The sequence below is a fragment of the Nocardioides sp. OK12 genome (assembly GCF_024341885.1).
GTDB classification, from domain to species: domain Bacteria; phylum Actinomycetota; class Actinomycetes; order Propionibacteriales; family Nocardioidaceae; genus Nocardioides; species Nocardioides marinisabuli.
Genome location: NZ_BNET01000001.1, coordinates 818,433 through 868,627, shown reverse-complemented (window position 1 = coordinate 868,627; position 50,195 = coordinate 818,433). Strand labels below are relative to the sequence as shown.

Annotated in this window: 44 protein-coding genes (1 of these 44 only partly in view); 19 read left to right on the top strand and 25 right to left on the bottom strand. The window is 73.1% G+C overall.

Annotation, left to right across the window (positions count from 1 at the left end):
- Window positions 1–176 precede the first annotated feature (176 nt).
- From OCU29_RS04235 to OCU29_RS04210, 6 genes are all read right to left on the bottom strand, one after another.
- Window positions 177–3,020 (bottom strand): ExeM/NucH family extracellular endonuclease, encoded by a 2,844-nt coding sequence (locus OCU29_RS04235; protein ID WP_261818897.1) that lies wholly within the window; start codon window positions 3,018–3,020, stop codon window positions 177–179.
- A 96-nt stretch (window positions 3,021–3,116) separates the two neighbouring features.
- On the bottom strand, window positions 3,117–5,390 hold the full coding sequence (locus OCU29_RS04230) for a bifunctional UDP-sugar hydrolase/5'-nucleotidase (protein WP_261818896.1): 2,274 nt from the start codon (window positions 5,388–5,390) through the stop codon (window positions 3,117–3,119).
- A 188-nt stretch (window positions 5,391–5,578) separates the two neighbouring features.
- On the bottom strand, window positions 5,579–6,208 hold the full coding sequence (gene pgsA / locus OCU29_RS04225) for a CDP-diacylglycerol--glycerol-3-phosphate 3-phosphatidyltransferase (protein ID WP_179616295.1): 630 nt from the start codon (window positions 6,206–6,208) through the stop codon (window positions 5,579–5,581).
- Window positions 6,205–7,704, bottom strand: coding sequence for a 30S ribosomal protein S12 methylthiotransferase RimO (gene rimO, locus OCU29_RS04220; RefSeq protein WP_179616294.1), 1,500 nt, complete (start codon window positions 7,702–7,704; stop codon window positions 6,205–6,207). The genes pgsA and rimO overlap by 4 nt, the downstream gene beginning before the upstream one ends.
- Before the next feature lie 48 nt (window positions 7,705–7,752).
- Complete coding sequence (locus OCU29_RS04215; protein ID WP_261818895.1) at window positions 7,753–9,654, bottom strand: RodZ family helix-turn-helix domain-containing protein; 1,902 nt, start codon at window positions 9,652–9,654, stop codon at window positions 7,753–7,755.
- Window positions 9,651–12,089, bottom strand: coding sequence for a DNA translocase FtsK (locus OCU29_RS04210; protein ID WP_261818894.1), 2,439 nt, complete (start codon window positions 12,087–12,089; stop codon window positions 9,651–9,653). Before OCU29_RS04210 ends, OCU29_RS04215 begins: the two co-directional genes overlap by 4 nt.
- Here OCU29_RS04210 and OCU29_RS04205 point away from each other — a divergent pair.
- Window positions 12,055–12,366, top strand: a complete 312-nt coding sequence (locus tag OCU29_RS04205) for a hypothetical protein (protein WP_246305170.1) — start codon at window positions 12,055–12,057, stop codon at window positions 12,364–12,366. The genes OCU29_RS04210 and OCU29_RS04205 overlap by 35 nt on opposite strands.
- A 163-nt stretch (window positions 12,367–12,529) precedes the next feature.
- Here the strand turns inward: OCU29_RS04205 and OCU29_RS04200 are convergent, their stop codons facing one another.
- The 13 genes from OCU29_RS04200 to gcvT all read right to left on the bottom strand — a co-directional run bounded on the left by OCU29_RS04200 (window position 12,530) and on the right by gcvT (window position 23,182).
- A complete protein-coding gene (locus OCU29_RS04200) occupies window positions 12,530–14,215 on the bottom strand; it encodes a ribonuclease J (RefSeq protein WP_261818893.1) in 1,686 nt (561 codons plus the stop codon).
- Window positions 14,216–14,234: 19 nt separating this feature from the next.
- Window positions 14,235–15,161 (bottom strand): 4-hydroxy-tetrahydrodipicolinate synthase, encoded by a 927-nt coding sequence (dapA, locus tag OCU29_RS04195; protein WP_179616290.1) that lies wholly within the window; start codon window positions 15,159–15,161, stop codon window positions 14,235–14,237.
- A gap of 45 nt (window positions 15,162–15,206) precedes the next feature.
- Window positions 15,207–16,142 (bottom strand): LLM class F420-dependent oxidoreductase, encoded by a 936-nt coding sequence (locus OCU29_RS04190; RefSeq protein WP_261818892.1) that lies wholly within the window; start codon window positions 16,140–16,142, stop codon window positions 15,207–15,209.
- A 35-nt stretch (window positions 16,143–16,177) separates the two neighbouring features.
- Window positions 16,178–16,585 carry a hypothetical protein gene (locus tag OCU29_RS04185; RefSeq protein ID WP_179616288.1) on the bottom strand — a complete coding sequence of 136 codons (408 nt, stop codon included), beginning with the start codon at window positions 16,583–16,585 and terminating at the stop codon, window positions 16,178–16,180.
- Complete coding sequence (locus OCU29_RS04180) at window positions 16,572–16,766, bottom strand: helix-turn-helix transcriptional regulator (protein ID WP_179616287.1); 195 nt, start codon at window positions 16,764–16,766, stop codon at window positions 16,572–16,574. The genes OCU29_RS04185 and OCU29_RS04180 overlap by 14 nt, the downstream gene beginning before the upstream one ends.
- 129 nt (window positions 16,767–16,895) lie before the next feature.
- Window positions 16,896–17,336 carry an NUDIX domain-containing protein gene (locus OCU29_RS04175; RefSeq protein ID WP_261818891.1) on the bottom strand — a complete coding sequence of 147 codons (441 nt, stop codon included), beginning with the start codon at window positions 17,334–17,336 and terminating at the stop codon, window positions 16,896–16,898.
- Window positions 17,333–18,031 carry an aspartate/glutamate racemase family protein gene (locus tag OCU29_RS04170; protein WP_261818890.1) on the bottom strand — a complete coding sequence of 233 codons (699 nt, stop codon included), beginning with the start codon at window positions 18,029–18,031 and terminating at the stop codon, window positions 17,333–17,335. Before OCU29_RS04170 ends, OCU29_RS04175 begins: the two co-directional genes overlap by 4 nt.
- Window positions 18,028–18,534: a dihydrofolate reductase gene (locus tag OCU29_RS04165; protein WP_261818889.1), complete on the bottom strand. Its 507-nt coding sequence runs from the start codon at window positions 18,532–18,534 to the stop codon at window positions 18,028–18,030. The genes OCU29_RS04170 and OCU29_RS04165 overlap by 4 nt, the downstream gene beginning before the upstream one ends.
- Complete coding sequence (locus tag OCU29_RS04160; protein WP_261818888.1) at window positions 18,531–19,343, bottom strand: thymidylate synthase; 813 nt, start codon at window positions 19,341–19,343, stop codon at window positions 18,531–18,533. Before OCU29_RS04160 ends, OCU29_RS04165 begins: the two co-directional genes overlap by 4 nt.
- A 9-nt stretch (window positions 19,344–19,352) precedes the next feature.
- Window positions 19,353–20,201 (bottom strand): PhzF family phenazine biosynthesis protein, encoded by an 849-nt coding sequence (locus OCU29_RS04155; RefSeq protein ID WP_261818887.1) that lies wholly within the window; start codon window positions 20,199–20,201, stop codon window positions 19,353–19,355.
- Window positions 20,202–20,278: 77 nt separating this feature from the next.
- Window positions 20,279–21,796, bottom strand: a complete 1,518-nt coding sequence (locus OCU29_RS04150) for a hypothetical protein (protein WP_261818886.1) — start codon at window positions 21,794–21,796, stop codon at window positions 20,279–20,281.
- Between the two features lie 25 nt (window positions 21,797–21,821).
- Entirely contained in the window at window positions 21,822–22,079 is a 258-nt protein-coding gene (locus OCU29_RS04145; protein WP_179616281.1) for a hypothetical protein, read from the bottom strand.
- Window positions 22,079–23,182 carry a glycine cleavage system aminomethyltransferase GcvT gene (gene gcvT / locus OCU29_RS04140; protein ID WP_261818885.1) on the bottom strand — a complete coding sequence of 368 codons (1,104 nt, stop codon included), beginning with the start codon at window positions 23,180–23,182 and terminating at the stop codon, window positions 22,079–22,081. The genes OCU29_RS04145 and gcvT overlap by 1 nt, the downstream gene beginning before the upstream one ends.
- Before the next feature lie 88 nt (window positions 23,183–23,270).
- Here gcvT and OCU29_RS04135 point away from each other — a divergent pair, with 88 nt between their 5' ends.
- Window positions 23,271–24,803: a leucyl aminopeptidase gene (locus tag OCU29_RS04135; RefSeq protein WP_261818884.1), complete on the top strand. Its 1,533-nt coding sequence runs from the start codon at window positions 23,271–23,273 to the stop codon at window positions 24,801–24,803.
- Between the two features lie 52 nt (window positions 24,804–24,855).
- Here OCU29_RS04135 and OCU29_RS04130 read toward each other — a convergent pair whose 3' ends face one another.
- Window positions 24,856–25,230 (bottom strand): hypothetical protein, encoded by a 375-nt coding sequence (locus OCU29_RS04130; RefSeq protein ID WP_246305169.1) that lies wholly within the window; start codon window positions 25,228–25,230, stop codon window positions 24,856–24,858.
- 114 nt (window positions 25,231–25,344) lie between these two features.
- Between OCU29_RS04130 and lpdA the strand changes: the two genes are divergently transcribed.
- From lpdA to OCU29_RS04110, 4 genes are all read left to right on the top strand, one after another.
- Window positions 25,345–26,724 (top strand): dihydrolipoyl dehydrogenase, encoded by a 1,380-nt coding sequence (gene lpdA, locus OCU29_RS04125; protein ID WP_368858946.1) that lies wholly within the window; start codon window positions 25,345–25,347, stop codon window positions 26,722–26,724.
- 95 nt (window positions 26,725–26,819) lie between these two features.
- Window positions 26,820–28,646: a 2-oxoglutarate dehydrogenase, E2 component, dihydrolipoamide succinyltransferase gene (gene sucB, locus OCU29_RS04120; RefSeq protein WP_261818882.1), complete on the top strand. Its 1,827-nt coding sequence runs from the start codon at window positions 26,820–26,822 to the stop codon at window positions 28,644–28,646.
- Window positions 28,647–28,821: 175 nt separating this feature from the next.
- A complete protein-coding gene (locus tag OCU29_RS04115) occupies window positions 28,822–32,367 on the top strand; it encodes an ABC transporter ATP-binding protein (RefSeq protein ID WP_261818881.1) in 3,546 nt (1,181 codons plus the stop codon).
- Between the two features lie 229 nt (window positions 32,368–32,596).
- Window positions 32,597–33,502 (top strand): TIGR01777 family oxidoreductase, encoded by a 906-nt coding sequence (locus OCU29_RS04110; protein ID WP_261818880.1) that lies wholly within the window; start codon window positions 32,597–32,599, stop codon window positions 33,500–33,502.
- A 16-nt stretch (window positions 33,503–33,518) separates the two neighbouring features.
- Here the strand turns inward: OCU29_RS04110 and OCU29_RS04105 are convergent, their stop codons facing one another.
- The gene (locus OCU29_RS04105) at window positions 33,519–34,043 is read right to left on the bottom strand and encodes a hypothetical protein (protein ID WP_261818879.1); all 525 of its coding nucleotides are present in this window, start codon (window positions 34,041–34,043) and stop codon (window positions 33,519–33,521) included.
- A gap of 65 nt (window positions 34,044–34,108) precedes the next feature.
- On the opposite strand from OCU29_RS04105, the gene lipB reads away from it, so the two are divergent.
- The 5 genes from lipB to OCU29_RS04080 all read left to right on the top strand — a co-directional run bounded on the left by lipB (window position 34,109) and on the right by OCU29_RS04080 (window position 38,646).
- The gene (gene lipB / locus OCU29_RS04100; RefSeq protein ID WP_179616274.1) at window positions 34,109–34,849 is read left to right on the top strand and encodes a lipoyl(octanoyl) transferase LipB; all 741 of its coding nucleotides are present in this window, start codon (window positions 34,109–34,111) and stop codon (window positions 34,847–34,849) included.
- A 54-nt stretch (window positions 34,850–34,903) separates the two neighbouring features.
- Entirely contained in the window at window positions 34,904–35,884 is a 981-nt protein-coding gene (locus OCU29_RS04095) for an ABC transporter ATP-binding protein (protein WP_261818878.1), read from the top strand.
- The gene (locus OCU29_RS04090) at window positions 35,881–36,879 is read left to right on the top strand and encodes a hypothetical protein (protein ID WP_261818877.1); all 999 of its coding nucleotides are present in this window, start codon (window positions 35,881–35,883) and stop codon (window positions 36,877–36,879) included. The genes OCU29_RS04095 and OCU29_RS04090 overlap by 4 nt, the downstream gene beginning before the upstream one ends.
- Before the next feature lie 66 nt (window positions 36,880–36,945).
- Complete coding sequence (gene lipA, locus OCU29_RS04085) at window positions 36,946–37,887, top strand: lipoyl synthase (RefSeq protein ID WP_179616271.1); 942 nt, start codon at window positions 36,946–36,948, stop codon at window positions 37,885–37,887.
- A 51-nt stretch (window positions 37,888–37,938) separates the two neighbouring features.
- Complete coding sequence (locus tag OCU29_RS04080; RefSeq protein ID WP_179616270.1) at window positions 37,939–38,646, top strand: DUF4191 domain-containing protein; 708 nt, start codon at window positions 37,939–37,941, stop codon at window positions 38,644–38,646.
- Window positions 38,647–38,744: 98 nt separating this feature from the next.
- Here OCU29_RS04080 and OCU29_RS04075 read toward each other — a convergent pair whose 3' ends face one another.
- Window positions 38,745–39,605, bottom strand: a complete 861-nt coding sequence (locus OCU29_RS04075) for a hypothetical protein (protein WP_261818876.1) — start codon at window positions 39,603–39,605, stop codon at window positions 38,745–38,747.
- A 36-nt stretch (window positions 39,606–39,641) separates the two neighbouring features.
- Complete coding sequence (locus OCU29_RS04070; RefSeq protein ID WP_261818875.1) at window positions 39,642–40,058, bottom strand: RDD family protein; 417 nt, start codon at window positions 40,056–40,058, stop codon at window positions 39,642–39,644.
- Window positions 40,059–40,254: 196 nt separating this feature from the next.
- Between OCU29_RS04070 and glnA the strand changes: the two genes are divergently transcribed.
- Both glnA and OCU29_RS04060 read left to right on the top strand, forming a co-directional pair.
- On the top strand, window positions 40,255–41,679 hold the full coding sequence (glnA, locus tag OCU29_RS04065; RefSeq protein WP_179616267.1) for a type I glutamate--ammonia ligase: 1,425 nt from the start codon (window positions 40,255–40,257) through the stop codon (window positions 41,677–41,679).
- A gap of 226 nt (window positions 41,680–41,905) precedes the next feature.
- Window positions 41,906–42,415: a VOC family protein gene (locus OCU29_RS04060; protein WP_261818874.1), complete on the top strand. Its 510-nt coding sequence runs from the start codon at window positions 41,906–41,908 to the stop codon at window positions 42,413–42,415.
- A 36-nt stretch (window positions 42,416–42,451) separates the two neighbouring features.
- On the opposite strand, the gene OCU29_RS04055 is transcribed toward OCU29_RS04060, so the two are convergent.
- Complete coding sequence (locus tag OCU29_RS04055; protein WP_261818873.1) at window positions 42,452–42,925, bottom strand: MarR family winged helix-turn-helix transcriptional regulator; 474 nt, start codon at window positions 42,923–42,925, stop codon at window positions 42,452–42,454.
- Between the two features lie 115 nt (window positions 42,926–43,040).
- Between OCU29_RS04055 and OCU29_RS04050 the strand changes: the two genes are divergently transcribed.
- Window positions 43,041–43,415 carry a DoxX family protein gene (locus OCU29_RS04050; protein WP_261818872.1) on the top strand — a complete coding sequence of 125 codons (375 nt, stop codon included), beginning with the start codon at window positions 43,041–43,043 and terminating at the stop codon, window positions 43,413–43,415.
- Between the two features lie 11 nt (window positions 43,416–43,426).
- Here OCU29_RS04050 and OCU29_RS04045 read toward each other — a convergent pair whose 3' ends face one another.
- Window positions 43,427–44,950 (bottom strand): hypothetical protein, encoded by a 1,524-nt coding sequence (locus tag OCU29_RS04045; protein WP_261818871.1) that lies wholly within the window; start codon window positions 44,948–44,950, stop codon window positions 43,427–43,429.
- Between the two features lie 244 nt (window positions 44,951–45,194).
- Here OCU29_RS04045 and OCU29_RS04040 point away from each other — a divergent pair, with 244 nt between their 5' ends.
- The 5 genes in view from OCU29_RS04040 to OCU29_RS04020 are tightly spaced (each overlapping or abutting the next) and all read left to right on the top strand, a layout consistent with a single transcriptional unit that may run on beyond the window.
- Window positions 45,195–45,926: a GntR family transcriptional regulator gene (locus tag OCU29_RS04040; RefSeq protein WP_179616206.1), complete on the top strand. Its 732-nt coding sequence runs from the start codon at window positions 45,195–45,197 to the stop codon at window positions 45,924–45,926.
- Complete coding sequence (locus OCU29_RS04035; protein WP_261818870.1) at window positions 45,926–46,888, top strand: N-acetylglucosamine kinase; 963 nt, start codon at window positions 45,926–45,928, stop codon at window positions 46,886–46,888. Before OCU29_RS04040 ends, OCU29_RS04035 begins: the two co-directional genes overlap by 1 nt.
- Complete coding sequence (gene murQ / locus OCU29_RS04030; protein WP_179616204.1) at window positions 46,885–47,805, top strand: N-acetylmuramic acid 6-phosphate etherase; 921 nt, start codon at window positions 46,885–46,887, stop codon at window positions 47,803–47,805. Before OCU29_RS04035 ends, murQ begins: the two co-directional genes overlap by 4 nt.
- Window positions 47,802–49,019: an anhydro-N-acetylmuramic acid kinase gene (locus OCU29_RS04025; RefSeq protein ID WP_261818869.1), complete on the top strand. Its 1,218-nt coding sequence runs from the start codon at window positions 47,802–47,804 to the stop codon at window positions 49,017–49,019. The genes murQ and OCU29_RS04025 overlap by 4 nt, the downstream gene beginning before the upstream one ends.
- On the top strand, window positions 49,019–50,195 hold the 5' portion of the coding sequence (locus OCU29_RS04020; protein ID WP_218876348.1) for a sodium:solute symporter. 350 nt of this gene lie beyond the right edge of the window; 1,177 of the gene's 1,527 nt are visible here — the first part of the coding sequence; the start codon lies at window positions 49,019–49,021; its stop codon lies off the right edge, out of view. Before OCU29_RS04025 ends, OCU29_RS04020 begins: the two co-directional genes overlap by 1 nt.

Sequence of the window (50,195 nt, the reverse complement as noted above, 5' to 3'; positions counted from 1 at the left end):
AGCAGGCATCGGTGGAGTAGGCATGGGTCGTACCCCCAGGTCAGAGGGTGTTGCGACATTCCCCTGACCTCACCGACCGCTCGGTGGTTCAGAAGTGACTGCTCGGCCGACTGGGGCCGGACGCACCACGACCCGCCCGGGAGGCCCGGGCGGGTCGTGGGTGACGCGGAGTGCTGCTACTTCTTCTTGTTCTTCTTCGGCTCGCGGACCTCGAGGGTGGTGGTGAGGTCGGCGGGTGCCACCGAGTCGTCACCGGCGTAGCTGACGACCACCGTCTTCTCCCCCGCGTTGCCGAAGGGCTTGACCATCTTCAGCACGACCTTGCCGGCGGCGTTGAGCTCACCGACGAGGTCCTGCTTGCCGGGCAGGTCGACCACGACCTGGCCGCCGGGGGTCGCGCCCTCAGCGGTCACGACGACTTTGAAGGTGGCCCGGTGCTGACCGGCGCGCGGACGCTTGGGCGCCACCTTCACAGCGATGTCGGCGTCGAGCAGCTCGGGGGCGTCGGCCGTGGCGTCGAGACCGACCACGACCGGGTCGTGGTCGCTGGAGCGGAAGGGACCCGGGGCGTGGAAGTCGGTGCCGTGGATGTTGAAGCGGCTGTACTCCAGCGCGATCGACTCGCCCGAGTTGATGTTCCAGATGTCGGTGCCGGTGACCAGCTCGAGCGCCGCGTCGTTGGCGAGCACGTGGTCGAGCGAGCCCGACAGACCGCTGAAGGAGTAGGACCACTCCTGCACCGGCGACAGCTCCTGGACGTTGGTGTAGCCGCCCTCGTAGAGGACCTGCATCGGGTCCTCCATCGAGTAGGAGTTGAAGTCGCCCACGAGCAGCACGGCCTCGGTGCCGGTCTCGTCCTGGACCGTGGGCACCCACTCCTCGAGCGCGGTCGCCTGCGCGACGCGGTCGGGGTTGGCGTTGCCCTGGCCGGTGCCGTCGTCGGTGCCGGAGCCCTTGGACTTGAAGTGGTTGACCACGACGAGGACGTCCTCGCCGCCGCCGACCGGCGCGAAGACCTGGCCGATCGGCTCACGGGCGTTGCCGAAGGCCTGCCCGCTCGCGCTCTGGTCGCCCAGGGCCCGGGCCTCGCCGACGCGCTCGACGGCGGCCGGCTTGTAGATCAGGGCGTTGGTGATGACGTCCTGCTCGCTGGCGGCGGGCAGCTCGTCGGAGGACGGGGTGGCCGCCCAGGTGCCCTCGCCGGCGTCGGCGTTGAGGGCGTCGACCAGGGTCTGGGTGGCCTCGTCGGCCTCCTCGCCCAGCGCGGCCGAGTTCTCGATCTCCATCAGGCCCACGACGTCGGCGTCGAGGGCGTTGATCGCCGCGACGATCTTCTCCTGCTGGCGCGCGAGGTCCTGGGGGTCCCAGGCGCCGCGCAGGTCGCAGCCGCCGCGCACGGTGGTGCCGTCGCCGTCCCGGTCGTTGTACGACGTGCAGCCGTCGTCGCCGACGTTGTCGTCGTCGGCGTCGCCCAGGGTCGTGAAGTAGTTCAGGACGTTGAACGAGGCGACCTTGAGGTCCGGGGTGCCGTCGGCCGCGAGCTGCTCGGCGTCGGGGGCCTCGGTGCGGGTGTTCTCGAACGTCGCCGGCGAGGTGGCGGTGTAGTCCGGGCCGCTGACGGTGACCAGCGGCTGGAAGCGGTACGTCGGCGAGCTCGGCGAGCCGCCCTGGGTGAGGATCACGTCCTCGGTGAACGTCGCCGACGCCCCGACGCGCACGGGCGCCTCGTTGGAGACGTACGGCGGCGTGAGCGAGCTGTTGCTGGTGTAGGTGGTGCTCGAGGCGTCGTCCAGGGTGATGGCGCGCGCGTCGTTGTCGGCCTCGACCGCGGCGATCGCGTCCGTGTCCTGGGCGTCGGCGACCTCGGTGGGCTGGATCAGCGGCTTGTCGCCGACCGCGAGGCCGACCTCGCCGTACTGGTTGGTCGAGTAGGTGTTGGTGACGGTGAACTCGCCCTGCGGGCTGAAGAGCATCCCCTCCAGCGACTCCTTGGCCGCGTCGGTGGCCGGCCACTCACCGGCGTACGCCTCCACGGGTCCGGCCGCCTCGTTGAGCTCGACGGTGCCGGCGGCGGAGGAGACCACCTGGGTCTGGCCGGCGTACTCGTCGACCTCACCGGTGACCTCGACGTGGTCGCCGGGCTCGACGGTGATGCTGCCGGAGCCCTGCGGGTAGTACACGAACACGGCGTCGGAGGTGGCGGCGTCGCCGTCGCCCTCGGGGTCCTGCACGTAGAAGCCGTAGAGGTACTGCGGGGCCGCGGTCACGACGCCCGTGGTGGTGACGGCGTCGCCGTCGAGCGGCGAGGTCGCGCCGTCGCCCTGGATCTCGGGGATCGAGACCGCGGTCGGCTCCGGCTCCGGCTCGGGCTCCGCGGTCGCGGCGCTGGGGGTCGGGGACTGCGTCACCGAGAAGTCGGCGGAGTTGACGTCCGTGTCCGACGTCTCGTCGCCGCGGCTCAAGGAAGCGACGTTGCCACCCGGCGACGGGGCGGCAGTCGTCTCGAACACGTTGGCGGTGCCGTAGCCGACCATGTCGACGAAGGCCTGGCTACCGGCCACGCTGCCGGCAGGGACGTCGGCGGGAGTCAGGCCAGCGGTCGAGTCGACGAGGAAGACCTGCCCGTTGGTCGCGGAGAGGTTGAGGGACCCGGAGGCCTGAGGGGCCGGCAGCTCAGCGCCGGTGCTGCCACCGGCACCCCGGACGAGGTAGTGCTCACCGGCCGGTACCGAGCCGGTCAGCGGTGTCGTCTGCGCGGTGCTGGTGCTCGAGGCCGAGCGGTACTGGACCGACCAGCCGTCGACCGAGATCGCCTCGTCGGTGGGGTTGAAGAGCTCGATGAAGTCGTGGGTGTAGGAGGCGCCGGAGTTGCCGCCGCCGCCGTAGACCTCGCTGATCACGAGGCCGGTGCTGACGGCGTACGCCGGTGCGGTGCCGACGCCGGTGGCGAGGGCCGCGAGGCCCAGCGAACCGGCGAGCAGCGGTGCCAGCCGACGGCCGGCCCGGGTGGAGATGGGCATGGAGAAGCCTTCCGAGGAGGGAGGGGCGGCGTCGAGCCGCCGGGGGGGGATGGACGAGGGGCCCGCCGCCGGTGTGGCGACGGGCCCCCGACCGAGCTACTTGCGGACCGTGAAGCGCAGGTTCTGCGCCACCGACTCCGTGGTGTCGTCACCGAGGTAGGTCACGACGACCTTCTTGCTGCCGGGCTGGCCGAAGGTCTTGGTGACCTTGATGACCACGCGACCGTTGTCGTTGAGGCGGCCGGCGAACGTCTGGCCGCCCGGGACGCGGACCCGGACGCGACCGTCGGCGGCCTCGTCACCGACGAGGACCCGGCTGATGACCTTGATCTTGGTCTTGCGGGCCACGACCTTGCCGGGCTTGCGCTTGAGCTTCAGCGTCGGCTGGGCCTTGACGACGGGGAGCTCCGCGGTGACGCCCTGCTCGCTGGTCAGGGTGATCGAGTCCCCGGCGAGCTCGACGGGGACGTCGACGACGATGCTGGCGCTGCGGTCGGCGACCGGGAAGGTGCCGAGCTCGGCGCCGCCGCCGGTCACGGTCACCGAGGAGTCCTCGGGCGACCCGAGGGACGTGAGACCCAGCTTGGACACCTCGATGGTCTCGGTGGCACCGGCGTTGACGCCGCTCTCGTCGGTGTCGACGAGCATCTGGCGCTGGTCGTGGTCGGGGCTGATCGGCGAGCTGTCGGCGATGTAGTCGCGGAAGAGCTCGGCGTCGCTGATGCCCGAGTCGGTGACCTCGGCGTTGCGGAAGGCGCGGAAGTTGTCGTTGCCCTCGGCCAGGAAGTTGAAGGTCGCCACCGAGTACGTCGCGTCAGGGTCGACCTCCTCGCCGTCGATCTTCAGGGACAGGATGTGCTCGCCGGTCTCCGCGGTGGGGTCGGCGACCACGTCGACGTTCTCGGAGGCGCCGAGCGCCAGGTAGGGACGGCTCGGAGCCGGGTCCTCCGGGGTCTCGGCGGTCTGCCACTGCTGGTCGAAGATCGTGATCAGGTCGGCGCCGCTGAGCTCCGCGGTGACGATCGTGTTGCCGAACGGCAGCACCGAGTTCGCCTCGGCGAAGGTGACGACACCGTCGGTGTTCTGCGGGTTCTCGGCGGTGTTGCCGGCGAAGCGGAAGTCCGCGCGCAGGCCACCGGGGTTGGTCAGGCCGATGTCCGGCTCACCGAACGGCAGCCCGTCGAGCAGCGCCTGGGCGACCAGGTGCGACATGGCCGACTCCTCGGCACGGTTGTCGCGCCCGCCGCCGGTCCACTCACCGTCGACGTAGGACCCGCCGCCGAAGGCGGTGGTGATGTCGTCGGTGATCTGGCCGACCGGCTGGTTGCCGACCTCGGCGGCGAACGCGAGGGCCGCGTCGGTGATCTCCTTGACCTCGGCGACCCGCGGGAACGACAGGTCCTCCTCGGCGGCGCGGGCCACGTTGGTGCCCGTCGAGGCCGTGACATCGCCGGTCGCGGGGTCGACGCTCAGGTCGATCTGGCCGATGTTCTCGCCGTACGAGCCGGTCTGGACGATCGGGCGGGTGCCGGCCTCACCGGGGACGGGGGCGTCCCAGGCGTACTGCTTGTGGGTGTGCCCGGTGAAGATGGCGTCGACCTCGGCGTCGGTCTCGTTCACGATGTCGGCGAACGCACCGCCGGCCGCGACCTCCTCCTCGAGCGAGGAGCCGTCGGGGATGCCGGCGCCGGCGCCCTCGTGGAACTCGGCCACGATCACGTCGGCCTCGCCGTTGGTCTCGTCCCCGTCGGAGAGCTGCTCGGCCACCCGGTTGACGGCCTCGACGGGGTCGCCGAACTCGAGCCCGGCCACGCCGCTGGCGCTGACCAGGGTCGGCGTCTCCTGGGTGACGGCGCCGATGACACCGACCGTGACCCCGTCGACCTCGAACGTGTCGTACTCGCGCATGGCAGGGGTCTGGGTGCCCTCGGCGTAGACGTTGGCGCCGAGGAAGTTCCAGTCGGCGAGCGTGCCCACCCGACCGGTGAGGTCGTCGAAGCCCTTGTCGAACTCGTGGTTGCCCACGGCGGAGGAGGCGAGCTCGAGGACGTTGAGGACCTCGATCGTCGGCTCGTCGTCCTGGACGTTCGAGGCGAAGACCGAGGCGCCGATGTTGTCGCCGGCGGAGAGGAAGAGGGTGTTCGCCTCGCCCTTCTCGGCACGGATCTGCTCGATCGTCGTGGCGAACTTGGTGGTGTTGGCGTCGATGCGACCGTGGAAGTCGTTGATGTTCAGCAGCGTGATGGTGACGGGGTCAGCGGCGTAGGCCGCCGTGGAGGTGGTGAGGGTCAGGGCGCTGGCCGCGAGGCCGAGCCCGAGCCCAGCAGCGAGGGGGCGGGTGGCCCGCCCTGCCCATGTGCGAGACGACACGTGTGAGGGTCCTTACGGTTTACCGGATACGACGAGCGCAAGGTAACCCCCTGGGCTCGCAGAATCACGACCGCCACATGAACCACACGTGTCCAGGACGTGCTGAGGCGCAATCCGGTCAACCAGTGCCAAATCGGTCGGTCAGGATCGACAGTTCTCACCATGGCCCTGGCGGGCAAAGAGCCCTCTCAGGCGCGGGGGCCGCGCAGCGTGTGGCGCTGCTTCCACACGTCGCGGAAGAACTCCCAGCCCGACCACAGGGTCAGCGCCACGGCCACGGCCAGCAGCACCTGGGCGACGTAGAAGAGCACCTCGCCGGGCACCTCGAGGGCCGAGGGCAGGTCGGGGTCGCGCAGCGGCAGGGTCAGGCCACCGAGCGCCAGCGCCTGCACCGTGGTCTTCCACTTGCCGAGGTCCTTGGCAGCCAGCACGACCCGCTTGGCGATCGAGAGGCGCATCAGGGTGACGCTCCACTCGCGCAGCAGCACGACGATGGCCACCCACCACCAGATGTCACCGACGATCGCGAGGCCGATCAGCGCCATGCCGGTGATCGCCTTGTCGGCGATCGGGTCGGCGATCTTGCCGAAGTCGGTGACCAGGTTGCGGGCCCGGGCGATGTCGCCGTCGATCTTGTCGGTGATCATCGCCAGCGCGAAGATCACGTAGGCCACGGTGCGCCAGGTGGCGGAGTCGCCCCCGTCGACCAGGAGCGCGGCGCCGAAGAACGGCACCATCACGATGCGCAGCGTGGTCAGCGCGTTGGGCAGGTTCCAGTTGCTGGGGGGCGCCGCCTGCTCGCTGGTGGGCTCGGTCATCGGATCTCCTCCGCGATCAGGTCGACGCCGTCGGTACCGGTCACCAGGGCCGGCACCAGGTCGCCGATGCGCAGCCCGGTGGAGTCGGGCAGGTAGGTGGTGCCGTCGACCTCGGGACCCTGGTGGGCGGCGCGGCCGGCGACCAGCGGGTCGCCGTCCTCGTCGACGAGGCCCTCGACGAGCACCTCGACGCGCTCGCCGATGCGCTCCTCGGCGCGCTCGGCGTTGAGCTGCTCGACCAGGGCGGTGACGTGCTCGGTGCGCGCGCGCACCTCGTCCTCGTCGAGCTTGCCGTCGAGGCGGGCCGCCTCGGTGCCGTCCTCGTCGGAGTAGCCGAAGACGCCGGTGACGTCCATCCGCGCGGCGACCAGGAAGTCGCACAGCGTCTCGAGGTCGTCCTCGCTCTCCCCGGGGAAGCCGACGATCACGTTGGAGCGCACCCCGGCCAGCGGGGCGAAGGAGCGGACCTGCTCGAGCAGGCCCAGGAAGCTCTCGGGGTCGCCGAAGCGACGCATCCGGCGCAGCACCGCGTTGCTGGCGTGCTGGAAGGAGAGGTCGAAGTAGGGCACCACGCCGGGCGTGGTGGCGATCGCCTCGATCAGCCCGGGCCTGGTCTCGGCGGGCTGCAGGTAGGAGACCCGCACCCGGTCGACCCCCTCGATCGCCGCCAGCTCGGGCAGCATCGTCTCGAGCAGGCGCAGGTCGCCGAGGTCCTTGCCGTAGGACGTGGAGTTCTCCGAGACCAGGAACAGCTCGCGCACCCCCTGGGTGCCCAGCCACCGGCCCTCGGCCAGCACGTCGGCGGGCCGCCGCGAGACGAACGAGCCGCGGAAGGCCGGGATCGCGCAGAACGAGCAGCGCCGGTCGCAGCCCGAGGCCAGCTTGAGCGGCGCCATCGGGCCCGAGTCGAGCCGGCGGCGTACGGCGCGCGGACCGGTCGCGGGACCGCCCTGGCCGACCGTGGTGACGTCGCCGTGGCCGGGCACGGCCAGCTCGGTGGCCGCGCGGTCGACCGGGCTGATCGGCAGCAGCCGGCGCCGGTCCTGGGGCGTGTGCGCCTGGTGGGTCTCCCCCGCCACGATCGAGCGCAGCCGCGCCGCGATCTCGGGGTAGTCGTCGAAGCCGAGCACCGCGTCGGCCTCGGGCAGCGACTCGGCCAGGTCCTTGCCGTAGCGCTCGGCCAGGCAGCCCACGGCCACCACGGCCTGCGCCCTGCCGCCGTGCTCGGTCTTGAGGTCGGCGGCCTGGAGCAGGGTGTCGACGGAGTCCTTCTTGGCCGCCTCGACGAAGCCGCAGGTGTTGACCACGACCGTGTCGGCCTCGGCGGCGTCGTCGACCAGCCGGAACCCGCCGGCCTCGAGCCGGCCGGCGAGCTCCTCGGAGTCGACCTCGTTGCGTGCGCACCCGAGGGTCACCATCGCCACCGACAGCAGGTCGGGGCCTGCGTGGTCGGTGGCGGCGGTCTGGTCAGGGGCGGCTGGTGTCTGGGTGCTCATGGCTGCCTCGAGTATGGCGGCCGGGCGCCCAGCGGCGCGAACCAGCGCTCACCGACCGGCGACGAACGTGTTCTGCGCCTCCTGGCCGGTGCTGCCCAGCGCCCCCTGGTCGACGCCGTCGACGCTGACCTCGAGCGAGCCGTCGCTGGACTGCACGCGCACCGGCTGCGAGACCTTGGTCAGCACCTTGGTCTCGCCGAAGGACAGGGCGCCCTTGTAGACCAGCTCGTTGGCGCCGTCACGCACGACGACCTCGGCGCCGCCGCCCGCCGCGGTGAGCACCACGGGCACCGGGTCGCCGGCGCTCGTCGAGCCCGCCGTCGACAGCTGCGGCACGGGGTCGCGCAGCTCGACCGGGCTGTCGGTGATCAGGCGCGCGACCGACCAGGCCAGCACCAGCGCCATCACCGCGGCGATCAGCACCGACCAGTTCGGGCCGCCGCGGGTGGCGCGGATCGCGCCGCCCGAGCCGAGCTCGGCCTCGAAGACGCGGCGCGGGTTGATCGGGGCGTCGGCGTACCGCTCGTCGTAGTGCGCCAGCAGCGGGGTGGCGTCGATGCCGAGCACGCGGGCCAGGGTGCGCAGGTGGCCCCGGGCGTAGAAGTCGCCGCCGCAGGGCGCGAAGTCGTCGACCTCGATCGACTCGATCACGTGCGGCCGGATGCGGGTGCGGTCGGCCAGCTGGTCGACGGTGAGCCCCAGCCGGGTGCGCGCCGCGGCCAGCTCGGGGCCGACGACCGGGTCGGCGGCCGGCTCGCCCAGGTCGTCGAGCACGATCGGCTCGACGGCCGATCCCTCCGTGGCGATCGGGCGCACGCGCCCGTCGCGCTGGCTCCACTGCACGGTGTCCTCGACCAGCGAGACGCTGCCCGGGCGGCGCAGCTCACGGGCCTCGGGCAGCCGCAGCGCGGTGTCGTCGCTCCCGTGGGCGTCCAGGCGCAGCGCGTTGGCCCCGAAGACCTGGGTCTGGTCCTGGTCGTCGCGGGCCACGGTCACGTCGCTGCGGATCTCGGCCCGCACCGCGGTCACCGGGTCGCGCAGGGGCGCGGGGGTGGCGCTGGCGTACGACGCCGCCGGCGCCTGCACCGGCTCGCTCCCGGTCGCCGTACCGGCGGCGGGGCTGGCGGGTCCCCCAGCGGGGCTGGAGGCACCGGGGCGGAACCGGTCGGGCAGCCCGGAGGCGACCCGCTCGATGGCGTGGGCCAGCAGCGGCCGCGGGTCGGGCAGGTGGTGGCGCGCCGGCTCGGTCTCCTCGTCGGCGACCACCTCGGTCGCGTCCTCCACGTCGGCCTCGAGAGCGACCTGGTCGTCGACGTCGACGACCTCTGCCTCCGGCTCGACGTCGGCGCGGGTGGCGGCCCACTCGTCCTCGTCGACGTACTCGTAGCCCTCGATCTGGGCGACCTCGGTCGCGCCGCCGGCCAGCTCGTCGAGCGCGGCGACCAGGTCGGAGCCCTCGGTCACGCCGGTCACGGTCGTCGACATCGCCAGGGGCACGCTGCGCGGCTCGTCCTCGCCGGCGAGCACGTCGAGCGACCCGTCGCGCCACCAGCTGCGGCGCGGCAGCACCTCGACGGCGTCGATGTCGGTCCAGGGCAGGCCGTGCCAGGTGCGTCCGCGGCGCAGCCGCACCCCGTGCTCGTCGGCCACGAAGAGCGGCGCCCGGCTGTCGGCCAGGGTGGCCAGGTGCACCGCGGCGATCGCGCCCACCAGCGTGAGCAGCGCCCAGTCCAGGGGGCTGCCGCCGCCGGCGACGCGGGCGACGTACGCCGCCGCCACGAGCGCGGCGACCACGCCGAGCGGGGCGGCCACGCGCACGTCGCGGCGCACCTCGACGACGGTGGGACCGCTGGTCTCCTCGGTGGTGGTCCCGTCGGTGGTGGCCTCGTCGGTGGTCTCCTTGGTGGTGGCCTCGTCGGTGCGGGTCGGGTCCATCTGGTGCTCGCTCACATCTCCCCCTGCAGGATCGCGATCAGTCCGTCGACTTCATCGGGCTTGATCAGCACGTCACGTGCCTTCGAGCCCTCGGAGGGACCGACCACGCCACGGGACTCCATGATGTCCATGAGGCGACCGGCCTTGGCGAAGCCCACACGGAGCTTGCGCTGCAGCATCGAGGTGGAGCCGAACTGGGTGGAGACGACCAGCTCGATGGCCTGGATGACCAGGTCCATGTCGTCGCCGATGTCGTCGTCCAGGTCGCGCTTGGCGGCCGCCGGGGCGGTGACGTCCTCGCGGTAGGTCGGCTCCAGCTGGGTCTTGCAGTGCTGGACGACCTGGGCGATCTCGGCCTCGGTGACCCACGAGCCCTGCACGCGCACCGCCTTGGAGGCGCCCATCGGCAGGAACAGCCCGTCACCCTGCCCGACCAGCTTCTCCGCACCCGGCTGGTCGAGGATGACCCGGCTGTCGGAGAGGCTGGAGGTGGCGAAGGCGAGCCGGCTGGGCACGTTGGCCTTGATCAGGCCGGTGACCACGTCGACGCTGGGGCGCTGGGTGGCCAGCACCAGGTGGATGCCGGCCGCGCGGGCCAGCTGGGTGATCCGCACGACCGCGTCCTCGACGTCGCGCGGGGCGACCATCATCAGGTCGGCGAGCTCGTCGACGATGACCAGCAGGTAGGGGTAGGGCGAGAGCTCGCGCTCGCTGCCCGGGGGCACCTCCACCTTGCCGGCGCGCACCGCCTTGTTGAAGTCGTCGATGTGGCGGAAGCCGAAGTTGGCCAGGTCGTCGTAGCGCATGTCCATCTCGCGCACGACCCAGGCCAGCGCCTCGGCGGCCTTCTTGGGGTTGGTGATGATCGGGGTGATCAGGTGCGGCACGCCCTCGTAGGCGTTCAGCTCGACCCGCTTGGGGTCGACCATGATCATCCGCACCTCGTCGGGCGTGGAGCGCATCAGGATCGAGGTGATCATCGAGTTGATGAAGCTCGACTTGCCCGAGCCGGTGGCACCGGCGACCAGCAGGTGCGGCATCTTCGCGAGGTTCGCGACCACGAAGCCGCCCTCGACGTCCTTGCCCAGGCCGCAGACCATCGGGTGGTGGTCGCCGCGCGCGGCGCCCGAGCGCAGCACGTCGCCGAGGCTGACGATCTCCTTGTCGATGTTGGGGATCTCGATGCCGATCGCGGACTTGCCGGGGATCGGGCTGAGGATCCGCACGTCGGCCGAGGCGACGGCGTACGCGATGTTCTTGCTGAGCGCGGTGACCTTCTCGACCTTGATGCCGGCGCCGAGCTCGACCTCGTAGCGGGTCACGGTCGGTCCGCGGGTGTAGCCGGTCACCTGGGCGTCGATGCCGAACTCGTCCATCACCCCGGTGAGCCGCTCGACGACGTCGTCGCTGGCCTTCGATCGGGCCTTGTGCACCGACCCGGGCTTGAGGACCTCGTTGGCGGGCAGCGAGTAGGTGATGTCGCCCGAGAGCGAGAGCTGCTCCACGCGCGGGGGCAGCGGCGAGTGCGGCGGCGGCTCGAGCTCCTCCTTCGCGGCCGCGGGCTCGGCGACGACCGGGGTCGGGGCCGGGGCGAAGATGTCGACGCCGACGCTGCTGTCCTCGCGCTCGCCGCGCGCGGCCTGCTGCTCGACGGTGAGGTCCTCGTCGAGGGCCACGTCGAGGGCGTCGCGCTCCCGCTTGCGCTTGCGCTTGTCGATCTCGCGGTCGCTGAGCACCGGGGTGTCGTACGCCGGGTCGCCCATGTCGGGGTCGATCTCGTCGTCGCCCCGGCGGGCGCGCCCGCGCGGGGCCCGGTCGTCCTCGTCGAGGTGGCGGCCCAGGGCCTGGTCGCGCAGGGCGGCCAGCTTGTCGGGGACCTGGTAGACGGGGGTGGCGGTGACCACCAGCACGCCGAAGGCCACGAGCATCAGCAGCAGCGGCACGACGACGTACGTCGAGCGGAGCAGGTCGAGCAGCAGCGAGGAGACGACGTAGCCCACCGCTCCCCCGCCGGCCTGCAGCGGGGTCGCGTCGCCGGCGACCGGCTGGGGGCTGTCGTTGGCGATGTGCACGATGCCGAGCAGGCCGAAGGCCAGCGCGGTCCACCCGATGACCTGCCGGCCGGCGGGGCCGTTGCTGACCGGGTCGCGCATCGTGCGCCACCCGACCCACACCAGCGCCATCGGCACGAACCAGCCGAGCTTGCCGACCGAGCCGGCCACGGCGGTGCGCACCGGGTCTGTGACCGGGCTCTGGATCTGGAACCACACCGCACCGGCCGTCACGACCGCCAGCGCCAGCAGCAGCAGCCCGGCGCCGTCGCGGCGGTGCTCGGGGCCGAGGTCGCGGGCGCTGCGCCCGATCCCCCGGGCGACCGCGCCGATCGCGTGCGCGACGGCGAGCCACACGGCGCCGATGCCGCGCGCGATCGCGCCGAGCGTCAGCAGCACCGGGCTCGGCCCGCTGCGCACCGCGCGCGGGGCCGGCCGCTTGGCCGTGCTGCTCTTCTTGGTCGGGGTGCGCTTGGAGGTCGACGGGCGCTTGCCGGTCGAGCTCGCGCGCGCAGCGCTGGTGGTGGAGGTACTCCGAGGTCGGGTGCCTGAGCTGCCGGACCGGGTCGAGGACCCGTTCGTGGACGTGCTCGTGCTCCGCGACCCCGGCGGGGAAGACGTACGGGTCGCCATGCTGGCCACCCTAGGCGAACGCCTCTCCCGTCCCAGGGATTAACACCCGTCCCACCCTCACGTGTCGCTTGAGGGTTGCGCGCTGCGGGAGTTTCATCGGGTACCCGATGGAACTGGCGGCACCTGGCTGAACCTTCAGCCGGGTGGCGCCACCTTCATCGGGTACCCGATGAAACTCCCGCGACCACCCCGAGCCGCGGCCGCCCTCAGGACTCTATGACCACCGGGATGATCATCGGGCGGCGGCGGTGGGTGCCGGAGACCCAGCGCCCGATCACCCGGCGCACCGTCTGCTGCAGCTGGTAGGTGTCGGTGTTGCCCTCGGCCACAGCGAGGTCGAGGGCCTCGACGATGGCGGGCTTGACCTCCTCGAAGCTGGCGGTCTCGATGGCGTTGCCGCGGGCGTGGATCTCGGGGCCGCTGGCGACCTTCCCGGTGACCGAGTCCATCACCACGATGACGGAGATGAAGCCCTCCTCACCGAGGATGCGGCGGTCCTTGAGGTCCGACTCGGTGACGTCGCCGACCGATGAGCCGTCGACGTAGACGTAGCCGCAGTCGACCTTGCCCACGATCTCGGCGACCCCGTCGACGAGATCGACCACGACGCCGTCCTCGGCGATCACCACGTGGGGGACGCCGGTCATCCGGGCCAGGGCGGCGTTGGCCTGCATGTGCCGGATCTCGCCGTGCACCGGGAGCACGTTGCGCGGCTTGACGATGTTGTAGCAGTAGAGGAGCTCGCCGGCCGAGGCGTGGCCGCTGACGTGGACCATCGCGTTGCCCTTGTGCACGACCCGCGCGCCCCAGCGGGCCAGGCCGTTGATGACGCGGTAGACCGCGTTCTCGTTGCCGGGGATCAGGCTGGAGGCGAGCAGGACGGTGTCGCCCTCCTCGATGTGCACGATGTGGTGGTTGCGCTGCGCGATGCGGCTCAACGCGCTCATCGGCTCGCCCTGCGAGCCGGTGGAGATCAGCACCTGGTGCTCGGCCGGCAGCTGCGCGAGCTGCTTGGCCTCCACCACCGTGTTGGGCGGCACCTTGAGGTAGCCCAGGTCGCGGGCGATGCCCATGTTGCGCACCATCGAGCGCCCCACCCACGCCACCTGGCGCTCGTGGGCGTACGCCGCGTCGAGGACCTGCTGGACCCGGTGGATGTGGGAGGCGAAGCAGGCCACGATGATCCGCTGCTCGGACTCGCGGAAGACCTGGTCGATGACCGGGGTGATGGCCTTCTCGGTGGGGGTGAAGCCGGGGGTCTCGGCGTTGGTGGAGTCGGTGAGGAAGAGGTCGACGCCCTCCTCCCCCAGCCGCGCGAAGGCGCGCAGGTCGGTGATGCGACCGTCGAGGGGCAGCTGGTCCATCTTGAAGTCGCCGGTGTGCAGCACCATCCCGGCGCTGGTGCGGATCGCCACGGCCAGCGCGTCGGGGATGGAGTGGTTGACCGCCACGAACTCGAGCTCGAAGGGCCCGAAGGTGATCCGGTCGCCCTCGGTGACGACGTGGTGCACGGTCTCGCGCAGGCGGTGCTCGCGCAGCTTGGAACCGAGCAGCGCCAGGGTCAGCTCGGAGCCGACCAGCGGGATGTCGCCGCGCTCGCGCAGCAGGTACGGCGTCGCGCCGATGTGGTCCTCGTGCCCGTGGGTGAGCACCAGGGCCTCGACGTCGTCGAGCCGGTCCCGGATCGAGGACCAGTCGGGCAGGATCAGGTCGACGCCGGGCTGGTGGTCCTCGGGGAACAGCACCCCGCAGTCGACGATGAGCAGGCGCCCGCGGTGCTCGAAGGCGGTCATGTTGCGCCCGACCTCGCCGAGTCCCCCGAAGGGGATGACCCGCAGGCCGTCGTCGGCCAGTGCGGGGGGTGCGGAGAGCTCGGGGTGGGGGTGAGACATGCAGGTCCTGTCCGGTGCGTCAGGCCTCGGTCGCACTGGCCGGCAGGAGCCCGGCCGCCACGAGACCGACGCGCAGCGCCGCGACCTCGTCGTCGTCGAGCGCCACCAGGGGCGCGCGGACGTTGCGGTTCTCGAGCACGCCCAGCAGCTGCAGCGCGGCCTTGGCGGTGGTGGCTCCGTAGTTGGCGACGCCCATCACGGCGTCGATCGCGGGGAGCAGCCGCGTGAAGATCTCGAGGGCACCGGCGTTGTCGCCGGCTGCGTGGGCGTCGGCCATGGCACGCAGCTCGCGCCCGGCGACGTGGCCCACGACGCTGACGAAGCCGACGGCACCGTGCGCCAGGAAGCCGAGGTTGGCCTCGTCGTCACCGGAGTAGACGGCGTAGCCCAGCTGGCCCAGGCGCACCGCGCGCACCAGGTCGCCCACGGCGTCCTTGACCGCGACGACGGTGGGCCAGGTGATGGCCTCCTCGTAGGTCGCCATGTCGATGGTGGTGCCGGTGCGGCCGGGCACGTCGTACAGCATCACCGGCAGGTCGGCGGCCTGCGAGACGCTGCGGAAGTGGTGCAGGACGCCGGCCGGGCCGGGCTTGTTGTAGTAGGGGGTGACCAGCAGCATCCCGTCGACGCCGATCTTCTCGGCCTGCTGGGCCAGCTCGATCGAGTGGGCGGTGGCGTTGGTGCCGACCCCGGCGATGACGACCGCGCGGTCGCCCACGGCGTCCTTGACCGCGGCGAGGATCCGTCCGTCCTCGGCGACCGTCGTGGTCGGCGACTCGCCGGTGGTGCCGGAGACGACGACCCCGTCGTTGCCGTGCTCGACGAGGTGGACGGCGATGCGCGCCGTGGCGTCGAGGTCGACGCTCCCGTCGGCGTGGAACGCGGTGGCCATCGCGGTGAGGACTCGGCCGAACGGCGCGGGGGTCGGCGCGGGGGTCGAGGTCATGGGAGCAGGTTATCGCTGGTTTCGAGACGGTCGCTGCGCGCCTCCTCAACCAGCGAGCGGCACGACCTGCTCGGCGACCAGGCGCAGGTGGTCGAGGTCTCCCAGGTCGAGGGTCTGCAGGTAGAGGCGGGACTGCCCGGAGTCGCGGTAGCGCCCGATCGTGTCGACGACCTCCTCCACCGTGCCGGCCAGTCCGTTCTCCCGCAGCTCGTCGGGCTCACGACCGATGGCCGCGGCGCGGCGCGCCACCTCGGCGTCGGTCTCGCCGACGCACAGCACGAGGGCCGCGGAGTACACCAGCGACCCCGGGTCCCGGTCCATCGCCTCGCAGGCCGCCCGCACCCGGTCGTGCTGGGCCAGCCCCTCCTCGAAGGGCACGAACGGCAGGTTGAACTCGTCGGCGTACGCCGCCGCGAGGGCCGGCGTGCGCTGGTGGCCGCGCCCGCCGATCAGCACCGGCGGGCCACCGCGGTGCCCGTCGCGCTGGACCGGCTTGGGCAGGCCGGGCGAGTCGAGCACCGAGTGGTGGCGCCCCTCGTAGGTGAAGCCGCCCTCGGTGGACCACAGCCCGGTCACGACCGCGAGCTGCTCCTCGAACCGGTCGAAGCGCTCCCCCAGCGGCGGGAAGGGGATGGCGTACTTCTGGTGCTCGGCCTCGAACCACCCGGCTCCCAGGCCGAGCTCGACGCGCCCACCGCTCATCTGGTCGACGTTGGCGACCGAGATGGCGAGCGGCCCGGGGTGGCGGAAGGTGGCGCTGGTCATCATCGTGCCCAGGCGGATGGTGCTGGTCTCCCGGGCCAGCCCGGCCAGCGTGATCCAGGCGTCGCTGGGTCCGGGCAGGCCCGGCGTGCCCATGCCCAGGTAGTGGTCGGAGCGGAAGAACGCCCCGAACCCGAGTCGTTCCGCCTCCTGGGCCACCCGCAGCAGGTCGTCGTAGGTGGCGCCCTGCTGGGGCTCGGTGAAGATGCGCAGCTCCATGGCCCCCAGCCTGCCAGGTCGGCGACCGGCCCTCGTCAGCCGCGCAGGCGTTGGTGCACCAGCGCCACCACGTAGGAGACCCCTGCCAGTGCGCCGAGCTGGTAGTACGGCGCACCGTCCTGCCCGCGTGCGATCTCGACCACGAACATCACCAGCACCGCGGCGACCAGCGTCATGCCGGAGAAGAGGCTGGCGTCGGCGTCGAGCTTGTTGATGCGCTCGTCGCGGCGGTCGAGCAGACCGGCGATCGTCTCGCTGCGCCCGCTGAGCAGCAGCAGCACGCCCCCCAGCCCGAGCATCAGCACGAGCCCGCCGATCCCGAAGACCTCGTCACCCGCGACGAGCCCGGCCACGAGGTAGGCCAGGCCGATCAGGGCCGCGACCACCGGGACCAGCCAGCGTGCGCCCGAGCGGCGCGTGCGGACGGTGTCATTCCTCGTCATCGAACATCTCCTCCACGGTGGTCTCGAAGTACCGGGCCAGTGCCATCGCCAGCGGCAGCGACGGCAGGTACCGACCGGTCTCGATCGAGTTGATGGTCTGGCGCGAGACCGCCAGGGCCGCACCCAGGTCGCCCTGGGAGAGCCCCCGCTGCACGCGCAGGGACCGGACGGTGTTCTGCACCTGTCAAGGGTGCTTGACTCGCACCGAGCCTGTCAAGCGTGCTTGTCATCCGCTGTCTCGCACCCCGCATCACCGATTCGTCGATCGGTTGAACAACGCGGCGAGCCGTTGGTCGACCGATCGACGAACTCAGGAGGAGGGGTGGGTGCGGACGGCGGTCGCGGACGCCTCCAGGGCGCGCAGGGCCGGCAGCACGTGGTGCTCCAGCATGGGCGCCAAGTCGTCGTGACCCTCGCCGTCCAGCGACATCCAGCGCAGCTCGGCGATCTCGGCGGCGGCTCGGGGCTCCCCCGGCAGGGAGGCGGTGAAGACCGTCGAGTGCAGCTCGCGACCCGGCTCGTTGGCGGCCGGGGCCAGGTAGACGCCGAGCGGGGAGAGCGCGCCGGGGCCGCCGACGTCGAGCCCCACCTCCTCACGGGTCTCGCGCACCGCGGCGTCGTACGCCGACTCACCGGGCTCGGGCTTGCCGCCGACGAGCATGAAGCGCGTGGTGCCGCGCTTGCGCACGGTGAGCACCTGCCCGCCGCGCACGAAGGCGACCGCTGCGACGACGATGCGCTGCGCGGTCATGGGGCCAGGGCCCGGTCGACGGCGGCCTCGCAGTGCAGCCGGGTGGTCGCGAAGAGCGGCGCGCCAGCGGGGCGCTCCGACGGGTCGAGCAGCAGCTCGATCTCGGTGCAGCCCAGCACCACGGCCTCGCAGCCCTCGTCGACCAGCGCGGCGACCACCCGCTCGTACTCGCGCCGTGACTGCTCACGCACGACGCCGCGGCACAGCTCGTCGTAGATGACGGTGTCGACGAGCCGACGGTCGTCGGCGCCCGGCACCACGACGTCGAGCCCGTGCCCGCGCAGCCGGTCGGTGTAGAAGTCCTGCTCCATCGTGAAGCGGGTGCCGAGCAGCCCGACCCGGCGCACGCCCGACGCCACGACCGCCTCGGCCGTGGCGTCGGCGAGGTGCAGCAGGTCGATGCCCACGGCCGCCTGCACCCGGTCGGCGAGCTTGTGCATCGTGTTGGTGCACAGCACCAGGAAGTCGGCGCCGCCGGCCTCGAGCACCCGCGCCTCGCGGACCAGCAGCGCCGCCGCGTCGTCCCAACGCCCCTGCGACTGCATCTGCTCGACCACCGCGAAGTCGACCGAGGCCAGCAGCAGGTCGGCGGAGTGCAGCCCGCCGAGGCGCTGGGCCACCAGGGTGTTGAGCAGCCGGTAGTACTCGGCCGTCGACTCCCAGCTCATCCCGCCGATCAGGCCGATGCGCCTCACCGGCGCTCCCACCAGACCCAGTCGAGACCGAGGTCGGGACGGGGCTCGCGACGGGTCTCGACCCACTGCTCGGCGTCGAATTCGGGGTAGGTCGCGTCACCCGCGGGCTCCAGGTCGACCTCGGTGAGGACCTGGTGGGTGGCCAGGGGCAGGGCCAAGCGGTAGACCTCCCCTCCCCCGGCGACCACCACGTCGCCGGGCAGGCCGGCCGCGACCTCGAGCGCCTCGTCGAGGCTGCGCACGACACGCACCTCCTCGAAACCGGGGTCGAAGCCGGGGTCGCGGGTCAGCACCACGGTGGTGCGTCCCGGCAGCGGCCGGCCGATGGAGTCCCAGGTGCGCCGGCCCATCACCAGCGTGTGGCCGAGCGTCTCGCGCTTGAAGTGCGCGAAGTCCTCAGGGATCCGCCAGGGGATGTCGCCGTCGGCGCCGATGACGCGGTTGCGGCCGTACGCCGCCACCAGCACCACCCGCTGGCCGGGCCGCAGGGAGGGGTGCGTCATACGGCGATCGGTGCCCTGATGACCGGGTGCGGGTCGTAGCCCTCGACGGCGATGTGCTCGAGCTCGAAGGCGTCGAGCGCGGTGACCGTGGGGTCCAGGCGCAGCGTCGGCAGGGCCCTTGGTTCGCGGGTCAGCTGCAGCCGCGCCTGCTCGAGGTGGTTGGTGTAGAGGTGCGCGTCGCCCAGCGTGTGCACGAAGTCGCCGACCTCGAGGCCGGTCACCTGGGCGACCATGTGCGTGAGCAGCGCGTAGGAGGCGATGTTGAACGGCACGCCGAGGAAGGTGTCGGCCGAGCGCTGGTAGAGCTGGCACGAGAGCCGGCCGGGCCCGCCGTCGGGCGAGGGCGCGACGTAGAACTGGAAGAGCGTGTGGCACGGCGGCAGCGCCATGTCGTCGACGTCGGCGACGTTCCAGGCCGAGACGATGTGGCGCCGCGAGTCGGGGTTGGTGCGGATCTGCTCGACGACCTGCGCCAGCTGGTCGACGTGGCGTCCGTCGGGCGTGGGCCACGAGCGCCACTGGTGGCCGTAGACCGGGCCGAGGTCGCCGTTCTCGTCGGCCCACTCGTCCCAGATGCTGATGCCGCGCTCCTGCAGCCACGCCACGTTCGTGTCGCCGCGCAGGAACCACAGCAGCTCGCCGAAGACCGAGCGGGTGTGCACCTTCTTCGTCGTCACCAGCGGGAAGCCCGCGCGCAGGTCGAAGCGCATCTGGTGGCCGAAGACGCTGAGCGTCCCGGTGCCGGTGCGGTCGGACTTCTCGACACCCTCGTCGAGGATGCGGCGGAGGAGGTCGAGGTAGGCCTGCACGCCTCGACCCTAGCGCCGCAGGTCGAGCTCGCCGGTGATGGTGGTGCGGGTCGCGCCGCCCACCCAGACCTCGGCGTCGTCGCCGTCACCCACGCGGTCGACGTGCACGCGGCCGCGGCGGCCGATCGCGGTGCCCTGCGCGGCGACGTACGACGACGCGAGGCGCTCGCCCAGCACCCGCTCCCCCAGCAGCCACTGGGCCAGGCCGGCGTTGAGGCTGCCGGTGACCGGGTCCTCGGGCACGCCGATGCCGGGGCAGAAGGCACGCACCTCGAGCGCCGTCTCCGAGCCCGGCGCGTGGGCGCCGACGACGCCGATCTCGAGGTCGTCGAAGGCCGACCAGTCCGGGCGCAGGCCCAGGACCGCGTCGGCGTCGCCCAGCAGCACCGCCACCCAGCCCGGGCCGTTGTCGACCCAGGCGGAGGCCACGACCTCGTCGGGCGCGACCCCCAGCGCGCGACGCACCCGGGCCAGGTCGGCCTCGTCGACGGGGCCCGAGCGCACCAGCGGCGGCGCGGCGAAGGCCAGGCGCTCCCCGTCGCGGCGTACGGCGACGAGACCGGCGCCGCACTCCTGCACGACCCGCTCGCCCCGGGGCCGCCCTCCGGCCTCGAGCCAGGCGTGGGCGGAGCCGAGGGTGGGGTGGCCGGCGAAGGGCAGCTCCTCGCCGGGGGTGAAGATCCGCAACCGGTAGTCGGCGCCGGGCAGCGTGGGCCGCAGCAGGAACGTGGTCTCCGAGAGGTTGGTCCAGCGCGCGAAGGCCGCCATCTGCTCGGTGGTCAGGTCGTCGGCGTCGTGGACGACCGCGACCGGGTTGCCGAGCAGCGGCTCGGTGCTGAACACGTCGACCTGGCTCATCCGCACGGCGCCGACTCTAGGCCGACTCTGGGCCGACTCTGGACAGCGGCGGAACCGGGAGCCTGCGGCCGGGCGCCTCAGCGGGCCAGCACCGGCTCGCCGTCGGCGCTGGAGACCCGCACGTGGTCGGTGCAGGAGCCCGAGCCGGTGAAGCAGGTGCGCAGCAGCCAGCCGCGCGCCTCCGAGAGCCGACGGAACTCGCCCGCCCCCGGCACCTGGGTGCCGTCGCCGACGACGTAGGTGATCGCGCCGGTGGTGCTGAAGACGGCGTCCAGCGCGACCTCGCCGCCGCGCACCCCGGCCGGCCGGCGCCGCCCGTCGTCGGTGTCGTAGACCCGCACCGGCGCCGTGCCGCCCGGCCCCATCCGGGTCAGCACGTAGCCGCCGCCCGGGGAGAGATGGGCGCCCACGCCGCGCCGGGTGACGGCCGGCCCGAAGGGGCCGTCGAAGGTGATGGTGGTCGGGCTGCTCTGCACCACCGTGGTCAGCCCGTCGACGTCGAGCAGCGTCGCGGGGCCCGCGGCCGGGACCTGCTCACCGCTCGGGTCGTCGAGCGGGCGCCACTCGTGCGACCCGGCGCCGTCGACGTAGTGCAGGGTCGGGCCCTCCAGCGAGAGCGGCCCGACGCCGGCCGGCGGCTCGTCGCCCGGCCCGAGCGGCACCAGGGGGCGCCGGCCCAGCTCGGCTCCGTCGGCGGTGTCGACGACGACCAGGTCGCCGCTCGGCGCCTCGACCCAGGCCACCCAGCCGCGCTCCCGCTCCCCGACGAGCGTCGCCCCGGGGGCCGAGCGCCCCAGCAGCAGCCGTTCACCGGTGGCCTCGGCGCGCACCACCCGTCCCTCGGAGTCGCCGTAGACGACCACGTCGAGCCGGCTGCCGAGGCCCACCAGCCGCCGCACCCCCGGCACCCGCAGCGCCCGGTCGCCGATCACCAGGTCGCCGGCCGCCGACCACGGCAGCGGCACCGAGGTGACCAGCTCGCGCACCTGCGCCGGGCCCAGCGCCTCGTCCCCCGGCGCCCCGTCGGGCGGCCCGTCGGGCCCACCGGCGCACCACGTGCCCACGGCCGCCAGCACCGCGAGGACCGCCAGCAGCGCCACGAGCCCGCGCGGCACCCGCCGGGCGGGGCGTTGCGCCGTGATGTCGGCGGCCGGCCGCCCGACCACCTCCACGCCCGCCGCCAGCTCGCGGGCCTCCTGCTCGAGGGCGGGCGTCGCGGGGTCACCGGGGCTGGGCCAGCAGCCCGAGAGGGCCGCCACCTCCTCGTCGGCCAGCCCGGCCACCGCCGACAGCACCACGCAGGTGCGCCGGTCGGGCTCGAGCCGGTCGAGCAGCGGAGCGAGCGGGGTCGGCTCCTGGCGCCACCAGGGGGTGCGGTCGCGGGCCCGCTCCTCCAGGACCAGCCGCCACACCTCGAGGTCGGGGCCCGGCCCTTCCCGCAGGTCGTGCCACTCGCGCCCGGCGCGCGCCAGCGCCCGGTCGGTCAGCGCGGCGGCGTGGCCCGGTGGGCTGCCCAGCACCGCCACCGCCTGCACCAGCGCGGTGCGTCTCGCGGCGACGTACGCCGCGAAGTCCTGCTCGTCGACGGCGCGCACGGGGAGGGAGGGTGGGCCAGGCGGGTCAGGGATGCAGCGACATCGGGCCGTAGACCCGGCGCTCGAGCTCGAAGAGGACCACCGCGTCGACACCCTCGTCGGCCAGGTCGGCGAAGGCCTCACCCACCCAGGACTCGGCGTCGGCCTGGCTGGTGAAGCGCTGGTCGGCCAGCTCGCCCTCGACGGCCACCTCGTTGCCGGCGGCGTCCTCGAGACGCCACCACCAGGGGCGCTCGCTGGGCGAGGGCGGGCGGAAGGTGGGGGGCTGCTCGGGCAGGTTCATCAGGACTCCTTCACCGACGGGTCGACGAACGGGGGCTTGGTGAGCTGGAAGATCTCGCGGCGGCCGCGGATGTCGACCCCGACCTCCGCCTCGGGGTGCACGGTCGCGGCCACCAGGGCCAGCCCGACCCCCTTGCGCAGCGTGGGGCTGAAGGTGCCCGAGGTGACCTCGCCGACCAGCACGTCGGCGCTCAGCGACACGCTCATGCCCGGTCGCGGGATGCCCCGGCCGGTGGCCACGATGCCGCGCAGCACCCGCTTGGGCTTCTCGGCGCGCTCGCGCACCAGCACGTCCTTGCCCCAGAAGGCCGGCTTGTCCCAGCCGACCGCCCAGGCCATCCGCGCCTGCACCGGGGTGACGTCGAGGGAGATGTCCTGCCCGTGCAGCGGGTAGCCCATCTCGGTGCGCAGGGTGTCGCGCGCGCCCAGCCCGCACGGGGCGATGCCGTGCTCGGCGCCGGCCGCGAGCAGCGCGTCCCACACCGCGCCCGCGGCCTCGTTGGGCACCAGCAGCTCGTAGCCGCGCTCACCGGTGTAGCCGGTGCGGCACACCACCACGGTGGCGTCGGCGTACGTCGCCTCCACGAAGCTCATGTAGTCGTGGTCGACCGGCAGCCCCAGCGCGGTCATCACCTCGTCGCTGAGGGGGCCCTGGACGGCCAGCACGGCCAGGTCGCGGTGCCGGTCGACGACCTCGACGCCCGCGGGGGCGGTAGCGGCCAGGCGGCGCACGACCTCGGCGGTGTTCGCGGCGTTGGGCACCAGCAGCACCCGCTCGTCGGAGTAGCGGTAGACGATCAGGTCGTCGACCACGCCGCCGGTCTCGTCGTCGCAGCACAGCGTGTACTGCGCCTGGCCGGGGCCGATGCGGTCGAGGTCGTTGGTCAGGCAGGCGTTGACGTACGCCGCCGCGCCGGGGCCGGTGACCTCGGCCTTGCCGAGGTGGCTGACGTCGAAGACGCCCACGCCCGAGCGGACCGCGGTGTGCTCGGCCACGACGCCGGTGGGGTACTCCAGCGGCATCTCCCAGCCGCCGAACGGGGCGGTCTTGGCCCCCAGCGCCAGGTGACGGTCGTGCAGCGGCGAGGTCAGCAGGTCGGCCATGGCGCGAACCTACCCCAGCCGCGGCAGCCCCACCGGGGGTGACGTGGGTCGCGCCGCGGGGTGGCGGCGCCATGGTTAGTGTGGCGCGGTGACCTCGTTTACCTTGAGCAGTGCCAGCCCCGCCAAGACCAAGACCGACGCCGTCGTCGTCGGTGTCGTGCAGAGCGAGCCGACCGGCCGCCGCGCGAGCAAGGAGGACGGCCCGGTCCTCGAGCTCGCCGCCGGCGCCGAGGACGTCGCCAAGGCCTACGGCCGCAAGCTGCGCCCGCTGCTGGCCTCCCTCGACGTCAAGGGCTCGGTCGGCGAGGTCACCCGGGTGCCCACCTCGGGCACGATCGGCGCACCGCTGCTGGTGCTCGTGGGCCTCGGCAAGGACCCCCGGCCCGCCGACCTGCGCCGCGCCGCCGGTGCCGCCTCCCGGGCCGTGACCAACGCCGCCGACGTCGCGCTCGCGCTGCCGGCCGAGACCGCTGCCGACGTGCGGGCCGTGGCCGAGGGCTGGGCGCTCGGCGCCTACACGTTCACGACGTACAAGCAGGACACCGCCAAGGACGCCACCACCGCCGGCGAGGTGGTGCTGCTGAGCAGCGCCGCGCGCGACAAGCAGGTCGTCGCCGCCCTCGAGGAGGCCCAGGTCGTCACCCGGGCGGTCGCGGCCACCCGCGACTGGGTCAACACTCCCCCGGGCGACCTGCGCCCGCCGGCGTTCGCCGAGGCCGCGCAGGCGCGCGCCAAGGAGCTCGGCAAGGGCCGCGGCGCCCCCAAGATCACGCTGCGCGTCCTCGACGAGGTCGAGCTCGCCGAGCTCGGCTGCGGCGGCATCCTCGGCGTCGGCGTCGGCTCCTCCGCCCCGCCGCGCCTGGTCGAGATCAGCTACACGCCCAAGGGCGCGACGACCCACCTGGCCCTGGTCGGCAAGGGCATCACCTTCGACTCCGGCGGCCTGTCCATCAAGCCCGCGCAGGGCATGCACGAGATGAAGTCCGACATGGCCGGCGCCGCCGCGGTCATCCAGGCCACCTTCGCCATCGCCGAGCTCGGCCTGCCGGTCAAGGTCTCCTGCTTCGCGCCGATGGCCGAGAACATGGTCTCCGGGGACGCGACCCGGCCCGGCGACATCCTGAGCATGTACGGCGGCAAGACCGTCGAGGTGCTCAACACCGACGCCGAGGGTCGTCTCGTGCTCGGTGACGCGCTGGTGCGCGCCGTCGAGACCGAGCCCGACCTGATCGTCGACGTCGCCACGCTCACCGGTGCCATGGTCGTCGCGCTCGGCAACAAGATGGCCGGCGTGATGGGCTCCGAGGAGGTCGTGGCCAAGGTCGTCGAGGCCGGCGCCAGCGCCGGTGAGCCGATCTGGGCGATGCCGATCCCCGAGGAGATGAAGCAGCGCGTCACCTCCAGCAAGATCGCCGACCTCGCCCAGCACGACTGGGTGCGCTGGGGCGGCGGGCTCTTCGCCGGCGCGTTCCTGCGCGAGTTCACCGACGGGCGCCCCTGGGCGCACCTCGACATCGCCGGCCCGTCGTTCAACGCCGGCGGCCCCGACGGCCACCTGACCAACGGCGGCACCGGCTTCGCGGTGTCGACCCTCGTCGACCTGGCGCGCGGCCTGGCCTGAGCGCTCCCCACCACCACGGGGCGCCAGCGGGGGCCAGCGGGGCCGGCGGGACCTACGGGTCCTGCCGGCCCTGCTTCTTCACCCGGCTGTTGTAGTCGCGCATCCTCTGCGGGATGCCCACCAGCCCGGCGTCGTACGACGGCACCTGGAAGCGGTTGCAGAAGTCGTGCGCCCAGTCGATCGAGGGCACCCGGCGCCGGGTCCACTCACCGTCGTGGGCGACCAGCAGCAGCGTCACGTCGCTGACCGCGGTGCGGGGCTCGACGAACCCCTCGACACCGCGGCGCTCGGAGACCCACGAGCTGAGGTGCTCGCGGTCGACGGCGTCGGAGGCGCGCACCCTCGTCGAGCCGGTGCGCGCGGCGTCGCGCGCGGGCTTGCGCATGCGCTGCTTCGAGCCCCGGCGGAAGCGGTCCATGAGTCCCATGGGCACCAGTCTGCCAAGAGACCCCGCACCGGCCACCCGAAGGTCGGTGTGGACACGTCCGGGGGAAGTGCAAGGATGAGCCCCGAGACATGGATCACCCACGGAAGGACCACGGTGGCCGACACCGACTTCGACGTACTCATTCTCGGCGCTGGCTCGGGGGGGTACGCGTGCGCGCTGCGCGCCGCCCAGCTCGGCATGCGGGTCGCACTGGTGGAGAAGGGCGACCTCGGCGGCACCTGCCTGCACGTGGGCTGCATCCCCACCAAGGCGCTGCTGCACGCCGCGGAGGTCGCCGACTCGGCGCGTGACTCCGAGCAGTTCGGCGTGCGCGCCACGCTCGAGGGCATCGACATGGCCGGGGTGAACTCCTACAAGGACGGCGTCGTCTCGCGGCTCTTCAAGGGCCTCACCGGCCTGGTCAAGGGCCGTGGCGTGACCGTGGTCGCCGGCGAGGGTCGCCTCACCGGGCCGCGCGAGGTCACCGTCGACGGCACCGCCTACACCGGTCGCCACGTCGTGCTGGCCACCGGCTCCTACTCCCGCTCGCTGCCCGGCCTCGAGGTCGACGGCGAGCGCATCCTCACCTCCGAGCACGCGCTGCGCCTCGAGCGCGTGCCGTCCTCGGTCGTGGTGCTCGGCGGCGGCGTCATCGGCTGCGAGTTCGCCAGCGTGTGGCGCTCCTTCGGCGCAGAGGTCACCATCGTCGAGGCGCTCCCCCGGCTGGTGGCCGCCGAGGACGAGGCCTCCTCCAAGGTGCTCGAGCGCACCTTCAAGAAGCGCGGCATCAAGGCCCGCACCGGCACCCCCTTCGAGAGCGTGAAGACCACCGACCACGGCGTGGTCGTGACCGTCGAGGGCGGCGAGACCATCGAGGCCGAGCTGCTGCTCGTCGCCGTCGGTCGCGGCCCCGTCACCGACGGCCTGGGCTACGACGAGCAGGGCGTCGAGATGGAGCGCGGCTTCGTGCGCACCGACGAGCGCTGCCGCACCAACCTCGAGGGCGTGTACGCCGTCGGCGACATCGTCCCCGGGCTCCAGCTGGCCCACCGCGGCTTCCAGCAAGGCATCTTCGTCGCCGAGGACATCGCCGGGCTCGACCCCACGCCCATCGACGAGGCCGGCATCCCCCGCGTCACCTACTCCCACCCCGAGGTCGCCTCGGTCGGTCTCGACGAGGCCACCGCGCGCTCGACGTACGGCGAGGACGCCGTGGAGACGCTGACCTACGACCTGGGCGGCAACGGCAAGAGCCAGATCCTCAAGACCCAGGGCTTCGTCAAGCTGGTGCGCGTCACCGACGGGCCCGTCGTGGGCGTGCACATGGTCGGCGACCGGGTCGGCGAGCTGATCGGCGAGGCACAGCTGATCTACGGCTGGGAGGCCCACGCCGAGGACGTCGCCCCGCTGGTGCACGCCCACCCCACCCAGAACGAGGCTCTCGGCGAGGCGCACCTCGCCCTGGCCGGCAAGGCGCTGCACGCGCACTCGTGACCGCCTCCTAGCCTGGAGCCCGGCACACCCCGCCACACCCGCACCACCCCGCCACACCGAGCACCCCATCGAAGACCGCGAGCGAAGGAACTGCATTGGCCACCGAAGTCAACCTCCCGGAACTGGGTGAGTCCGTCACCGAGGGCACCGTCACGCGCTGGCTGAAGCAGGTCGGCGACACGGTCGCCGTCGACGAGCCGCTGCTGGAGATCTCCACCGACAAGGTCGACACCGAGATCCCCAGCCCGGTCGCGGGCACGCTGCTCGAGATCAAGGCCGAGGAGGACGACACCGTCGAGGTGGGCGCGCTCCTGGCCGTGATCGGCGACGAGGGCGAGTCGGCCGGCGACTCCGGCAACGACACCGCCACGCCCGAGGCGGAGCCCGCCGACGACGACGAGGCCGAGAAGAAGGCCGAGCAGGAGGAGGAGGTCGCCGAGGAGACCGGCGACCTGCCCCCCGGCGACGAGACCCCCGAGTCGGCCAAGTCCGACGACAAGCCGCTCGAGGAGACCGAGAAGCCGGCCGCCGCGACCAAGGGGTCCGGCGGCAGCGGCACCACGGTGACCCTGCCCGAGCTGGGCGAGTCGGTCACCGAGGGCACCGTGACCCGCTGGCTCAAGCAGGTCGGTGACGAGGTCGCCGTCGACGAGCCGCTGCTGGAGATCTCCACCGACAAGGTCGACACCGAGATCCCCTCCCCCGTGGCCGGCACGCTGCTCGAGGTGAAGGTCTCCGAGGACGAGACCGTCGAGATCGGCGCCGAGCTCGCCGTCATCGGCGACGGGTCCGCCGGCGGCGACTCCGAGCCGGAGCCCGAGCCGGAGCCGGAGCCCGAGCCGGAGCCGGAGCCGGAGCCCGAGCCCGAGCCGGAGCCCGAGAAGAAGCCCGAGCCGAAGCAGGAGGCGAAGCCAGCCCAGGAGAAGGCGCCCGAGCCGACCAAGGAGCAGGAGAAGCCCGCCTCCTCCACCAGCAGCACCTCCGGCGACGGTCCCGGCTACGTGACCCCGCTGGTGCGCAAGCTGGCCGGCCAGCACGGCGTCGACCTCAACGACGTCACCGGCACCGGTGTCGGCGGGCGCATCCGCAAGCAGGACGTGCTCGAGGCCGCAAAGGCCAAGGAGGAGCCGGCTGCCCCGGCCGCCTCGTCGGCCCCCGCCGCCCCGGCGGCGTCCTCGGGCGGCGCCCCGGCGCCCTCGAGCCCCTCGCCGCTGCGCGGCAAGACCGAGAAGCTCTCGCGGCTGCGCAAGATCATCGCCTCGCGCATGGTCGAGTCGCTGCAGGTCTCGGCCCAGCTCACGCAGGTCATCGAGGTCGACGTCACCAACATCGCCCGTCTGCGCGACGCCAAGAAGGCCGACTTCCTGGCCCGTGAGGGCGTCAAGCTGTCCTACCTGCCGTTCTTCGCCAAGGCGACGGTCGACGCGCTCAAGCAGCACCCCTCGCTGAACGCCACGATCGACACCGAGGCCGGTGAGGTCACCTACTACGACCGCGAGAACCTCGCGTTCGCGGTGGACACCGAGAAGGGCCTGATCACCCCGGTGGTCAAGGACGCCGGCGACCTGTCGATCTCGGGCCTGGCCCGCAAGATCGGCGACGTGGCCGAGCGCACCCGCACCAACAAGATCGGACCCGACGAGCTGTCGGGCGGCACCTTCACGATCACCAACCTCGGCAGCGTGGGGGCGCTCTTCGACACCCCCGTGATCAACCAGCCGCAGGTCGCGATCCTGGGCCCCGGTGCCGTGGTCAAGCGCCCGGTCGTCATCGACGACCCCAACCTGGGCGAGACCATCGCGGTGCGCCACATGGTCTACCTGGCGCTGACCTACGACCACCGCCTGGTCGACGGCGCCGACGCCGGCCGGTTCCTGCAGGAGGTCAAGCAGCGCCTCGAGAGCGGCCAGTTCGAGGTCTGAGCACCGCTCCCCTGCACGACCAGCCAGACCCAGCAGCACCCACCACGCCCCGCCCGGGCCACCCGGGCGGGGCGTGGTGCGTCCCGGCGGCCCCGGACGGCTCTCGTCGCAGACGGGCAGTGCCCTGAAATTGAGAGGCGCCCCGGGCCGGTCAGGGCATACCGTCGGGGGCACCGTGACTGTGACCGATCTCGGCGCCCACCCCGCGCCTACCCAGACCCCTCCGCCCACCAGCCCGCCGGCCCAGCGACGACCCGTCGACTGGCGCCGGATGCGCAGCCCGTGGGCGGTGCTCGCGCTGCTCGGCTCCCTGCTCGGCGCCGTCGGCACGGCGGTCGGCTCGGCCGTCGCCGGCCGGCTCGCGGAGGAGGCCACGGTCCCCCTGGTGTGGCTGCTGGCGCTCTGCGTGGTCGGCGCGGCGGTGCTGGACTCGGTGGGGCGCACCATCTGGGCCGGGGTCACCGACCGGGCCGAGGGCCGCCTGCGCGCCGACCTGCTCGACGCCGCGATGCTGCAGCCGCTGGCCGCGCTCGACGAGCAGGCGGTCGGCGAGGTGCTCGACCGCGTCGACGACGACACCCACGAGGTCGGCTCGCTGCTGCGCCAGAGCGTGTGGATGGCGATCCGCACGCTGCTGGCCTCGGGGCCGCTGTGGCTGGTCGCCGGCCTGACCTGGTGGCCGGCGTTCATCCTGTTCCCGCTCGCCGGGGTCGCCGCCGTCGCGGTGGTGCGCCCGCTGCTGCCGCAGATCTCCGAGCGCAAGGTCGTCGAGGAGATGGCCTGGACCGACCACGCGGCCGCGATGGAGGAGGGCATCGCCGCCCGCGACGACCTGCGCACCACGCTGGGCCAGGCCCACCTCGTACGCCGCTGCACCGAGCTCGCCGCGACCGTGCACGCCCGCTTCGCCGAGGTCCTCACGCTGGAGAGCCAGGTCGGTCGCCGCACCGGCACGCTGCTGCACGCCATGCTCGCCGGCACCGCCGTCGTCGGCGTCGCCCTGGTGCTCGACGACCGGCTCGGCACCGCCGCGCTGGTCACGCTGTTCCTGGTCACCACCACCTTCGTGGGCCAGGTCGACCAGCTCGCCCGGCACCTGCCCGACCTGCAGGCCGGCTTCGGCGCGGTGCTGCGCCTGCGCCAGCTGCTCGGGGCCGAGGCCGAGCCCACCGGCGGCGCGGCGCTGGCGCCGGGCCCGCTCGACCTGCACCTGCGCGACCTGCACTTCTCCTACGGCACCGGCCCCTTCGCCCTGCAGGGCGTCGAGCTCACCGTGCCCGCCGGCACCACCTGCGCGCTCGTGGGCCGCACCGGCTCGGGCAAGTCGACGCTCGCCTCGCTGGTCTCGCGCGCCGTCGACCCCGAGCCCGGCAGCGTGCTGCTCGGCGGGCGCGACGTGCTCGAGCTCGACCTGCAGGCGCTGCGCAGCGCCGTCGGCGTGGTCACCCAGCGCACCGAGATCCTGGCCGGCACCCTCGCCGAGAACATCGCCCTCTTCGCGCACGGCTCGCGCGCCGACGTCGAGGCCGCGGTCACCGAGCTCGGGCTGGAGAGCTGGGTCGCCGGGCTGCCCCAGGGGCTCGACACCCCGCTGGGCCCCGGGGGCACCACCCTGTCCTCCGGGGAGGAGCAGCTGGTCGCCTTCGCGCGGCTGCTGGTGCGCGACGTGCGGGTGGTGGTGCTCGACGAGGCCACCGCCCGGATGGACCCGGTCACCGAGGCCCGGGTGGTGCGGGCCGCCGACCGGCTGCTGACCGGTCGCACCGGCCTGCTGGTGGCCCACCGCCTCGGCACCACCGAGCGCGCCTCCCAGGTGGCGGTCCTCGAGGCCGGCCGGGTCGCGCAGCAGGGCCCCCGGGCCGTGCTGGCCTGCGAGCCCGGCGCGTTCCGCGACCTGCTCGAGGCCTCGGCCACCGAGCAGGCGCACGAGCACGACCTCGACGACAGCCACGCCGCGGCCCACCAGGCCGCACGTGACGCCGACATCGGCAGCGCGCGGCGTACGGGCCAGGCGCCGGAGGCACCCAGCCTGCGACCGCTGCCCAGCCTGAGCCGCACCATCTGGAACGCGCTGCTGGTGGAGCCGCGCTGGGGCCTCGTCGGCGCCGGGCTCTTCACGGTCTCGGCGCTGACCGGTGCCTTCGGCGCGGTCACCGGGTGGGTCTGGGGGCTGCTGGTCACCGACCTGCAGCAGGGTGGTCGCCCGCTCTGGCTGGTGGTGGCGCTGGTGGCCTCGCTGATGGTCGCGCCGCTGCTGCTGGCCCTGGCCTTCAAGGTCTACCCGCGCTGGTGGGTCGCGGTGATGCTGCGCGTGCGCGCGGCGGTGCTGCAGGGCCAGACCGAGCAGCGACGGCTGACCCGCACGCCGCCGGGCGAGGTGGTGGCCCGCGCGATGGACGCCGACCGGCTCGCGCGCTACGCCGACCGCTGGGTCGACCTGGTCAACGGGCTGATCATCGTGGCGCTGACCGCGGCGCTCGCCCGCAGCCTGCTGGCCGGCGGGGTGCTGCTGACCGTCATGGTCGCCTCGGCGCTGGCCTCCTCGCTGGGCCGCCGGGTCGCCGGTCGCTCCGCCGCCGCATCGTCGGCCGCCCGGGCGCGCTTCGGCCGCTCGCTGGTCTCGGCGCTGGAGTCGGTGCGCACCGTCAAGCTCGCCGCCGCCACCCCGGCGGTCCACCAGCACCTGCGCGAGGTCGACTCCGGGCGCGTCGAGGCCGCGGTGCGCGAGCACCGGGTGCAGGCGCTGCTCGACGGCGTACCGATCGTCATGGTCCAGCTCGGCGTGGTCGCCGCGTGGGGCGTCTACGTCGCCGAGGGCTGGGGGCTGGCCACCGCGCTGCTGGTCGCCAACGCCGTCGCCGGCTTCGACTGGTTCGGCCGGGTGGCCGGCTCGGTGGTCACCGAGGCCCCGGGCACCCGCGCGTGGATGCACGAGACCAGCCGCCTGGCCGGCGGCGGCGACCTGATGGCCGAGCCGCCGGGCGTCGACCTGGTCGCCGGCGTCTCCCCCGCCCCCGCCAAGGCGGCCCGCGAGGAGCTGCGCACCCTGGAGGTGCGCGGGCTCACCGCGGTGCACGACGACGGCACCGTCGGCGCCCACGACATCGACCTGCGCGTCGAGCGGGGCGAGCTGGTGCTGCTGCTCGGTCAGGTCGGCTCCGGCAAGTCCAGCCTCCTCGCGGCGCTGGCCGGGCTGGTCAGCACCCGCGGCGAGGTGCGCTGGAACGACCGGCTGCTCGACGACCCCGAGACCGAGCTGCGACCCGGCCGGGTCGCCCACGTGGCGCAGGTGCCCCGGGTGCTGTCGGGCACGTTCCGCGACAACATCCGGCTCGACCACCCCGACCGGCAGGTCGAGCCCGCCATCGCGGCCGCCCGCCTGGGCCGCGACGTCGAGGAGGCCGGTGGGCCCGACTCGCTGGTCGGGCACCGCGGCGTACGCCTCTCGGGCGGGCAGGTGCAGCGCGTCGCGCTGGCGCGGGCGCTGGCCTGCGACTCCGAGCTGCTGCTGGCCGACGACGTGTCCTCGGCGCTCGACGCGGCCACCGAGGTCGAGCTGTGGGAGTCGCTGCGCGAGCGCGGCACCACCGTCGTCGGCGCCACCTCCAAGACCGCCGCCCTGGCCCGCGCCGACCGGGTCGTGGTGCTGGTCGACGGCACCGTGGCCGCCAGCGGGCCCTGGTCGCAGCTGGCCCCCCGCTGGCGCCACCTCGCCGGCTGACCCGTCGCAGATCTCACGCTGACCCGGCCCAGACTTCGCCCCGACCCGGCGCGAATCTCGCGTCGAGCCGGCCCGAACCTCCAGGCGGCAGGTTCGGGCCGGGTCTGTGGGAAGTTCGGGCCGGGTCGGTGGGAAGTATGAGCCGGGTCGGTGGGAAGTTTGGGCCGGGTCAGCGGGAAGTGTGGGCCGGGTGAGGGTGGGTGGTGACGAGGCGTGGCAGGCTCGGGGCATGAGCCTGCATGTGGTCATGGCCGGGTCGTCCGGCTTCCTCGGCACCCACCTCACCGCCGCGCTGCGCGAGCGCGGGCACCGCGTCACCCGCCTGGTGCGCAGTCCCAGCGAGAAGCCCGACGCGTCGACCTGGGACCCGTACGCCGGCGTGGTCGACCGCGACCTGGTCGCCGGCGCCGACGTGGTGGTCAACCTGGCGGGCGCGCCGCTGATCGGCAACGTGCACTCGCAGAAGTGGGCGCGCGAGGTGCGTGAGAGCCGGGTGCGCACCACCCGGCTGCTCGCCGAGGTGATCGCCGGGGCCGACGAGCCGCCGGCGTTCCTGGCCGGCAACGGGATCGCGTTCTACGGCGACCACGGCGACCAGCCGCTGACCGAGGCCTCCGACAGCCGCGGCGACGCGCTGCTGACCCAGGTCAGCCGCGAGTGGCAGGAGGCCACCGAGCCCGCGGCCGCCGCGGGCTCGCGGGTCTGCGTGCTGCGCACCTCCCCGGTGATGGACCGGCGCAGCCCTCCCCTCAAGCAGCTCGTGCCGCTCTTCAAGCTCGGCCTGGGCGGCCGGCTGGGCAGCGGGCGCCAGCACATGGCGATGATCTCGCTGCGCGACTGGATCGGCGCCGTGGTGCACCTGGCCGAGCACGAGAGCGCCTCGGGGCCGTTCAACCTGTGCTGCGAGACGACGCCGACCAACGCCGAGTTCACCGAGACCCTGGCCTCGGCGCTGAGCCGGCCCAGCTTCGCGACCGTGCCGGCACCGCTGCTGCGGGTCGCCGCGGGCAAGATGGCCCCCGAGCTGCTGGGCTCGCTCAACGTCAGCCCCGCGGCGCTGCGGGACGTCGGCTACGACTTCCAGGACCCCGACGTCGCGGCGGTCGTGTCCTCCGGTCTCGCGGCCCGCGACTGAGGGCGTCCACCAGCCCTCACCAGCCCAGCTGCCGCACCGACTCCACCCGCCACGCTCCCCCGCTGTGCCGCAGCACCACCGACCGGGTCGTCGCCCGGTCCGTCGGCAGCACCCGTCGTACGCCGCCGCCGACGGCCACCGCGCCCACCAGCCGGTCGGTGACCCGCAGCCGCAGCAGCCTCGGCCGGGGCGCCGGGCGCCGCTCGACCACGTCGAGCGCCAGCACGTGGGTGGCCATCCCGCGCACCCGCAGGCCCCGCCCGCTCCAGGCCGCCAGCATCTGCCGGTCGCGCCGGCCGGCCCCCGAGCCCGCGACGTAGAGCCGGGCGAGGGCGGCGCCGTCACCGCTGCCCCAGGCGGCGGCCCGCTGCTCGTCCCACGCGGCCAGCACCGAGCGCGCGTGCCGCTCCCCCGGGGCGGGACCGCCCGGACCTCCGGGGCCACCCGGCACCGCGGCGGCGGGAGCGGTGCCGACGCCGACCAGGACGACGGTCAGCAGCAGCGGCGAGGAGGCGCGGACGAGCGCGGCGAGGGGACCCATGCCCCACCTCCTACCCGGCCGAGCCCGCGGCCCACCACGCTGTCCACAGGCGTAGGCTCGCCGGCATGAGCGAGCAGGAGAGCGTGCAGTTCGAGGTGGCCGGGCTGGGGCCCGACGCGGTCGACTACCTGGCCGCCTGGGAGCTCCAGCGCGAGGTGCACGCGCAGGTCGTGGCCGGCGAGCGGCCCGGCACCGTGCTGCTCCTCGAGCACCCGCCGACCTACACCGCCGGCAAGCGCACCGACGCCCACGAGCGTCCCCTCGACCCCGGCGGCGCGCCCGTCATCGACGTCGACCGCGGCGGCAAGATCACCTTCCACGGCCCCGGCCAGCTGGTGGCCTACCCGATCGTCGCGCTGCCCGACCACGTCAAGGTCGTCGACTTCGTACGCCGCATGGAGGAGGCGATGATCGCCACTTGCGCGCACTTCGGGGTCGAGACCGCCCGCGTCCCGGGCCGCAGCGGCGCCTGGCTGCGCGCCGACGAGCGGGCCGGCGAGCGCAAGATCGGCGCGATCGGCATCCGGGTCAGCCGGGGCGTGACCATGCACGGCATCTCCCTCAACTGCGACGTCGACCTGGGCTGGTACGACCGCTTCGTGCCCTGCGGGATCGCCGACGCCGGGGTCACGACCCTGAGCCTCGAGACCGGCCGCCGCGTCGGCGTCCAGGAGGCCCTGCCGGTGCTGCAGGACCACCTCACCGAGATGCTCGCTTGGGGCGACTACACCGCCACCCCCGACTACGAGCCGCGCCCCGAGCCGGGCCGCGCTCCGCGCATCGAGCTGGTCACCCCCGGCGGCTGAGCTGGTCCGGCGCGTCGCCCGGGTCAAGGGACGAGGCTCTGCCACGCTCCGCTGGTGAGCACCACGAGCGACCTCGGGGTCGTCGACACCCGGCACGACCTGATCATCGAGACCACCGCGCTGCGCAAGGAGTTCCGCACCCGCAAGGGGCAGACCCGCGTGGCGGTGCAGGGCCTGGACCTGGCGGTGCCGGCCGGTGGCGTGCACGGCTTCCTGGGCCCCAACGGCTCGGGCAAGACCACCACCATCCGGATGCTGCTGGGCCTGGCGCGCGCCACCAGCGGCACCATGCGTCTCTTCGGGCGCCCGGTGCCCGACGAGCTGCCGGCCGTCATCGGTCGGGTGGGAGCGGTGGTGGAGTCGCCGAAGTTCTCGCCCAACCTCACGGGTCGGCAGAACCTGCTGCTGCTCTCCCGCTCCATCGGCGGGCCCGACACCCGCGTCGACGAGGCCATCGAGACCGTCGGGCTCACCGGCCGCGACGGCGACCGGTTCCGCGCCTACTCGCTGGGCATGAAGCAGCGCCTGGCGATCGCCGCGACGCTGCTCAAGGACCCGGCGCTGCTGATCCTCGACGAGCCGACCAACGGCCTCGACCCGGCGGGCATCCGCGAGATCCGCGACACCATCCGCGACCTGGGTGAGCGCGGCGTCACGGTGCTGCTCTCCTCGCACATCCTCGCCGAGGTCCAGCAGGTCTGCACCTCGGCCACCATCATCGGCAACGGCCGGCTGCTGGCCTCGGGCACCGTGGCCGACCTGCTGGCCGGCGGGTCGGCGTACCGCGTCGACGTGGCCTCGCCCGGCGAGGCGCGGCGGCTGCTCGACGCGGCCGGCCACACCACCCGCCCCGGCCCCGACGAGCACTCCCTGCTGGTCGACACCGAGGCCCCGGCGGAGGTGACCCGGCTGCTGGGTGAGGCCGGGATCTGGTTGGCGGGGCTCTCCGCCCAGCGCCAGGACCTCGAGAGCTACTTCCTCGAGCTGACCGCCGACGACACGCTGGGGCAGGCCACCACGGGCGGTGCGGCATGAGGGCGCTGGTCGCGGTCGAGGCCACCCGGCTGCGCTGGCGCCGCGCGGTCGTGCTGCTGCTCGTCGCCGCGGTCGCGGTGCCGGCGCTGGTCCTCGCGGCCACCGCCTGGGACACCCGACCGGTCTCCGAGGCCGAGCAGGAGCAGCTCCTCTCCGAGCGGTACGCCGCCAAGGAGGTGCGCCGCTGCGGGCGCGACCCCGGCAACTACCTCTACCCCGCGCCCGCCTCCACCGACACGGCGCTGGTCGAGCAGGCCTGCCGCGCCCAGGTCCTCGAGTGGTACGGCGGCCGCCCGACGCTGCGCCTCGACGCCGAGACCCGCGAGGGCTCGGTGCTCGGCGTGGTCGCCGTCGTGAGCCTGCTGATGCTGCTGGTGGGCACCACCTTCGTGGGCCACGACTGGAGCTCGGGGTCGATGAGCAACCAGCTGCTCTTCGAGCCACGCCGCTCCCGGGTGTGGGCCGCGAAGGCCGTCGTCGTCACGCTCACCGGGCTGCTGGTCGCCGGCGTCGTGCTCGCCGCGTACTGGGCGGGCCTGTGGGCGCTCGCAGGGTCCCGCGGCCTCCCCGTCGGCGAGGGCGTCGTCGGCGACGGCTTCGAGCTGGTCGCCCGCGGCACCGTGCTCGCGGCGGCCGCCGCGCTGGGCGGCTACGCCCTCACCATGCTCTTCCGCAGCACCGTCGCCACGATCGGCGTGCTGTTCGCGGTCTCGGTGCTGGGCGGCACCCTGATCGGCCTGCTCGGCAGCGGCGGCGGCAGCACCGAGCGCTGGCAGCCGCAGCTCAACCTGGTGGCGTTCGTGACCAACGAGCTGCGCTACTACGACGAGAGCAGCCTGCCCGAGGAGTGCTTCTCGCGCCGGGGCGGCCGGGGCCTCGAGTGCGACGGGGAGCGGGTCCTGACCGCCACCGACGGCGGCGCCTACCTCGGCGTGCTGCTGCTCGGCGCCGGCGCGGTCTCGCTGGTCTCCTACCGCCGCCGCGACGTGCCCTGAGCGCCGGGTGCCCCGGGGGCACCGCCGACTCGGCCGCTGCTGGGGCGGCGGCGTACAGTCGAGCGCGTGACTGAGGCACCTGCACCCGAAGGCCGCAAGCTCCTCCGACTCGAGGTCCGCAACGCCGAGACCCCCATCGAGCGCAAGCCGGAGTGGATCAAGACCCGCGCCAAGATGGGCCCGGCGTACAAGGAGCTGCAGAACCTCGTCAAGGGCGAGGGCCTGCACACCGTGTGCCAGGAGGCCGGCTGCCCCAACATCTTCGAGTGCTGGGAGGACCGCGAGGCCACCTTCCTCATCGGCGGCGACCAGTGCACCCGGCGCTGCGACTTCTGCCAGATCGACACCGGCAAGCCCCAGCCGCTCGACCGCGACGAGCCGCGCCGGGTCGCTGAGTCGGTGCAGAAGATGCAGCTGCGCTACGCCACCATCACCGGGGTCGCGCGCGACGACCTGCCCGACGGCGGTGCCTGGCTCTACGCCGAGACCGTCAAGGTGATCCACGAGCTCAACCCCGAGACCGGCGTCGAGAACCTGATCCCCGACTTCAACGGCAAGCCCGACCTCCTCCAGGAGGTCTTCGAGAGCCGTCCCGAGGTGCTGGCCCACAACGTCGAGACGGTGCCGCGGATCTTCAAGCGCATCCGTCCCGCGTTCCGCTACGAGCGCTCCCTCGACGTCATCACCCAGGCCCGCGACTTCGGCCTGGTCACCAAGTCGAACCTGATCCTGGGCATGGGCGAGACCCGCGAGGAGGTCAGCCAGGCCCTGCGCGACCTGCACGAGGCCGGCTGCGAGCTCATCACGATCACCCAGTACCTGCGCCCCTCGGCCCGCCACCACCCCGTCGAGCGGTGGGTCAAGCCCGAGGAGTTCGTCGAGCTCAAGGACGAGGCCGACGAGATCGGGTTCTCCGGCGTCATGTCCGGACCGCTGGTCCGTTCGTCGTACCGGGCCGGGCGCCTGTACCGTCAGGCGATGGAGGCGCGAGAGGGCGCCGCCGTCTGAACCCCGCCCGCGGGACGTCCCCGGGCCGACCCGAGTGAGGCACGCTTCCGCATGGCCAAGCAGACCGACGCGTCGTCGATGAACCGCCGCCAGCAGTTCGCCGAGACCTACCGGATCACCAAGAGGACCGACCCGCGCATCGGGCTGTGGCTCCTGCTGACGTTCCTCGTCACCGGCGCCCTGGGCTTCCTGGTCTTCAAGATCCTGCCGGGCAGCGGCGCGATCGAGTGGGTGCTCTCCGTCATCGGCGGCATCCTCTTCGGCACCCTGGGCGCGCTGATCCTCTTCAGCCGCCGCGCCCAGGCCTCGGCGTACAGCCAGATGGAGGGCCAGCCCGGCGCCGCCGCGGCCTCGCTCAACATGCTCAAGCGCGGATGGCACACCGAGACCGCCGTGGCCTTCAACCGCCAGCAGGACGTCGTGCACCGCGTCGTGGGCCCTCCGGGCATCATCCTGGTCGGCGAGGGCAACGGCTCGCGGCTGCGCGCGCTGATGGCCGGTGAGCGGCGCAAGCACGAGCGGGTCGTCGCCGAGACCCCCGTCCACGAGATCGTCGTGGGCCGCGAGGAGGGCCAGGTGCCGCTGCCGCAGCTGATGAAGAAGCTGCGCAAGATGAAGCGCGAGGTCCGCCCCGCCGACATCACCGACATCCGTGCCCGCCTCAAGGCGCTCGACGCCAGCCGCCCCGCGGTGCCGCTGCCCAAGGGCCCGGTGCCGACCAGCATGAAGGGCATGCGCCAGAACATGCGCGGGCGCTGAGCGTCGTACGACGCCGGCAGCACCAGCAAGACGCAGCGAAGGGCGGCGAGGTCATCGACCTCGCCGCCCTTCGTCGTCCTCGGGTGGCCCCGACGGGCTCAGCCCATCTGGCTCGAGCCGCCCATCATGTCCTTCATCGTGGTGACCTGCTTGGCCGGCGGCGCCTCGATGTCGACCTCGGTGCCCCAGTCGTCCATGCGCATGTCGGTGGCGCCGAGGTCGCCCATCTCGACGACCATCCTCCGCATGTGGGCCTCGTCGTCGAACCACACGTCGTACGACATCTCCTCGGGCAGCATGTCCTGCGGGAGGTCCTCGAGGCCCTCCATGTCGCGGAGCGTGGCGCTCGGGTCGACCACGGCGGTGTAGCGCTCCATCGACTCGCCGTCGACGTCCTCCTCACCGACGAAGGTGACGCTCTCGAGCCCGGCCTCCATCATCTCGGCCTGCTTCGAGGGGTCCATCGAGTCGGTCATCATCGGTCCCAGCGGGTTGCCCGGCTCGTCGAGGTCCATCGACAGGTACTTGCCGCCCAGGTCGGGCACCTGCATGTAGATCACGTTGTCGACCATGATCATCTCGATCGGCTCGTCGCCCATCTCGGCGCTGGTCATCGTCATCTGCACCGCCGGCGTGCCGCTGGTGTAGTCGACGACCCCCTCGGCCCTGACCTCCACGCCGGCGGTCTCGGAGGTCATGGTGGTGCGGGCGGTGGTGGAGTCCTCGAAGGAGGAGGTCATCAGGTCGACGAACTCCTCGTTGGGCACCGTCTCCCCCGCCTCGAGGTCGCCGACCTCCTCGCCGGCCTCCTCGTCGGCCTCGTCCTCGATCTGCGCCGACGCGCTGGTGTCCTCGGCGTTCTCCGCCTCGTCGTCACCGCCGCAGGCGGCCAGGCCGGTGAGGGCCAGCGGGAGGACGGCGGCGGCAGCAGTACGCCGCCAGGTCGGGGTGCGCTTCATGGTGTGCCTCTCGGAGGGGGTGCTGTCCCCAGAGTCTCACCGTCCGGCCAGGCGGCGAAACGTCTCGATCGTGACGGTGGAGGTGCCGGCGGCGAGGTCGTGCAGGCCCCGGCCGTCGGGGCGGAAGACCAGGGGCGGGACGACCAGGGCCACCAGCAGCTGGCGGGCCAGCGCGGGCAGCAGCGCCGGGGGCCGCGGGTCGCCGTACGAGCGCACCACCCGCAGGCGGGTCACGACCTTGCCGAAGGAGCCGCCGAGCAGCGCGGTGAACAGCGCCGACTCGAGCACGAAGACGCCGAGCACGTAGAAGCCGGACGCCGGGTCGGCGTCGGCGCCGTACACCGGGGTGAAGAGGGTGACCGCGAGCGTGCAGGCGGCCCAGTCGACGACGAGGGCGACGATGCGGCGGGTCCAGGAGGCGGTCTCGACGCTCGGCGCGCTGGTGGGGCTCACCCGCCCAGCCTAGAGACCGGTGCCGCGGCTCTGGCCGGGCGGGAGACTTGGACGTCTGTTACATGGGGGAAACACGTCCGATACGGTCTGGAAACTGCCTCACTCGTAGGGTGAGCGCATCGTCCGAGGCATCGTCGCCGCGGGTGTCCACTCTCAGATCTGCCGGTCGTCCGACGGGGACGGCCAAGGAGGACGAATGTTCCAGAACAGCGAGGAGCTGCTCAAGTACATCAAGGACGAGGGCGTCGAGATGGTCGACGTGCGCTTCTGCGACCTGCCCGGCGTCATGCAGCACTTCACGGTCCCGGTGTCGTCCTTCGACCAGTCGGTCTTCGACGACGGCCTCGGCTTCGACGGCTCGTCCATCCGTGGCTTCCAGGCCATTCACGAGTCCGACATGTCGCTGTTCCCGGACCCGACCACGGCCTACATCGACCCCTTCCGGGCCGCGAAGACGCTGGTCGTGAACTTCTTCATCCACGACCCGATCTCGGGCGAGGCCTACTCGCGCGACCCGCGCAACATCGCCCGCAAGGCGATGGCCTACATGGCCACCACCGGCATCGGCGACCAGGCGTTCTTCGCCCCCGAGGCCGAGTTCTACGTCTTCGACAACGTGCGCTTCGAGACCAAGGCCAACGCCGGGTTCTACGAGATCAACTCCTCGGCCGGCGCCTGGAACACCGGTGACGCGTTCGAGAACGACAACCGCGGCTACAAGGTCAAGTACAAGGGCGGCTACTTCCCCGTCGCCCCCACCGACCACTTCGGCGAGCTGCGCGACGAGATGGTCATCGAGCTCGAGCGGGCCGGCCTGCAGGTCGAGCGCGCCCACCACGAGGTCGGCACCGCCGGCCAGGCGGAGATCAACTACCGCTTCGACGAGCTGCTCAAGGCCGCCGACGACGTGATGAAGTTCAAGTACATCATCAAGAACACGGCCTGGCGCAACGGCAAGACCGCGACCTTCATGCCCAAGCCGATCTTCGGCGACAACGGCTCGGGCATGCACGTGCACCAGTCGATCTGGAACGAGGGCGAGCCCCTGTTCTACGACGAGACCGGGTACGGCGGCCTGTCCGACATGGCGCGCTACTACATCGGCGGCATGCTCAAGCACGCCCCGTCGCTGCTGGCCTTCACCAACCCGACGGTGAACTCCTACCACCGCCTGGTCCCCGGCTTCGAGGCCCCGATCTCGCTGGTCTACTCCCAGCGCAACCGCTCGGCCTGCGTGCGCATCCCGATCACCGGCTCGAACCCGAAGGCCAAGCGCGTCGAGTTCCGCTGCCCCGACCCGTCGGCGAACCCCTACCTCGCCTTCTCGGCGCTGCTGCTCGCCGGCCTCGACGGCATCAAGAACAAGATCGAGCCGCCCGCCCCGGTCGACAAGGACATCTACGAGCTCCCGCCGGACGAGATGGCCGACATCGACCAGGTCCCGACCTCGCTCAACGCCGTCCTCGACTCCCTCGAGGCCGACCACGAGTTCCTGACGGCCGGCAACGTCTTCACGCCCGACCTGATCGAGACCTGGATCGACTACAAGCGCACCAACGAGATCGCGCCGGTGCAGGCCCGCCCGCACCCGCACGAGTTCGAGCTGTACTACGACATCTAGTCACGTGTGCACGTAGAGCTCGAACGCATCGTTCGAGGACGAGGGCCCCGGCTGCGCCGGGGCCCTCGTCGCATGCCCGGGGTCAGCGGTGGGCCAGCAACCATCCGTCGACCACTTCCGGTTGCTGGCGCACCGCTGCTGCGGGTTCACCTGCGAGGACTGACCCGCGGGAGCGGTTCACGGGGGGTTATGATTGAAAGAACAATCACTTACGAGGGAGCGCGTCATGACCGTCAGCGCCGTCCGCCTGAACCACGCCGTGCTCTTCGTCGCCGACCTGGAGCGCAGCGTCGACTTCTACCGGGCCGCCTTCGACATGGAGGTCGTGGCCCGCGAGCCCCGCGCGCACGCCGCGTTCCTGCGCCTGCCCCGCTCGGGCAACCACCACGACCTCGGGCTCTTCGGGGTCGGCGCCCAGCCGCCCCGGCCCCGCGGCGCACTCGGGCTCTACCACCTGGCCTGGCAGGTCGACACGATCGAGGACCTCGAGGCGGCGCGCCTGACCCTGGCCGGGCTGGGTGCGCTCAGCGGCGAGTCCAGCCACGGCGCGACCAAGAGCGTCTACGCCGCCGACCCCGACGGCAACGAGTTCGAGGTCATGTGGATGCTGCCGAGGGCCGAGTGGGGCGCCTACGAGAACGCCGCACCGGTCGAGCGCCTCGACCTGCCCGGCGAGGTACGCCGCTGGGGCGGCGTACGCACGGCCGGCGAACTGGTCCCCCTCGACCCGGCCTGAGGGCACCCGGCTCCTGGCTCGGCGCGAGGACGACCCTCACACGCTCCGGTTCTGGGGGTCGACGCGCTGCAGGATGCGGCTGCCGATCTCGGCGACCTGCGCGACCATGGCCGGCTCCAGGGCGTCGAAGACGAGGCGGCGCACCTCGGCGACGTGGCCGGGAGCGGCCGCCACCACCGCCTCCCACCCCTGGTCCGTCAAGGTCGCCAGGGTGTAGCGCCCGTCGGCCGGGTCCGGGGTGCGCCGGACCAGGCCCCGCTTCTCGAGCCGGGCCACCACCTGCGACAGCCGCGGCAGCGACCCCTCCGCGGCCCCGGCGAGCTCGCCCATCCGCAACGTCCTGGCCGACGCCTCCGACAGGCGCGAGAGCACCCCGTAGTCGAAGTGCCGCAGGCCGGCGTCGCGCGACAGCTGGGAGTCCAGCGCGTGCGGCAGCCGGGCCAGCACGCCCACGAGCACCCGCCAGGCGTCCTGCTCCTCCGCCGTCAACCAAGGCGTCTCGTCGTCCACGTCCCGAGACTACCGACCACGGTCGGCGACGGGACGCCGTCGCGAGCATGAATTGCACCTTGAAGTCATGCGGCCTAATATTGCTTCAACCTTTAAGTCAATGCAAGGAAGTCACATGAACATCGTCCTGTGGATCATCGCCGCCGCCCTCGCCCTGGTGTTCCTGGCCGCCGGTGCCATGAAGCTCGCCCAGCCCAGGAAGAAGCTCACGGCGTCCGGCATGGAAGCGATGGAGAACCTCCCCGCCGGCGCGATCAAGGCGATCGGCGCCCTCGAGGTGCTGGCGGCTGTCGGGCTGGTCGTCCCCGCCGTCCTCGACGTGGCTCCCGTGCTGGTCCCCCTCGCCGCCACCGGTCTGGCGCTGCTGATGGTCGGTGCCGCCATCACGCACGCACGCCGCAAGGAGAACCAGGCGGTGGTCGTCAACGGGGTGCTGCTGGTCCTGGCGGCCGTCGTGGCCTGGGGCCGGTTCGGCCCGCACTCCTTCTGAGCGCTCCGCGCTCAGGGCACCGGGCTGCAGCCTGACACGGTCGGCTGCGGTGCGGTGCTGGAGATCCAGGTCAGCCCGCGGATCTCGAGGACCAGCCACCCCGCCGGGTCCGGGAGCACCGTGAGCGCCACCGTCTGGCCGGCGAGCCCGTCGAGCTCGCCCGAGGTCGGCTCGGCGACCCCGTCACCGTCGTAGTCGTTGATCTCGCAGACCGGGTCAGGGATGCCCAGGACGAGCGGCTGACCGTCGAGGCACCGGCCCGCAGCGCACTCGGTCCACAGCCCCTCGACCACCTGGGGCGACGGCGCAGGCTCCGATTCCGGGGTCGCCGACGGCTCCGGCGTCGCGGTCTCCGGCGGCGCCCCGGTCTCCGGTGCGGGCGTGGCGGTCCCCGGGGGCGGCGCCCCGGTCTCCGGCGCTGGTCCGGCGCTCGAGGGCGGCGCTGCTCCCGGGGCCGTCTCCTGCGCGGTCGGGGACGCGGTCGCGGACGAGCTGGGAGCCGCACTCGGTCCTTGCGTCCCGGGCGCACCCCCGTCCTCGACGGGACCCGCTGGTGCGGGGGCCGTACCAGCTCGGACCCCTGCACCGGAGTCGTTCGCGGAGCCGTCCCGCCGAGGCCCCCGGCCGGGGACCCCCGGGTCGTCACCGGCTCGGGGCTCGCTGCTCGCCGGGGGGGTAGCGAGCGCGCGGACCGTCGGGGAGGGGGCGAACGGCTCCGGAGCCGCGCTGGCGGCATACCCACGGGCGAAGGACATCACGAGCGAGACGTAGTCGCGGGAGCGGTTGTAGCGCAGCAGAGCCGCTCGCACGTCGTCCCGCGAGTCGAGCCCGGACCTGTCGGAGCAGAGGAACACCGCCGCGGCGAGGGCCGCGTCGTCGATGTCGTCCGGGGACCGCTCGCCGTCGGCGTCCCCGTCGACCGCCACGACGCTCCAGGTGGACGGGAGCAGCTGCATCGGCCCCACCGCCCTGTCCCAGACTGCGTCGCCGTCGACCTGGCCGGCGTCGGTGTCGCGGACGACGGACGTCCCCCCGGTGCCGTCGAGCGCCGTACCCACGACCGCCGGCCGCGAGACCCCGTCCTCGTCGAGCTCGGCGCCCCCGAGCCGGCCGTGGTCGGACTCGACCCGGCCCACCGCTGCGAGGAGGCTCCAGGGCACGCCGCACTCCGGGGCGGCCTCGGCCAGCACGGTGTCGGCACGCTGGTAGGCCAGGAGGGCGACCGGCGGGATGCTGCCGACGCCCTCTCCCCCGGCGGCGCCGACCCCTCGCACCGGCCTGGTCACGCCGCTCCCGGCGACCTTCCCGGCGGGCAGGACGACCGGGCTGCCCGCACTCGGGAGCGCCACGCCGCGCACGTCGGAGCGGAGCGCGCCCTCCACGACCTCGCCCGAGGCACCGGACGGGCCTGGTGGACCGGACGGGCCGGCGCCGAGCGTGCCCGAGGCGACGGCGCAGGCGGTGACCGCGGTCGCCACCAGCGCCGTGCGGAGACGCGCCGCCAGCGGCGCCCGGAGACCTGGGGACGAAGACATGGCCCCACGCTCACCGGGCGACCTTGCAAAGACCTTGTCCCGGCGGTCCGACGCTCCCGGGCCCACCCGCAGAGGGGACCGGCCTGCGCGACCCGTGACCGTCGGCGAGGCACGTCTCGCGGTGACGACCGGGGGGGGCAGGTCGTCCGTCGCTCGAGGATTGGCCTCGATTCGTCCCCTCATTGGTCCAATTTTCTAGTCCAATGGTCTTGTTTCTGGAGCGGTGTCATGACTGAATGACCCGGTGACCAAGTACCACGCCATCCGCGACCAGCTGCTGGACCGCCTCGACACCATGGCTCCCGGCGAGCAGCTCCCTCCCGAGCGTGTCCTGGTCCGCGAGCTGGGGGTCTCCCGGATGACCCTGCGCCGCGCCACCGACGAGCTGGTCGCCAGCGGAGTGGTGCGACGCCGACCGGGTGCCGGCGTCTTCGCCGTCGGCCCGAAGCTCGACACCGCGCTGTCGGCGACGTCCTTCACCGAGGACATGCGGGCTCGCGGGCTGCGCCCGGGGTCGGCGATCCTGTCCTTCGAGCGACGCGCCGCAGGGGCGAGGATCGGCCGGCGGCTCGAGGTCTCGCCCGCCGCCGACGTCGTCCACGTCACCCGCCTCCGGCTCGCCGACGACGAGCCGATGTCGATCGAGGCGCTGTACATCCCGGAGGGGACGGTCCCCGGGCTGAGCCCGGAGGACCTCGAGAACGCCTCCTACTACGACATGCTGCGCACCCGCTACGACGTGACGATCGCTCGCGGCGTCCAGACGATCGAGCCCACGGTCACCGACGAGGAGGAGTCCGACAAGCTCGGTGTGCCGCTGCACTCGCCGGCTCTGCTCTTCGAGCGGACCTCCTGGACCGCTGAGGGGGCCGTGGTCGAGTTCGTCCGGTCGATCTACCGCGGCGACCGCTACCAGATCCGGACCGAGCTCTCGGTGCCGCAGGTCGCCGAGCCCGCTCGGGGGACGACTCCCTGATGTCCACCGTCCTCGTCTTCGACGCCGGCAAGACCGGCTGCCGGGTCGGTCTCTGGGTCGACGGGTCCTGCGTCGCGCGCGGTGAGGGTCCCGGCCCCTCGGGCCTCGCCGACCCGGCCGGGGTGGAGCAGGCGCTGGCCCGGATGGCCGAGGCCGAGGCCACGCTGGAGACGCCTCCGGGAGCCACGCGTCCCGTGGAGACGATCGTGGCCGGCCTGGCCGGGATGCTGAGCGCCGTCGAGCACGCCCCGCGGCTGCGGACCAGCCTGGCCCAGCGGTACCCCGGCGCCCGGGTCGTCCTGACCAGCGACGCGATCACCTCGCACGCCGGGGCGCTCGCCGGACGGGCGGGGGTGGTGCTGGCGGCCGGCACCGGGGTCAGTGTGCTCGCCCTCTCCGCGGAGGGCCGGTTCCACCTCGTGGACGGCTGGGGATACCTCCTGGGCGACGCCGGGAGCGGGTACGCCATCGGTCGAGCCGGCCTCGACCAGGCGCTGCGGCGCCACGACGGTCGCGGCGGCAGCGAGGCCCTGCTGGCCAGGGCCGAGGCCCGGTGGGGTCAGGCGCGCCGGATCCCCGGGCTCGTCCAGGGCTCGGCCAACCCGGCGCGACTGGTCGCCTCCTTCGCCCGCGACGTGTTCGACGCCGCGCGGGAGGGCGACCCCGCAGCCCGCGACATCTGCGAGGAGGCCGCCGAGCAGCTCGCCGGCTCGGTGGCCGCCGCCGCTCTCGGAGCGCGGCTCGGCCCCCCGGTCGTCCTGGCCACCACGGGTGGGCTGCTGCACGCCGGTGCTGTGCTCACCGACCCCCTCGACCACCACCTGGAGTCGCTGCTGCCCGGGTCCACCCGGCAGCCGGCCGAGGGCGACGCCCTGGCCGGCGGCCACCTGATGGCACTGCGGCCCGACCTCCCGCACCACCAGCTCCTCCCCGACCGCCACCCACAAGGAGACGTCCGATGACCGCCGAAGCACGGCTGGGCCACGAGCTCGCCGCCCTCGACACCGAGGCCTCGCGCCCCGGCGTCCACCTGGAGCGCCTGGGCACCGGTGAGCTGGTGGCCGCCCAGCTCGAGTGCGACCGACGGGTCTCGGACGCCGTCGACGCCGCGGCCGACCAGATCACGGCGGCCCTGGACGCCGTGGTCGCCCGGCTGGGCGCCGGTGGACGGATGGTGTACCTCGGAGCCGGGACCCCCGGGCGCCTGGCGGTCCTCGACGCCGCCGAGTGCCTGCCCACCTTCGGGGTCGGCCCCGACGTCGTGCATGCCGTGATCGCGGGCGGGGACGTCGCCCTCACCCAGGCCGTCGAGGGCGCCGAGGACGACGCCGAGGCCGGCGCCGCCGACGTACGCCGCGCGGAGATCGACGCAGGCGACGTGGTGGTGGGGATCAGCGCGTCGGGACGCACCCCCTACGTGCTGGGGGCGATCGAGGCGGCGCGCGCGGCGGGTGCGGCCACCGTCTGCGTCACCAACAACCCGAGGACGGCCCTCGCCGCGGCCGTCGACCTGCCGATCGAGACGTTGACGGGACCCGAGTTCGTCACCGGCTCCACCCGTCTCAACGCCGGGACGGCCCAGAAGCGCGTCCTGAACATGCTCTCCACCATCGCCATGGTCCAGCTCGGGAAGGTGCACGGCACGCTGATGGTCGACGTCGTCGCCACCAACGAGAAGCTGCGCGCCCGCACCGTGCGCATCGTCTGCGAGGCCACCGGCGTCGACGCGGACGAGGCCCGGCGGGTGCTGGCGGACGCCGACGGGCACGCCAAGACCGCGATCGCGGCTCTGCTGCTGCAGGTGCCGGCGGTCGAGGCCGCCGCCCGCCTCACCGCGACCGGCGGGCACCTCGGACGCCTCCTCGAGGAGCAGCCATGATCGTCGCCGGACTGATGACGGGGACCTCGGCCGACGCGCTGGACGTCGCGCTCGTGGACTTCACGACCCCGGACGACGCCCCCGGCGACGAGCTCACGATGGAGCTGCTCGACCACCGCGAGGTGGCGTTCCCCGACGACCTCGGCCGGGACCTGCTCCGCCTCCTGGAGCCGGGACCGGTCCCGCTGAGCCTGGTCGCCGACGTCGACAGCCGCCTCGGCATCCTCAGCGCGGAGGCCATCGGACAGGTCCTCTCAGAGACCCGTCTCGGCTGCGACCTGGTGGTCTCGCACGGCCAGACCGTGCAGCACCTCCTCGCCGGGGGCGAGGTGCGGGCCACGCTGCAGATCGGTCAACCGGCCTGGATAGCCGAACGGACCGGGTGCCCCGTCCTCTCCGACGTCCGGGCCCGTGACGTGGCCGCCGGCGGCCAGGGCGCCCCGCTCGCCAGCATGCTCGACCACCTGCTGCTCGCCGACCCCGCGGAGGTGACGGCGGCGCTGAACCTGGGCGGGATCGCGAACCTCACGGTCGTGGCACCCGGCGCCGACCCGCTGGCTTACGACACCGGCCCCGCCAACGCGCTGATCGACGTCATGGCCCGACGCATCTCCGGCGACCCGAGGGGATTCGACCGGGGCGGCGCGATGGCAGCCGCCGGCGAGGTCGACACCGAGCTGCTCGCCCAGCTGCTCGACGAGCCCTACTACCGGCAGCCGGCCCCCAAGTCGACCGGCAAGGAGCTCTTCCACGCCGGGTACCTCGACCGGGCGCTGTCCACCCGACCCGACCTCGCCGCGAACGACGTGGTCGCCACGCTGACCCGGCTGAGCGCCGTGACCGTGGCGGCCGAGTGCCGCCGGCACGCGGTGGCACGCGTGGTCGCCTCTGGTGGCGGCACCCGCAACCCGGTGCTCATGGCCGAGCTGGCACGGAGCCTGGACGACGGCGTCGTGCTGGAGGACACGACGAGCCTGGGCCTGCCGGGCGACGCCAAGGAAGCGGTCCTGATGGCGCTGGTCGGCTGGCTGAGCTGGCACGGGCTCCCCGCGACCCTGCCCAGCTGCACCGGCGCCTCGCGGGGCACCGTCGCCGGCCGGATCACTCCCGGGCACCAGCCGCTCCGCCTGCCCGAGCCGCGAGTCGCACCACCCGAACGCCTCCGACTGAAGAACACCCCCGTGCCCCAGGCACCCACCGAAGGAGAACTGTGATGCTGCAACCCCTGGACCTGGCGGTCATCGTCATCTACCTCGTCGCGACCGCCTTCCTCGGCCTCAGGCTCAGTGGCAGGCAGACGGGACTCAACGACTACTTCCTCGGCGGGCGCGACCTGCCCTGGTGGGCGGTGTGCCTCTCGGTGGTCGCCACCGAGACCAGCGCGCTGACCGTCGTCGGCATCCCGGTCATGAGCTTCGTCGGCAACATCTCGTTCCTCCAGGTCGCCGTCGGCTACCTGCTCGGACGCATCGTGGTCGCGGCCCTGATGCTGCCGCGCTACTACAACGGCGAGATGGTCACCGCCTACGCCTACCTCGGCCAGCGGTTCGGCAGGAGCACCCAGTCGACGGCGGGTGTCACCTTCATGTTCACCCGCCTGCTGGCCGACGGCATCCGGGTGCTGGCCGCTGCGATCCCGCTGAAGCTGATCTTCGCGGGGATCGGCGTCGACCTCAGCTACTTCACGATCATCGTCGGCCTCGCCGTCGTCACCATCGTCTACACGTTCATCGGCGGCATCCGCGCGGTGGTGTGGGTGGACGTCGCCCAGATGGGGCTCTACGTCGTCGGCGGACTGCTGTCCATCATCGTCATCACCAGCGACATCGGATGGGGCTGGATCGGTGAGGCCGCCAGCGCCGACAAGCTCCAGCTCCTCGTGCTCCAGGGCAACCCGATCACGGACGCCTCGACCCTCGTCCCGTCGCTGATCGGCGGCGCGATCTTCGCCATGGCCTCCCACGGAGCCGACCAGATCATCGTCCAGCGCCTGCTCACCTGCCGCACCAAGGTCGACGCCCAGAAGGCCGTCGTCTTCTCGGGTGTCGTGGTGCTCCTGCAGTTCGCGGTGTTCCTCGTCGTGGGGCTGGCGCTCTGGGGCTACTTCGGGCAGCAGAGCCCCGAGGAGCTGGGCCTGACCCGCAACGACGAGGTGTTCCCCAAGTTCATCATCGAGGGGCTCCCGGCCGGCGTGTCGGGCCTGCTGCTGGCCGGCATCCTCGCCGCCGCGATGAGCACCCTGTCGTCGTCGCTCAGCGCGCTGTCCTCCTCGACCGTCACCGACGCCTACGCGCTGATCCGCAAGACCCCGATGACCGACGAGGAGGGTCTGCGCGTCGGCCGCTGGGCCACGGTCGGCTGGGGCCTGGCGTTCATCGCCCCGGCCGCCT

Excerpts from the sequence above, each read along its gene's own strand:
- OCU29_RS04165 (WP_261818889.1), bottom strand. The coding sequence starts at position 18,534 with ATGACGCACCCCTCCCTGCGGCCCGGCCAGCGGGTGGTGCTGGTGGCG.
- pgsA (WP_179616295.1), bottom strand. The coding sequence starts at position 6,208 with ATGACCGAGCCCACCAGCGAGCAGGCGGCGCCCCCCAGCAACTGGAAC.
- OCU29_RS04035 (WP_261818870.1), top strand. The coding sequence starts at position 45,926 with ATGTCCACCGTCCTCGTCTTCGACGCCGGCAAGACCGGCTGCCGGGTC.
- gcvT (WP_261818885.1), bottom strand. The coding sequence starts at position 23,182 with ATGGCCGACCTGCTGACCTCGCCGCTGCACGACCGTCACCTGGCGCTG.
- OCU29_RS04155 (WP_261818887.1), bottom strand. The coding sequence starts at position 20,201 with ATGAGCCAGGTCGACGTGTTCAGCACCGAGCCGCTGCTCGGCAACCCG.
- OCU29_RS04025 (WP_261818869.1), top strand. The coding sequence starts at position 47,802 with ATGATCGTCGCCGGACTGATGACGGGGACCTCGGCCGACGCGCTGGAC.
- dapA (WP_179616290.1), bottom strand. The coding sequence starts at position 15,161 with ATGACCTCGACCCCCGCGCCGACCCCCGCGCCGTTCGGCCGAGTCCTC.
- OCU29_RS04190 (WP_261818892.1), bottom strand. The coding sequence starts at position 16,142 with ATGGAGCTGCGCATCTTCACCGAGCCCCAGCAGGGCGCCACCTACGAC.
- OCU29_RS04060 (WP_261818874.1), top strand. The coding sequence starts at position 41,906 with ATGACCGTCAGCGCCGTCCGCCTGAACCACGCCGTGCTCTTCGTCGCC.
- rimO (WP_179616294.1), bottom strand. The coding sequence starts at position 7,704 with ATGAGCACCCAGACACCAGCCGCCCCTGACCAGACCGCCGCCACCGAC.
- OCU29_RS04110 (WP_261818880.1), top strand. The coding sequence starts at position 32,597 with ATGAGCCTGCATGTGGTCATGGCCGGGTCGTCCGGCTTCCTCGGCACC.
- OCU29_RS04205 (WP_246305170.1), top strand. The coding sequence starts at position 12,055 with ATGCCGCGCGCGATCGCGCCGAGCGTCAGCAGCACCGGGCTCGGCCCG.
- OCU29_RS04145 (WP_179616281.1), bottom strand. The coding sequence starts at position 22,079 with ATGAACCTGCCCGAGCAGCCCCCCACCTTCCGCCCGCCCTCGCCCAGC.
- OCU29_RS04235 (WP_261818897.1), bottom strand. The coding sequence starts at position 3,020 with ATGCCCATCTCCACCCGGGCCGGCCGTCGGCTGGCACCGCTGCTCGCC.
- OCU29_RS04105 (WP_261818879.1), bottom strand. The coding sequence starts at position 34,043 with ATGGGTCCCCTCGCCGCGCTCGTCCGCGCCTCCTCGCCGCTGCTGCTG.
- OCU29_RS04050 (WP_261818872.1), top strand. The coding sequence starts at position 43,041 with ATGAACATCGTCCTGTGGATCATCGCCGCCGCCCTCGCCCTGGTGTTC.
- lipB (WP_179616274.1), top strand. The coding sequence starts at position 34,109 with ATGAGCGAGCAGGAGAGCGTGCAGTTCGAGGTGGCCGGGCTGGGGCCC.
- OCU29_RS04130 (WP_246305169.1), bottom strand. The coding sequence starts at position 25,230 with ATGGGACTCATGGACCGCTTCCGCCGGGGCTCGAAGCAGCGCATGCGC.
- OCU29_RS04200 (WP_261818893.1), bottom strand. The coding sequence starts at position 14,215 with ATGTCTCACCCCCACCCCGAGCTCTCCGCACCCCCCGCACTGGCCGAC.
- OCU29_RS04185 (WP_179616288.1), bottom strand. The coding sequence starts at position 16,585 with ATGACGAGGAATGACACCGTCCGCACGCGCCGCTCGGGCGCACGCTGG.
- OCU29_RS04175 (WP_261818891.1), bottom strand. The coding sequence starts at position 17,336 with ATGACCGCGCAGCGCATCGTCGTCGCAGCGGTCGCCTTCGTGCGCGGC.
- OCU29_RS04045 (WP_261818871.1), bottom strand. The coding sequence starts at position 44,950 with ATGTCTTCGTCCCCAGGTCTCCGGGCGCCGCTGGCGGCGCGTCTCCGC.
- OCU29_RS04090 (WP_261818877.1), top strand. The coding sequence starts at position 35,881 with ATGAGGGCGCTGGTCGCGGTCGAGGCCACCCGGCTGCGCTGGCGCCGC.
- OCU29_RS04075 (WP_261818876.1), bottom strand. The coding sequence starts at position 39,605 with ATGAAGCGCACCCCGACCTGGCGGCGTACTGCTGCCGCCGCCGTCCTC.
- glnA (WP_179616267.1), top strand. The coding sequence starts at position 40,255 with ATGTTCCAGAACAGCGAGGAGCTGCTCAAGTACATCAAGGACGAGGGC.
- OCU29_RS04080 (WP_179616270.1), top strand. The coding sequence starts at position 37,939 with ATGGCCAAGCAGACCGACGCGTCGTCGATGAACCGCCGCCAGCAGTTC.
- murQ (WP_179616204.1), top strand. The coding sequence starts at position 46,885 with ATGACCGCCGAAGCACGGCTGGGCCACGAGCTCGCCGCCCTCGACACC.